Source organism: Clostridium beijerinckii, assembly GCF_018223745.1.
Classification (GTDB): Bacteria; Bacillota; Clostridia; order Clostridiales; family Clostridiaceae; genus Clostridium; species Clostridium beijerinckii.
Genome location: NZ_CP073653.1, coordinates 5,807,501 through 5,865,171, shown reverse-complemented (window position 1 = coordinate 5,865,171; position 57,671 = coordinate 5,807,501). Strand labels below are relative to the sequence as shown.

The following is a 57,671-nucleotide window of genomic DNA, read 5'->3' as shown; positions in this document are numbered from 1 at the left end:
CTCATATCACCAACAGCAGGAAGGTTCTTATTTAAAGCCAAACCAGGAAGTAGAGGCTTTTTCTGTATGAAAACTTTACCTATATTATTTATAGATCCTAAACAAGAATCGATTGCTATAATATATGGATTTATAAAATTAAAATTTATCTCATTTAATTTACTTACTATATTTTTTGCATGTATTGGATTTTCGAGTGTTCCAAATATATATATATTATTCTTAGAAAAATGTTTTAATTTATGTCCTACTAATGGGCCTAATGAATCTCCAGTAGATCTATCACTTCCAATACAAATAAATATAATTGGTCTATCTTCATAAAGTATTGGTTGTAATTCAGCCAATAAATAATCTTTGATTTTAGTACAAGAAGCCAGTGAAGATGAGTTTACAGAAAAACTTTGACACATAAGAAAACCTCCTTTTATTAGATTTATTTCCAATAAAAAGAGGTTTTATTCATTGTCTAAAAATAATAAATAGAATACAAATTAAATTAATAATCACATCTAACAAGAAAATAATATAAAAGGTATGTATTAAGGCCGGTGCTAAGAGCACTTGAAATATTTGTTGTTATAGATTTTTTGGAATTTTATTTAGAACCGTAAGCGCATAATTAACTTCTTCCTTAGTTGTAAAATAACTAATGCTTAGTCTGACAGTTCCGGATGGATAACTACCTATGGTCTTGTGTGCTAATGGAGAACAATGCAAACCAGATCTAGTCTTTATTCCTTCACATTCTAAATAATATCCCAATTCAGAAGGATCGAGGGAATTAAGATTTATAGAAATACATGAACTTAGCCTTTTGCCAGATAAATCACCATAAACAGTTATTCCTTTGATGTTTAGCAAACCTTCTAGCATATGTTTTATTAAATAGTTATTATGTTCATAAATTGAATTTAAACCTACTGAGTTTATGTATTTAATAGATTCTGATAATCCAACTATCCCTGGAAGATTATGAGTTCCACATTCAAACTTATCAGGTAGAAAGTCTGGTTGTGATAAAGAATAAGAAAGACTTCCAGTACCGCCATGTATTAGACTTGAACAAGAGTCGTTAAATTTAGAGTCCAATATAAATCCACCAATTCCTTGCGGACCCAATAAACTTTTATGTCCTGTAAAAGCTATCGCATTAGCTTTTATGTTTTTCATATTGATATCTAGAACACCGGCACCCTGAGAAGAATCAACAATGAAAAAAATATTGTTTTCATCACATATTTTACCGATGTTATATAGGTCTTGTACTGAGCCTGTGACGTTAGATGCTTGAGTCATTACAACTAGCCTTGTTTTATTAGTAATTTTCTTCTTTAAATCATGGGCATTGATAAAACCTTCAGAATTTGCAGCTACTATATCTAATTCAATTTGAAGATTCTCCTTACAAAAGAATAATGGTCTAATAACAGAATTATGTTCCATTGAAGATGTTATTACATGATCACCATGCCTTAAAATACCTTTGATTAATATGTTTAAAGATGTAGTAACGTTGTTTGTAAAAATAACATTACTAGGGGAATCATAACCAAAAAAATTGCAAATTAATTCTCTTGCATCATAAAGGCATCTATTACTTTGAAGAGAATTACTGTAATTTCCACGGCCTGCATTGCCACCTACATTTAGCATATAGTCACACATGGCATTAATAACTTGCTTTGGTTTAGGAAAAGTTGTTGATGAATTATCTAAGTAAACTTCCATATCAAGTATTCACCTCTAAAAAAATAATTTGTAAGAGCCCCAAATAATAAATATTATACCCAAAGCAAATAGGAAGTAGTCCAATATCTTAGTTGTATTATTGGCCAAATCAGGTTTGAATTTCTTAAAACCTTTACTTACTAAAATATTAAGAAAGCAAAACCAAGTTATACTTCCAATTATCATTGATGAGATTGAGAATATAAAATATATCCTTCCATGATGTCTCCAAACATTGAATATGGTTCCACTTAATGCAATCCATAATGATGGAGTTGTTGGATTGAGAAACGTTATCAAAAAACCAGTTAAAAAACCATTTGATGAACGTCTATAAATTGATTTTTCTAAGTTAAGGCCTGGCTTTTTAGCTGTAAATGATATTTTATTAGATATAATTAAAACAATACCAGATACTATCCAAAATAGACTGTGAAACTTAGGATTTCTGGTAAGTATTGTAAAAAGACCTAGGTTTATAATTACTATATATGTTATATCTGCGGATACAGCACCAAGTGATACTTTAAATCCCTCTTTAAAACCTTTTGATATTGAACGACTAACAGATTCAAGGCCTGAGGGCCCCAAAGGTATAGAGGCAACAAAACCTGTAAAAAAACCAATTAATATAGCTTTTAATATGTTAATTACTGAAAACATTATATTCTCCTTCTAATTGCATTTCTATATAATTATAAAATAAAAAGATATATTTTTCACTAAATTTATGAAGTTTTTATATGAATGTGTTCTTAACCTTTATAAATTTAAAAAAATATATATAATATTAATATAAGTTATAATAAATATTATATAGGTGGTGTAAATATGGATTATTATATAATAGTATTCAAAAATACATATGATGCAATGTCAGCAGAAAAAAAATTAAAAGAATTAGATCTAGAGTTTAGAATAATGCCAACTCCTACATCTATAACTATGAGTTGTGGGATATGTGTGAGAATAGATAAAAAGGCAGATATAGATAACATAATAAATGATGATTTAATGGAATATAAAAATGTATACTATAGAAATGATGAAGGATATATACTAATTAATAAATAGGAAGGGGGATTATGTTTGTATGGTAATTACTTAATAGAGTTAGAGGAAGATTTCCAATTTTTAAAGGAATTGAAATCTAATATTAATAGTACGCTGGTAGATATCATAAGTGTTAAATCAATCGAGCTAATAATAAATAAAGCACTTAAAATAGCAGTAGTAATAATTATAATGTATTTTTCTATAAAAATAGGTAAGCATTTAATAAAAAAGTTCGTTGATAAACAAATTGAAAGTAATGCAGTGATTTCTTTGGATTCTCAAAGGGCAAAAACTCTGGGGGAAGTATTGAAAAGTGTTTTAAAATATTCAGTATATTTTATGGGGATAACAATAATAATATCAATTGTATTTGGTGGTATGTCATTTACGTTTGCGAGTATAGGTGGAATTGCAGTTGGCCTTGGTGCGCAAAGTCTAATAAAAGATCTAATTAATGGATTTTTTATTTTATTTGAAAATCAATTTGGAGTAGGAGATCATGTAACAATAGGAAGTTTTAATGGAATTGTCAAAAGTATAGGAATTAGAGCCACCGTGATTAAAGATTTTACAGGGGATATACATTCAATTCCAAACGGGTCAATAGGTGGAGTTACAAATCATTCGAGGAATGATATTAGGTTCACGGTAGACATAGATATATCTCCACAGGAAGATATTAAAAAAGTTATTAACGTTATAAGAGCTGCTTGTGACGAGTTTAAGAGCAAAAACGAAGAATATATAGGTGAATCCATAGAAATAACTGGAGTCATAGCTCTTGAAGTATCGAAGGTTACAATAAGAGTAGTAGGGAATGCAAAGCCATTAATGCAGTGGAAAATGGAAAGAGAGCTTAGAATGTCAATAAAGTTAGCTTTGGATAAAAATAGAATAAATGTATCATTGGATGAGAAACAACTAGATAATGAAAATATAGAGAAGGATGGGGAGTAATGGTAGAAAACTTTAATCTCGGAGATGTGGTTGAAATGAAGAAGCAACATCCATGCGGTTCAAATCAATTTGAAATAATAAGGGTAGGTGCAGATATAAAAATAAAATGTACTGGCTGTGGTAGAATTGTAATGATTCCCAGAGTGAAATTTAAAAAGGAAGCAAAAAAAATAGTAATTGCTGCAGAAAGTTAGCAAAAAAACTTGATTCATTCTTTTATTAATGGTATAATCATTAATTGTAATCCCTGCTATGCAAAGCATAGCCGTTAGTCCGAGGGGAGGAGGTGAAATTAATGAGAAAGTACGAAACTATATTTATATTAAACCCATCATTCGATGAAGAAACTGTAAAAGCTAACATCGAAAAGTTTAAGGGTGTTATAGAAAATGGTGGAGGAACAGTAGAAAATGTTGATTTCTGGGGTAAGAGAAAGCTTGCTTATGAAATCTCAAAAGTTAGTGAAGGTTTTTATACTTTAGTTAACTTTACTGCTAACCCTGAATTACCAAGAGAGTTAGATAGAATATTCAGAATCACTGATGGTGTTATAAGACATATCATTGTTAATGAACAAGTATAAGGTGGCGTTGTAAATGAATAAAGTAGTTCTAATCGGAAGATTAACAAAAGATCCAGAACTAAGATTTACTCCAGGAAGTGGAGCAGCAGTAACAACCTTAACATTAGCAGTTGATAAATATAATACAAAAACTGGCCAAAGAGAAGCAGATTTTGTTCCTGTAGTAGTATGGGGCAAACAAGCTGAAAGTACTGCTAATTACATGAGTAAAGGTAGCCAAGTGGCTATTAGTGGTAGAATCCAAACCAGAAGTTATGATGCGAAAGACGGAACTAAGAGATATGTTACCGAAGTTGTAGCAGATCAATTTGGTGGAGTTGAATTCCTAGGAAGTAAAGGAAGTAATTCATCAGGAAATAGTTTTGGTAATAGCAATGAATATTCAGCACCAGCGAATGATGCATTCAGTGGTGGATTTGAAGAGGATATAACTCCGGTAGATGACGGAGATATGCCTTTCTAAAATTTTAAGTAAGGAGGGAATATAATGAGCAGAGAAGAAGGTAACAACGGTAGAAGACCTGGTGGTAAAATGAGAAGATCTAGAAAAAAAGTTTGTGCTTTTTGTGTAGATAAAGCTGAATTTATCGACTATAAAGATATAAATAAGCTTAGAAAATATGTTACAGAAAGAGGAAAGATTCTTCCAAGAAGAATTTCTGGAACTTGTGCTAAGCACCAAAGAGAATTAACATCTTCAATTAAGAGAGCAAGAAACATAGCATTATTACCATTTACAACAGAATAATGGTAGTAGTAATATTCCCCCTGAGAAATCAGGGGGTTTTTAATATAAAAAAATATTATTATTAAATCAATCTCTTAACCTTTGTGGAAAAATATAGCAAATTATCTATAAATTCTTGCAATACTCACAAAAAAAATTTAAAATAATAATACAAGGGTTTTGAGAGAGGTGATAGACTATGAGAAAAGATAATTTTAATATTATGACTAACATTAAAATTATAGAAGATTTAAAAGCACAACTTCTTTGTATAATAGGAGAGTTTTTCAGACTATTGACAAAAGGTAACAATGTAGCCCGTGATTCTATTTTAGATTGTATTTCAGGAGCTATAATTATACTATATATTCTAGGTGATAAGTTAGGATATTCATTGGTAGATATAGACCATAATATAAAATCAAAATTAGATTTAGGGGTAAGAGCAGAGGATCAAGTTGAAAAAGAAGGTAAAAGCTTAAGTAAGTTGAAGCATTATATTAGTAACAGAAGAGATTAAATATTCTTAGGAGGCTTTTTATGAATTGGATAACTATGCTTAAACGTTTGCTTAAGCCTGGATTACTAATTACAATTTTAATACTATTATTTGCATATAATTATACAGGCATAGGTATAATTATCCTAGTAATCTATTTTATAGATAATTTCCACCAATTAAATTATTACTTGGAAAAGGAAAGTGATTTTAACCAATTTATAAAAAGTATAAATAAAGGTATATCAGAGAATGCATTAAAGTCAATATATCCATTAGTATTGATAAAAGAAGATGGAGAAATAGTTTGGTATAATAATTTATTTAACACTTTAAAATCAGATGAAGAAAATACTGAAAAGAATATTTTAAGTATAGCCAGAGGCATAAATCTAGATGATTTTTTAAAGAATGAAAATAATTTGCATCAAAGATTGAGCATACAAAATAAATTATATGATGTATACGCTACTTTAATTGAAACTAAAAATAAAAAAAATCTATACTTATTATCTTTTAATGACATTACGAAGCTAATAGATTATGAAACCACTCAAGAGAGTGTAATGTTAATAGAAGTAGATAATTTTACAGAAGTAATAGATAAAACCGATGATAACAACAGACCGCTTTTAGTAGCTGAAATAGAGAGAACAATAAACACATATGCCAATAACTTAAAAGCAATGATTAAAAGATATGATACCAATAAATATGTATTATCAATTCAAGATAAGTATATTGAAGATGAAATAAAACACAAGTTCAATATAATGGAAGTAATATCAAAAATAGATAAAGGGAATTCAATTGAAATTACTTTATCTATTGGTATTGGCAGAGGTGGAATGTCTCCACTTGAAAATCATAACAATGCTAATATAGCTAAAGAGTTAGCGTTAGGCAGAGGTGGAGATCAAGTTGTTGTTAAAACTAATGATGACATAAAGTTTTTTGGTGGAAATTCAAAGGAAATAGAAAAAAGAACTAAAGTAAAAGCAAGAGTTATAGCTAGAGCTTTGAGTGAACTAATTAGAGAGAGTAGTAAGGTTTATATAATAGGACACAAGAATCCTGATATGGATTGCTTTGGATCTGCAGTCGGATTGGCTAGCGTGGTTAAGCAATTGGGGATCGGGTGTAAAATTATATTAAATAATGACATTACTGCAATTGGATATTTCTTAAATAAATTAAACAAGGAATCTAAATATGATGATTTATTTATATCAGTAGAAGAGGCAAAAAGTGATTTAGATGCCCAAACACTAGTAATTATTGTGGATGTTCATAATAAGAGTTATGTTGCTGATTTATCGCTAGTAGATAAAGTTCAAAGAAAAGTAATAATAGATCACCATAGAAGAAGTCCTGATATGATAGAGCATGATATACTTAATTATATAGAAGTATATGCCTCATCTACATCAGAGATGGTAACAGAAATTATTCAGTATATGGTTGATAAGCCTAAATTAACAAGAACAGAAGCAGAAGGTTTGCTTGCAGGTATTTTTATGGATACAAAAGGGTTTTCTTTTAAAACTGGTGTCAGAACTTTTGATGCTGCATCGTTTTTAAAATCCTTGGGAGCAGATCCTATAGAAATTAAAAAGATGTTTACTGATGACCTAGAAGATTATTTACTTATTGCTGAGACTATAAAATCTGCTGAAGTAAGAGATAATACAGCTATTGCTATAACCCCTAAAAATATTGATACAGTAATTATAGCAAAGGCAGCAGATGAATTGCTAAATATATCCGGAATATCTGTAAGCTTTGTTTTGGGGGAAGTAAATAACGATATATATATAAGTGGAAGGTCAGTTGGCGATATTAATGTTCAAGTAGTGCTAGAAGCACTTGGCGGAGGAGGACATATGAATATTGCTGGAGTAAAAATATCAAATAAGACAATTGAGGAAGTAATTGTTGAATTAAAAGAAGTAATGAAAAAATACTTAAGGATAGGTGAATAAGTTATGAAAGTTATTTTATTACAAGATGTTAAAAAGATAGGTAAAAAGGGTGATATCATTGAGGCTTCAGATGGGTATGCAAGAAACTTTTTATTTCCAAGGAAATTAGCACAAGAAGCTAGTGATGCAAATATGCACATTTTGAATAATAAAAAAGAAAATGAGCGAAAACAAAAGTTAGCAGAACTTGAGGCAGCACAAAAATTAGCTGAAGAATTAAAAGGAAAAGAAATAAAAATTAAAGCTAAGACAGGAGAAAGTGGAAAGTTATTTGGTGCAATTACTAGTAAAGATGTTGCAGAATTAATTAAAGAACAGTATAAGATTGAAATAGATAAAAAGAAAATTGTTATGGATACAATAAAATTAGCAGGCGGATATGAAATTGATATTAAACTATATCCAGAAGTTAGCACTAAAATGAAGGTGATTATTGTTCCACAAGAATAAGGAGGATTAAATTTGAATTCATATGATGACGCAAGCTTATTGCAGGATATTATTTCAGGAACCTTATCATTAGAATCACAAATCGAGGCTTTATTTTCTATAACTAAGAATGTACTCGACAAAGGAGCTTTTAGGGCTAGAACAGTTAGGTTTAAACTAGATAAATTCATTCAATCATCAAATCTCTGCGATAAAGTTTTCGCACTAAATACTATATTAGCAGAGGGAAAAGATTTAAAGGTTACACCTAAGGAAGAAGAATTGCAAAAAGCCATAAATAGAACAGTTAGGTTAATTTCAAATGAACTAGCAAAAAGATATGTTCAAAATAAAATCGAATCTCAAGTTGAACAATCTATTATGGAAAAGCAGGAAAAGTATATAGATGAAGTTAGACTTTCAGTTATAAACAAGCAAAAGGGTTCTGAAAATAAAAAGACTATCAGCAAATTGAATAATTTAATAGAATTAGATAGTAGAATTACTAGTAAAAATATTATGAGCTTTTTAAGACCAACGGATTTTAATCAAGTAGTTGGGCAAGAAAGAGCTATAAGATCATTAATATCAAAGCTTTCATCACCATATCCACAACATATAATATTATATGGACCTCCGGGAGTTGGAAAAACTACAGCAGCGAGATTAGCTTTAGATGAGGTTAAAAAACTTTCATTTACTCCTTTTGATGACAAATCTAAATTCGTTGAAGTTGATGGTACTACATTAAGATGGGATCCTAGAGAAATAACAAACCCATTGCTAGGATCGGTACACGATCCAATATATCAAGGAAGTAAAAGGGATCTGGCTGAGGTTGGGATACCAGAACCTAAACCAGGTTTAGTTACACAAGCACATGGAGGTATACTATTTATAGATGAGATTGGAGAATTGGACTCTATGCTTCAAAACAAGCTGTTGAAGGTTTTAGAAGATAAAAGAGTAGAATTTTCATCATCATACTATGATCCGGATGATGAAACAATACCTAAATATATAAAATATCTTTTTGATAATGGAGCTCCAGCAGACTTTGTTTTAATTGGCGCTACAACTAAAAGTCCAAGTGAAATTAATCCGGCTTTAAGGTCTAGATGTACAGAAGTGTATTTTGAACCTCTTTCTTCAGAGGATGTTGTATTTATAGTAGAAGATGCAGCTAAGAAATTAAAGGTAAACTTAGAAGATGGGGTTGCTAAAAAAATAAGTAATTATACATTTGAGGGTAGAAAAGCTGTAAATATTCTGACAGACACATATGGATATGCGTTACACCGATCTAAAAAATTTGTTGATAACTTAGAAATAAAATTATCAGATTTAGATGAGGTAATATCAGTTGGAAGATATACACCATATGAAAGACTAAGCAATGTAGACAAAAGCGAAGTTGGGCATGTGTATGGATTAGGCGTTAGTGGTTTTTTAGGATCTACAATTGAAATTGAAGCTACAGTTTTTGCTGCAAAGAAAAAGGGTTCAGGTATAGTAAGATTTAATGATACAGCTGGAAGTATGGCTAAGGATTCCGTATTTAATGCTGCTTCAGTAATCCGAAGCTTAACCGATAAAGACATTAAAGATTATGATATTCATGTTAATATAGTTGGTGGAGGAAAAATAGATGGACCTTCAGCAGGTGCAGCTATCACCATTTGCATAATAAGTTCGTTGTTAAACAAACCTATAAGACAAGATATGGCTATTACAGGAGAGATATCACTCAAAGGAAATGTCAAACCAGTTGGAGGAATATTTGAAAAAATATATGGAGCTAGAAGAATGGGAATAAAAACTGTTTTAATTCCAAGTGATAATAAAAATGAAATTCCTCTAAATACTGATGACATACATATTAGAACTGTAGGATCTATAAAAGAGATTATGGACATTGCCCTTATTTAATTTAATGAAATAGGTCTCCTTAATATGAAGGAGACTTTTTTTTGCAACTAAGAAATGATAGAATTAGAATGATGATATACAAAAGATAAAGGGAAAATTAATTGTCAATTGATAATTAGATAGGAGGAATAAAACTTGGATGCATCAGTTATGAGGAGTTTGCCTCAAAGCATAGAAGCGGAACAATCAGTTATAGGATCTATGATCATCGATAAGAATGCTATTGCCAAAGTTCTAGAGAGTTTAGAAGAAGCGGATTTTTATAGAGATGGTCATAAGGTAATATATAAAGCTATACAAGAAATGTTTAGAAGTGATATAGCAGTAGATTTATTAACACTATTAGAATATTTGAAGAGTTCTGATATGCTTGAGAGAGCTGGAGGGGTAACCTATATAACAGAAATAAGCTCTTCTGTACCAACTACTGCAAACTTAAGCGCATATATAAAAATTGTTTCTGATAAATCTACGTTGAGAAAACTTATTAAGTCATCAACTGCAATAATAGAAGAAAGTTATAATAATCAAAGTAATGTGGAAGATGTCGTGGATAGTGCTGAAAAGAAAATATTTAATATAGCTGAAAAAAGAACATCAAAGGATTTCGAACCTTTAAGCGATGTATTAGAAAGAGGATTTGCACAAATAGAGAAATTGTTCAACAATAAGGGAACAATTACTGGTGTAGGATCTGGCTTTACTGATCTAGATGCAAAAACATCCGGATTTCAAAGTGGAGATATGATATTAATAGCAGCTAGACCTTCAATGGGTAAAACAACATTTGCACTAAATATTGTAGAACACGCAGCTCTTAGAGAAAATAAAAGTGTTGTAGTCTTTTCTCTGGAAATGTCTAAAGAGCAATTGGCATATAAACTTCTTTGTTCAGAAGCAAACGTAGATATGTTAAGCCTTAGAACTGGAACTTTAGAAGATAAGGATTGGGAAAATATAGCTATGGCTGCAGGTCCACTTTCAAAGGCAAAAATTTATATAGATGATACTGCTGGCGTAACTGTTATGGAAATGAGATCAAAATGTAGAAGACTTAAAATGGAGTATGGAATAGATCTAATCGTCATAGACTATTTGCAGCTTATGTCTGGAGGAGCAGGTAGTGATAATAGACAACAAGAAGTATCTGAAATTTCGAGATCGATTAAAGCATTAGCTAAAGAAATGGAATGTCCAGTAATAGCTTTGTCTCAGCTGTCACGTGCGCCTGAGCAAAGAGCAGATCATAGGCCGATGTTATCTGACTTAAGAGAATCAGGATCTATAGAGCAAGATGCCGATATTGTTATGTTTTTATATAGAGATGAATATTACAATAAAGAAACTGAAGATAAAAATATCGGTGAATGTATAATGGCTAAGCAGAGAAATGGACCAGTTGGAACTGTTAAACTCGCGTGGCTTGGTCAGTATAGTAAATTCGGTAATTTAGATTTAATTCATAAGGAATAAAATTTAAATAATTAGTAATACTAAATAAAAAAGATATAAGAAATTTATATAAATATAAAATTTCTTATATCTTTAAATGATGTGAATAATATGATTATTATTAAACAGCTTTTGGAATTATTAATTTTAAACTGCTTTTATTATCATGGAGTAAAATATTACTTACATCAACTTTTGATAAATAAAAAATCCGCTGAAATAAAAATTCTTTTGAATTATTATTAAACATAATTTTTAATATTAAAAAATGATTTTTATAAGATATTTCTAATATATGTTTACTATCATAGAATGAATCTACATTTATGTAATAAAAATCTGAAGATTCTTCAAGTTCACATGTAGGAAGTTGTTCTTCGAGCTCAAGAGATAGCACGGAATTAATGAATTCTTTTGGGCTTATTAAACAATTATTATATACTAAAAAATTATCTTTCATATATATTCCTCCCTTCATATTTAATTATAGTTTGTGAAGTTTTAATACAAGCTATCCTATGATAGTGGTGGTTTATAATTAAGATATTCATATAAAATGATAAAATTTGAATAAATAACAAAAATTTTTTAATGGGGGCTATGATATGAATAAAAAAATTGGTTTCATTGGTTGTGGTAATATGGGAAGTTCTATGGTTGGAGGTCTTATTAAATCTGGATTTATAAAGGCTGATGATATAATAGTATCAACTAAAACGGAATCTTCTTCAAAGCGATTAGAAGAAAGTTTCCAAGTGAAAACAACTTTAGATAGTACAATTGTTGCAAGAGAATCTGATGTTATTATTTTAGCTATTAAACCTTTTATGTTTAAGGAAATGATAAGTGAAATTAAATCGGAATTAACAACAGATAAATTAATTATTACTATAGCTGCAGGAATTACAATTAGCAATATGGAGGAGTGGATTAATAGTAGTGCTAAAATAATTAGGACAATGCCAAATACGCCAGCACTTGTAGGGCAAGCAATGTCAGCGGTATGCTCTAATAAGAATGTAACTAAAGATGAGTTGGATTATTGCTTTAAGATATTTGAAAGTTTCGGAGAATGTGTTCAACTAGAAGAAAAAGATTTTCACGCATTTATTGCATTATGTGGATCATCACCTGCATATGTTTTCATGTTTATTGAAGCTATGGCAGATTCGGCGGTAAGATTAGGAATACCTAGGGCTAAAGCTTATAAAATGGCAGCACAGAGTGTCTTAGGATCATCAAAGATGGTCTTAGAAACAGGAAAACATCCAGGAGAGCTAAAGGATATGGTTTGTTCACCTGCTGGGACTACTATAGATGCAGTAGTTGAACTAGAGAAATTAGGTTTTAGAAATAGTGTTATACAGGCTATGGATAAATGTGCAGAGAAATCTAAAAATATGTAGTAATTGAAAAGTGGAGGTATATTAAATAATTATAATTATTTAATATACCTTTTTTATAACCTTAACCTTCCAAATCAGAATTAATTAATAGGCCAAATGATTTAGATATATTATAGTAAAATTCAAAATCTTCTTGAGCATTAAAAAAACAAGGAAAGTTTAAATCATAATTTCCCCAAATTGTTATAGGTTTATTAGTAAAATAAAAAGTGACGAAGAAAATTTCTCTTGTATTTAAACGAACTAGGAATGGTATAAGTTCTTTATCAACAAGTCTAAAAAATATACCAGTGTGCTCATCAAAATTTAAATAAGACGTGAATATATCTTTATCTTCATCTGAAAGGAGATGAAAAAGCGTGTTTTTGTCTTCAGGTGAAATTTTGTTTATATAAAAATCTATATAAGCGTTAGAATTATTGATCTCAAAAATATATTCTATTAATTTGATTAGTTTATTCTCACCATCATCAATATCACTAGCTACAAGAGTAAAATTTTTGAAAGAATATAAGCCATCAAGTATATTATTAAATCTTATATTAACTTTAGATTTAAAGGTATCATCATTTATAGGTATTAGTAATTTATTCATGTGATTCACTCACTCCCAATGTAATTAATATTAATCAAATAGTTTATGGTTGCCTATAGTATTGGTTATAGTTAAGTTGGTTTTAAGAGAATAATATATTTATTAACAGAATTCTTGAAGATACTTCTTGTGGATAAGATTGATAATAATATAATGTGGATAATTATATAAAACTTATTCTGTGAATAATTATTGCTTAAGTGAAGTTGTGGATAAAATATTTATTTTCAGTATTATATTATCTGGTAGAATCTTAATAGAAAAGCAATACAAATAATAAAACCTACAATTGAGTTTATCATTCAATTGTAGGTCTTAATTTGAAATAGGAAATCAAAAACTTAAATTCATGAATACTAAATACTAGCAACGCCGCTTCTAATTGCCGCTTTTTTAACAGCTTCAGCAACTAAAGCTTGAACTTTTAGATCAAATGCTTTTGGTATTATATTATCAGGAGATAGTTCACCAGCCGGTATAGCATTTGCTATAGCATAAGCAGCAGCTACTTTCATATCTTCATTAATTTCTGTAGCCCTTACATCTAAAGCGCCTCTAAATATTCCTGGAAAGGCTAATACATTGTTTATTTGGTTAGGATAATCTGAACGACCAGTTCCCATTACTGCAATTCCAGCTTCTTTTGCATCTTCAGGAAAAATTTCAGGGGTTGGATTAGCCATTGCAAATATTATTCCATCTTTGTTCATAGTTCTAACCATGTCTTTAGAAACTATATTTGGGGCAGAAACACCAATAAAAACATCTGCACCTTTTATAACATCTTTAAGCGTACCAGTTTCATTATTTGGATTAGTTATATTAGCTAGTTCTTGCATGTAAATATTATGACTTAAATCTTTATCTCTACTTATTACGCCATCTATATCACACATTACTATATTTTTAACTCCAGAAGAAAGTAGTAACTTACATATGGCAGTTCCTGCAGACCCAGCACCATTTATAATTACTTTTAGGTTTTCTAGTTTTTTATTTACTATTTTTAAGGCATTTAACAGACCTGATAAAACAACTATAGCCGTTCCGTGTTGATCATCATGAAATACTGGAATACTTAATTTCTCTTTCAGTCTTTTTTCAACTTCGAAGCATCTAGGAGCTGAAATATCTTCTAGATTTATTCCTCCAAGAGTTGGCGCGATATTTACAACTGTATTAACAATTTCATCTATATCTTTAGTATCTAAAACTATAGGAAATGCATCTACATTACCAAATTCCTTAAATAAAATACTCTTACCCTCCATGACAGGTAAAGAAGCAAGTGGACCAATGTCTCCAAGTCCTAGAACCGCAGTTCCATCAGAAATAACAGCAACTGTATTCCATTTACGAGTATATATATAAGCTTTGGATGGGTCTTTATGTATCTCACGACAAGGTTCTGCAACACCAGGTGTATATGCAAGACTTAGATCCTTAGCAGTCTTAACTTCACAGGTAGGTTTGATTTCATATTTACCTTTTTTTTCTTCATGAAATTTCAAGGCTTCTTCATAAATATTCATTAAAAACACTCCTTAATATGCTAAATATATTCAAATTTACAAAAACATGATCTTGATCATAACAATATAAAACAATTATACGAATTATTTATAAAAAAAGCAAAAAAATATTCGATATGTGGTTGACCATAGAAAAGTACTTTGCTACTATTTAAAAGGAGAGGTTAAAATAAATTTAATGAAACTCCAAATTGATAATAAAAATTAAAGTTATTTATTTAAACTTTATATATTAAGGGAGGCAATATAAATGTCAGCATTTATTGTTTTAGGAGCTCAATGGGGAGATGAAGGAAAAGGAAAGATGACAGATTACTTAGCAGAGGAAGCTAATGTAGTTGTTAGATTTCAAGGTGGAAATAATGCTGGTCACACAGTAGTGGTTGGTGATAAAGAATACAAATTGCGATTAATACCATCTGGAATTTTATACGAAGATAAATTAAATGTTATAGGTAATGGAGTAGTTGTAGATCCAAAGGCTTTATTTGAAGAAATAGAATACTTAGAAGGTGTTGGAGTTAAAATATCGCCTGAAAAGTTAATAGTAAGCGATAGAGCACAGCTTATAATGCCATACCATAAGGTACTAGATAAATTAAAAGAAAAAGCTAGAGGAAAAAATGATATAGGTACTACAGGTAGAGGAATCGGACCTTGTTATACAGATAAATTTGAAAGATGTGGAATCAGAGTTTGTGATTTACTGCATGAAGATGTTTTTATAGAAAAATTAAGAGAAAATGTTGAAATGAAAAATGCTTATATTACTAAAGTATTAGGTGGAGAAGCATTAAATTTTGATGAGATACTAGATGAATACTTAGGTTTTGCTAAGAAATTAAGACCATTTGTTCAAGATACATCAGTTAAGGTATATGATGCAATTAAAGCAGATAAGACAGTTTTATTTGAAGGCGCTCAAGGAATGCTATTAGATATTGATTATGGTACATATCCGTATGTAACATCATCTAACACAACTGCAGGAGGCGTTTCAAGTGGTTCTGGTATAGGACCTAATATGATTACTAATGCAGTAGGTATAACAAAAGCATATACTACAAGAGTCGGTAAAGGACCATTCCCAACAGAATTACTTGGTGAAACTGGAGACTGGATTAGAGAAAAGGGACACGAATATGGTGTAAATACAGGAAGATCAAGAAGATGTGGATGGCTTGATTTAGTTATAATTAAAACTGCAGTTAGAGTGAGTGGATTGACATCATTAGCTGTTACTAAGATTGATACTTTAGCTGGTCTAGAAAAAATCAAAGTATGTGTTGGATATAAATTTAATGATACAGTTATAGATTACTTCCCAGCAAGTTTAGAAGACTTAGCAGAGTGTGAACCAATTTATGAAGAATTTGATGGCTGGGATGATAGTGTAGCTGATGTTAGAAGTTATGATGAATTACCTGAGAATGTTAAGAAGTATTTAGCAAGAATATCAGAATTCACAGGGACTAGAATTTCTATAGTTGGAGTTGGACCAAAGAGAGATCAAACTATGAGAATAGATAATCTATAGTTTAGTATTATGCTCGGGTATTGACTTTATGTTTTGTATAAAATATAATTTTATTGTAGACAATAATTACATAAAGTTATATTAAAGAAGGTGAAAGTATGATAACTAAAGATATGACAATTGGTGAAGTAGTTAGTGCAGATCAATCTAAAGCTCAAGTTTTAATGAGTTTCGGAATGGGATGTGTTGGATGTCCATCAGCTCAAGCTGAAACTATAGCAGAAGCTGCAACAGTACATGGATTAAATCTAGACGATTTATTAGAAGCATTAAATAGATAAGATAATTATTTTAAAAGGATTTTCTTTTTAGGGAATCCTTTTTTACTTATTAAAAAATATATTTATATCGTTTATGTTTTTTATGTGTAATTTAATTTTTGTGATTATAATAGATTATAAGATTAAATAATTCATTAACAATATTATTGATAATTTTTTATAATAATAAATATAAGATATAGTAAAGGAGGGGAGGAGTTGTAAATCAAAATAGATGCCATTTAGCTATAATTTATTCGTTAAATAAAAATGTTTCAAATTTAGCTTGAGATTTATTTTTGCATTTTACAATTGTTAATTATGAGTAAGAAGTTTACAAAAAAATATGAAATACATTATTATGAAGTAAATTCTAATTTAAGATGTAAATTGTCATCTATAATAGATTTTATATGTGATGTAGGCACTCAACAATCAGAAGCCTTAGGTGGAGGAATTGATTACTGTACGAAAAATAACTGCGCTTGGGTATTTTATAAATACGATATAAAAATGTATAGATATCCAATGTTTGGTGAGGTAATAAGCGTCACAACAGAAGCTATAGGCTTTAAGAAATTCTATGGATTAAGAAAATATACAATTAATGATGAGAATAATAATGTTATAGGGGAAGCACTAGCATTATTTTTTCTAATTAATATAGATAAAAGAAGGCCAATGCGAATACAAGATGAACAATATCATATATATGGAGTAGATGGTGATGTTGATTACGATATAAGCATGGATAAAATAGAAAGAACAAATGATGCACAATACTATAAGCAATTTAACATAAGATACAGTGATATTGATTCTAATAACCATGTTAATAATGTCAAATATGTTGAGTGGGCAATGGAAGCTGTTCCTCTCGATATCATTAATAATTATACTCTTAAAAGAATTAAGGTAGTATTTGAGAAAGAAACAACATATGGGGATAAGATTTCATCAACTGCTGCTATAAATGTAATTGATGAAAATAGTTTAAAATCATATCATACTATAAAAAATGGTGAGGGAACTGAACTAACGCTATTACAAGCAGATTGGAAAAAATAATAAAGGTAAATATAGAAAATTAGCTGTTGCAAGAATCTAGGTAATATTAATAATTACGACAGCTAATTTTATAGTATTATTTTTATAGATAAGTTAATAATTTTTAGCTATTGGCGGCGGACTTAGCTGCTAAATATCCAGAACTCCATGCCCACTGAAGGTTGAAACCTCCACAATCTCCATGCACATCTAAAATCTCTCCACAGAAATAAAGATTTTTAACTAACTTAGATTCTAAGGAAATATTATTTACTTCAGATGTATTTACACCACCAACTGTAACTTGTGAATTGTTAAAGCCATTAGTGCCAATACATTTAAAATCCCATCTTTTAAACTTATCAATTAATTTGCTGGTAGTTCTCCAATCAATACTACTGCACGGTATATGTATATCTTTTATCCCAACATCTTTTAAAATTGTAGAAATTAATTTTTTATTTATAACCCCAATTAGGGCTGTTGATATCTCTCTGTGACCAAACATAGAAAAATGTGTGGTAAAGAAACTTTCAATATCATCTTTACTTTCTAGTGGAAACATATCTATTCTTATAGTTACATTTAGATTTTCATAGAGAGCTTTAGAAGCATAAGATGATAATTGCATTATAGGGGGGCCTGAAATTCCATAATCGGTAAAAAGTATTTCACCAAACTCTGTTCGAATAACTTTATTATCAACTAAAATAGAAGCAGAGCCATCAAATTTTACTCCTGATAGAGCTTTTAAATAAGGATAATCTAATTTTAATTGAACAATGCCAGGAATAGGCTCTATAATACTATGACCCAATGACTTGCATAGTTTATAGCCAGATCCATCAGAACCTGTTTTAGTAGCTGATTTCCCACCACAGCTTAAAATAAGTTTTTTACAAGAAAAATTTTTAAAGTCATCATTATTACTTGTTAAAATAAAGTTATTTTTTTTACTTGTAGAATCAATTTTACAATTTGTATATAGAGGTATTTGTCTATCCTCTATTGCCATTCTGAATATATCTATTACAGAAGAGGCCTGAAGAGATTTTGGATACATCTTTCCGTTTTCCAATTCAATTAATGGCAATCCTAGAGATAAAAATGTGCTTTCAGTATCTTTAACAGTAAAGTTATCTAACGCCGCTTTAAAGAAATCTTGATTTTCACTATGGAAACACCCAAATGGGCGAGATATATTCTTATTAGTAATATTACATCTTCCATTGCCAGTTACAAGAATTTTTTTGCCAATTCTATCGTTGCTCTCAATAATTGCCACATCAAGTCCAAAATCTTTGGCTATTATTGCAGCCATTAGGCCAGAGGCACCACCGCCGACAATCATTAAATCGTGATAAATCATTATAACAATCACTCCCTATGTATGTTTTATTGACCATATAAAATTAAATCACATATTTTACCCAGTGCTAAAATAAACTGAATATTTTAAGTATACCATTAATTTATTAATTACTACTAAAATAAAAGGATTCAAATCATATTATTCAATATTTTATAATACTTTTAATAAATTTTATCATAGTAATATTAAGGTTAAAAGAAAGGAATACTAAAAATGAGGTGATTTTATAATGGAAGTAAAGGTAATTAATATGAATTCGGGAGATTTCGAAAGAGTATTTAAAGTGATCAGAATGAACTTTGATAATATAATGGTTAATTATCCCAATATGAGTGGGGTAAGGAGTTTTTCTTTTAATGATGTGGAATGTATAAGTGAAAGTGATATAGATAAATTTTTAATTAATAATAGAAATTTCTTGAAAATTAAATTAAAAAGAGGGATATCAGTACTTTTTTACAATGCACTATATGAATCATTAAAGTTAGAAATTAAAGAAGAGGTAAAAAATCTAAGTATTTTAAGAGATAAATATAAACTGTACAAAAGTAAAGTATGGGAAAAGGAAATGCTGTTATTTATAAATAATAAATTTCCTTTAGAAGTTAAAGCTTCAGGAAAAAATTTTAAAAAGAATGGATATAGTATAAATATTAATAAAATAGATAAAGAAGATTTTTTAGAAATATGTTGTGGTGAAATAAAAAATATTGAAGAGCAAATTAATTTAAAAAAAGATCTTTTATCTAGTCTGAAGGAGGCTAGAGATTATATTTAAGGAACCTCTGAAATGTAGATATAATGCCACTTTATTAAAAATAAATAATATAAAAATAAAAAAAATGAAAAAATGTGTTGACAGGGAATCTAATTTTGGGTATTATAGTCTATGTGGTCAGCAGCTTGAATAACTCAAGGACATCTAGTTAAGACATTTAAGCGAAAGACAATATAGCATGGCTCCTTGGTCAAGCGGTTAAGACACCACCCTTTCACGGTGGTAACAGGGGTTCGATTCCCCTAGGAGTCACCATTTATATCTATCTTATGGGCGCATAGCTCAGCTGGGAGAGCACCTGCCTTACAAGCAGGGGGTCACAGGTTCGAGCCCTGTTGTGCCCACCATAAGATGGCTCAGTAGCTCAGTTGGTTAGAGTGCCGGCCTGTCACGCCGGAGGTCGAGGGTTCGAGCCCCTTCTGAGTCGCCATTTAAAATATGCTGGCATGGCTCAACGGTAGAGCAGCTGACTTGTAATCAGCAGGTTGTAGGTTCGATTCCTATTGCCAGCTCCATTTTAAATAAACATAACAAAACTTAATATGGCTCCTTGGTCAAGCGGTTAAGACACCACCCTTTCACGGTGGTAACAGGGGTTCGATTCCCCTAGGAGTCACCATTTATATCTATCTTATGGGCGCATAGCTCAGCTGGGAGAGCACCTGCCTTACAAGCAGGGGGTCACAGGTTCGAGCCCTGTTGTGCCCACCATAAGATGGCTCAGTAGCTCAGTTGGTTAGAGTGCCGGCCTGTCACGCCGGAGGTCGAGGGTTCGAGCCCCTTCTGAGTCGCCATTTAAAATATGCTGGCATGGCTCAACGGTAGAGCAGCTGACTTGTAATCAGCAGGTTGTAGGTTCGATTCCTATTGCCAGCTCCATTTTAAATAAACATAACAAAACTTAATATGGCTCCTTGGTCAAGCGGTTAAGACACCACCCTTTCACGGTGGTAACAGGGGTTCGATTCCCCTAGGAGTCACCATTTTATCTATCTTATGGGCGCATAGCTCAGCTGGGAGAGCACCTGCCTTACAAGCAGGGGGTCACAGGTTCGAGCCCTGTTGTGCCCACCATAAGATGGCTCAGTAGCTCAGTTGGTTAGAGTGCCGGCCTGTCACGCCGGAGGTCGAGGGTTCGAGCCCCTTCTGAGTCGCCATCAAAGAACAAGTTCTTATAGACTAGAACTTGTTCTTTTTTTATTGTTTAAAAAATTATAATCAAGTCAGATCTGTGGGTAAATTTTGAAAGTATTATAAGAACAAGTTATTAAAGGGAATTTAAATATAAATAAGATGTTAACACAGAATAACATAGTTTGCGAAACAGATTTTTCAAATAAATATGATTTATAATATCAATTTGTAGTAAAAATGAAAACTCTAATATGATAGTCATTAAGAGAATAAATATCATATTAGAGTTTAGTTTATTTAGATTATCTATTTTTTTCTAAATTTTTCTTAATCCTTATATCTTCAGAATAAAATTTGCAGAGCTTAAATTCTCCAATTAGTCTAGAAGCGATTCGCTCGCTATACTGCTTAGTTATTCCTGGCAAAGTTAAATTGGTTGAGATAAGCATTTTCTTATTAGCAAGAATTCTCTTGTTAATTATATTAAATAATTCAGTTACTGAAAATTCATTGAGGTGTTCTGCGCCTAAATCATCTATAATTAGTAAGTCACATTCTAGTAATAGTGATTCTAAACCTGAGTCATTATTGAATCTTATTTCCCTTAAATTCTTAATTAACTCATCAGAGGTTTTATAAATTACTAAGAATCCCATATCTAACACAGCTTTGGCAATACAATATGATAAATATGTTTTACCACTACCTGGATTTCCGAAAAATAATAAATTTGTTGATATTTCTGAAAAGCTAGGAAGATAGTCTTTTAATATATATTCTAAATTATTCTCCATGTTTTTTTTAGGAGAATATTTTTCATCTCCAAGTTTATGACTTGAAAACAAATTTAAATCAAAATTATCAAAGTTATTATACGATGTGGTATTTTCTAATTCTGAATTTTTATAGTATAACTTAATCAACCTTTGTTTATAGCAAGTACATTTTATATTGCCTATAAAGCCTGTATCCTTACATTTATTGCATTGATATCGCAAATTTAAATATTCAGGATCATAACCTCTTTCAACTAACATTTCGCACTTTTTTATTCTTAAATCTGTTATATTTTCCTTATAATCATCTATTGTCTTTTCACTATCTTTAGATTTGAGAATTGATACTGCCATTTTTAAAGATAATCGTTGAATTTTATTATCCAATTCAATAATCTCAGGATATTTCTTTGATATTTCTTCTTTCCTAAATTTCAAATTTCTAGCTTCATCTTCTCTAAGTTTATCATATATTTTTAAAATTTCTGTTTGATAACCTTTAATCATCGCTATCCCATCCTAAAAGTTTTTTTTCTAATGAATCATAGTCATACTCTCGAGCCTCAAAGTTATTAAATTTGAGAGATGATTTATCATTATTATTAGTAGTATAAGTTTTTTGATACTTATTATTTTTTGGATTTTTATTATCTTTAAGAGCTATATCTTCCAAAGTTCTAATATTATTTTTATTCCAATTACTTAAGATTCCATCGATATACTTGAAATCCGCCCTATTCAATCTTTCAAAGCATACATCACAAGCTTTAAATATAATTTCGTTTGAATACTTATAAATAAGAAGCCATTTTTCTATTAAATCCTGTTGTGGTTTCATTATGTCTGTATTATTTATACCTAAGTAAGTGAGAATTTTTCTTATATTAATCCACTTATCCTCTGCTTTTTTTATTAAGTTCTGAGCTTGCTCGATAGTAGTTATTTTTTGATCATGCCAAGCTATAGCAACCTTTTCTATATATCTAGAATCGCTTTTTCCCTTTGATATACAGTATTCCATTAAAATCAGAATTAATTCAGATGAAAAACCGAATTCCTTTTGCCAATTTAAGTAAAGTGACATTTCGTTTGGCGATAGAGGTCTAGCTAGAAGAGTTTCAATATCCTTTAGCATATCTTTAGTATTTGTACTATCCAAAGCTTCTAATAAGTCAATTTGTTTAGTAGATTTGGAGGGTTCTTCAACTAAATCTACGAATTCTACATTAAAATTACCCATCTTATCTATCTGAGTTAGCTTTATAGCTCCTTGATCATTCCAATAATTAAATGCATTCATAATGTCTGATTCTAACAAATTAAGCGAGGAAGCTAGTATTGATGAGCTAACGCCTAATTCACCTGAAATAGTATACTTTAGCATCAATAAATAAACTTTTACAAATTCGCCTCTAGCCTGTGGCATGTATTTTTCTATAAATACATTGTTAACAGGAGTGAACCCTAGAGATCTATTCTTTAACATAAATGTGCTCATTCCGTTTACTACCTACCTTTCAAAGTTTTTAATATATATTATAAAAACAAAACTCTATCTAATAATATTAGATTAGCATAATCGTTTATAATGTAAGTTATATAATAACCTAATGTATGTAAAATAATTATAGCATATTATCACCTTAATAAAGCGAAATATTAATCAACTAATACTTGGGATTAATTACTTTTATATAAGATTTGAGAGAATATAAAGAGCACGCATTTGTCTTTATAAGAAATTAACTAATTTAATAAAACAAATGCATGCTTCTAAATATGGATAATATTCATTAAAATAAATAATCATATGATGAGTTTATTTATATTTACAATACCTTCACCTTGAATTTGATTGGATATCTCATCAATAGGATCACATGCAACCTTTAATAAGGAAATCATATCTTTGAAAGTTATTGATGGATTTTTCTCACATAATAACGCACATAATCCGCTAATATAGGCTGTAGCAATAGATGAGCCTGTAAAAGTTTTATATGGTACTTCAAGTTTATTTGGGTAAACCTTAATTCCGTTTTTTTCTGAAATATAGTTATTATCAGAATTTAAAGATATAACATTAACGCATGCAGCAGATAGATCAGGTTTTAATAATTTACCATATGGTCCTGCAGAAGAATAAGTATAAGGCTTCATTATGGAGGTAGTTGAATTTAGACCACCTATAGTGATGCAGCTTGGTAGCGTAGCAATTCCCATAATAGAATTTTTTTCACTCAGGTTACTTCCGCTAGGAACTATCGGAATTAATCCTTTTGATATAGCATACTTAAATGTCAAATCAAAGCAAGAGATAATGAATGTATTATGAGTTAAAAGTTCAAAAGGCAAACATAATACCTTTATGTTATTTTCTTTAGATATATTAGATAAACTTTCTATAGAATATAATATATCCGAAGCAAATCCTTTACCGAGTTTATCAAATGCCTTGTAACAGAATAGCTTACTTTTATTACAAATTCCTTTATACATGTTATTTGATGAGATACCACTACTACACAAAATTCCGGCCATGGAGGTACCATGTCCATTATCATCATAAGGATAGCGAAAGTTATTAATTAAATCTTCAAATAACTCTATTTTAGTGCTAGGGGAAGTTAGGTCTTGATGAGGAAATATTCCGCTATCTACAAGTCCTATTCCTACTCCTGCACCAGATAAACTAAACTTTTCCGAAAAGTGGATTTTATTTGCAGTAGTCACGCTCATTCCGCACAAAAACAGGTATTCATCCAAGTAAATTTTTTTTATTTCAGGATATTCAGAAATTCTATCTATGCCTCTTGAATTTAGTTCGGCACTTATAATATTAGAGGATTCAATAATGTGATGTACAGTACCTTTATATGAACTGATTTTTTTTACTATTGAGGATTGAAAGTCTTTATATTGTATAAGTATTCTATAACTTTTATAAGCATTTTTTGATATATAATCTTTTAGATTATGGTCTAGCTTACTTTTAGATGAAAACATATATTTCTCCAAAATATTATTACTTCAATATATTATATGAAAAAGAATTTTATTGTTAATAAAAAATGAAGGATTAAAAAAATTTTTGTTATACAATATTTATTCAATAGATGAAGAAATATTGTATAACAAAAATTAAATAGTAGATTGATTATTAAAAATAAATACAAGTATGAAACTTGAATAAAAATAATAATCAATCTACCATTTAAAAACTGTAGGTCTCCCCTATGTCTATAATTTTTATAGCTTTATCATTTAAATTTAATAATGATTCTTCAGTTTCCTGAAAATTCTCTAATGAAATTTTAAAAGTTTTATAATGAATTGGTATCATTGTAGGGCAAGACATCATTTTAAACATTTCATAACTCTGTTCTGGCGTACAATGCATATACGAAAATCTATCAGGTTTATAACAACCTACAGGCATTAATGCAACATCACAGGATATATTCTTAAAATTATCGGTGAGCGCTGTATCGCCTGCGAAGAACACGCTTTTATTTTCTCTTTCGATTAAATATGAAATACTTTCATCATCATGTCCAAAATAGAAGCGTCTCCCATCATGATTAGCTTGGTAAGCAGTAATTTTTATAAAGTCATCTCTATATACATCTCCAGGATGTAATAAAAATACATTTTTAAAACCAAGCAGTCTAGCAATACGAGTATATCCTTTTGGAACAATAAAGACAGCATCTTTATTTAATTTTTTTAGAGATGAAAAATTTAAATGATCCATATGTCCATGTGATAGTAGTATATAGTCTACTTTTAAATCATTTATGTATACTGGTTTTTTTACAAGTCTCTTAAAATATCCTAAGGAATTGGAAAATACAGGGTCAGTTATAATAATTTTATTTGATAGATTAATAATTGTGGTAGCATGACCAAACCAATTAATTGAATTTTTCATAATTTTATCAGATTTTATTTCAGCGCTTTTTTTTACATATTCTTTTATATTGTTAATTGTTAAATGGAATAAAAAATTAATGTTAGAAAAAAGATTCAAGTCCTCTCCGTCCTCTCCTAATGATTCCACTTAAATATTACAATACCAGCAATCATAATAGCAATACCTAAAAAATGATTTAATGAAAATCTAAGTCGTTCACTGCCAAATAACCCAAAGGCATCTATAAGTGCAGCAGCAAGTAATTGGGATATTAATATAATACCAATACCGAAGGTAGGTCCCATTGAGCTAACACTTTTTATTACGGTAAAGGTTATAACAACCCCTAGTGCGCCACCTAATAAATAAAGCTTGTTGGAATCCTTCAAATTAGAATAATTACCATCACCTAAAAATAAAAAAATGATAAGGCTTAAGACAAGGGCAATTATCTGAACTAATAATGTAGTTTCCCATACTCCGATTTTCTCACCTAGTCTGGTATTAAATACACCTTGAATACTCATAGCAATTCCAGAAATTATTGCACATATTATTCCAAACATAACATCACCTCAGAATTATTATTCCCCTAAGAATATTAAATATTATAAAAAATAAAAATGGTGTTATGTAATTAGCATGAATGCATTAATTAAAGTATAACCAAGTTGTCTAAATCTTTAATAAATTGATTTTGTATTTGAGATTCTGAAAAACCTAATGTCAATCCTAGACTTAATAGGTCTTCAAATAAAGTTAAGTAGTGATCTATAGATGGGAAAGCAATTAAATCATTTATGTCAATATATAGGTTTAGAAACTGATCACTTAAACAATAGTCATTAGGTGCCATAGATACTGCAATTAAATCTGTATATTTATGATCAATACCTAGTGTTAAGACTTGAGAAATACAAGTTATATATTTATCGAATATAGCACTGATGTTAACAGGTCTAGATTTTTTTAGTAAGTAGCTAAAACAATTAGTTTCACTAGCTAATGCACCAAGAGAGATTTCAAATTCTAGGTTTTTGCGTACTCGCAATTTGTGGGAGTCTAGCTCTTCATTTATAGATAAACTATCATTGTATTTTTTTTGTACTTTAAATAGTGGCTGAATATTCATAGTGAATCCTCCTACATTTCTAATAATAATATTATTTTACAAAATCTTTAAAATAAATGAAAGTTCGGAAAACGACTACAAAAAAATATTTTTAGAAAATTCGAAATTAAGAGATTATTTTTAAATTAATTTTACTTTCAAGGAAAATATAACTATAGATTTAGAGTGATTTTAAAAAATATAAAAAAAGACTGTACTGAATATAAAAATTCAATACAGTCCTAAAAACATAAACTAATTGGATTGTTTAACAGGCGATTTATTATGATAGTAAGAACGCTTAAACTAAAAGTCTTTCAAAATATAAGATTTTAAGGGAGTATTCTTTTTTACCGTAGGAAGCTTCCATATTTCAACACTCTTAATTCTTAATTTAACAAGGTTATCAGTATTATATATCTCAGGGAAATTTAGCTTTACATCTTGCTTTTTATAGTCCTTAGGAAGATAACCTAAATTTGCAAGTGAAACAAAACTATCTCCAAAAGACTTAACAGTAAATCCGTTAAGTTCTAATATATCAAAAAGACTACGAGAAAGTCTCCTTATATAACCTTTATCGTCTATTTTTAAATTTATACTTTTGGTAGGCTCAAACAAATAGACTAAATCACTTGCATCAATTCTAAAACTCTTATAAGGTGCTATAATTTTATCAACAACTGGATATAATTTATCCAAATTTGGATTTTCAATAGATGTTAATAAGACAAAAGGCATAGGTGAGTTTCTATTTGCTCTGAATTTTTTTGACATATTCCTTTGTATTGGTGATATTACTTGATAGGTTTCCTCATCAAATAATGCAACTATATAGTACTTCATGATAAACCTCACAATCTCAATATATTGTATTAATAAAAATCTTAGTAAATTATAACACAATAAATAGAATAAAAGAATAGAAGAATAATTAAATAGTAATTATAAGAATAATTAGGTTTTTAAAGATATTTTTTCAATAAAAGAAATATTTATTCCAGTAATATATGTTTTAAGGGATATAATTACAACAAAACCATAAGAAAAATTGTGTTGTAACACATATATAGCTAAAAAAGTGTTGATGGACTGAAAAAATGTATTTAAATAAATTTAGTTTATGATATAATAATTAAAGTAGATTTTAATTATAAAATAGGTTAATAATGTAAAATAATATATATGATAATATAGATTTTAATAGATAGGGTGAATTCAATGGAGAGATTAGTTATAAACGGCGGAAACTTGCTAGAAGGTACTGTTGATATCAATGGGGCCAAGAATGCAGCAGTAGCAATATTACCAGCAGCTATAATGGCAAGTGATGGAAAATGCATAATTGATAACATACCAGATATTGAAGATGTACACTGCTTGGAAAGAATACTTAGAAGCTTAGGTTGCGATATTATTAAGATAGATAACAATACTTTAGAAATAGATAGTTCTAATGTAAATAATTTTGATGCGTGCACGGATGATGTTAGAAGAATGAGAGCTTCATATTATTTCATTGGAGCTTTATTAGCACGATTTAAGAAAGCAAGAGTAGTTCTTCCAGGAGGATGTTCAATAGGGGTAAGACCAATTGACCAACATATAAAAGGATTTGAAGCTTTAGGAGCTGATGTGTTTATAGAGCACGGAGCAGTTAATGTTAAAGCTGATAAGCTAGTAGGCGCTAATATATTTTTTGATGTAGTTTCAGTAGGAGCAACAATAAATGTTATGATTGCGGCAACATTAGCAGAGGGGGTAACAGTGCTAGAAAATGTAGCAAAGGAACCTCATGTTGTTGATGTTGCGAATTTCTTAAATTCAATGGGAGCTGACATAAGAGGCGCAGGAACAGATGTAATAAGAATTAAAGGAGTAGAAAGTCTAAAAGGCTGTTCTTATAGCGTAATACCAGATCAAATTGAAGCTGGTACATTCATGATAGCAGCTGTTGCTACAGGTGGAGATGTTTATATAAGAAATGTTATACCAAAGCATTTAGAATCAATTACAGCTAAGCTTACAGAGATGGGGGCAGTGATTGAAGAAGGTGATGATTGTATTAGAGTTACCGTGAAGTCACCACTTAAGGGTGTGAATATAAAAACCACACCATATCCAGGATTTCCAACGGATATTCAGCAACCAATGTCAACATTGCTAAGTATTGTACCGGGAAGAAGCTTAATTACTGAATCTATTTGGGAGAATAGGCATAAACACATAGATGAATTGAAAAAGATGGGAGCCAATATTAAAGTTGAAGGCAGAGTTGCGATTATAGATGGAGCGCAAAAATTGACAGGCGCAGTAGTAAAGGCAACAGATTTAAGAGCAGGTGCTGCCATGGTTATTGCGGGATTAGTTGCAGAGGGAACAACTGAAATAACTAGTATAGAGCATATTGATAGAGGATATCCTCATATAGAAAATAAGTTTAGAGCTTTAGGGGCAGATATTAAGAGAATAGAAGTTGATGAATAGTATAAATTAAAGGGGAGGAGATTGGAATGATATTTTGTTCTTTATATAGTGGCAGTAGCGGTAATAGTATGTTTATTGCCTCAAATAAAGCTAAGATATTAATTGATGCAGGACTCCCAGGTAAAAAAATTGATTTAGCGTTGCAAGAAATTAATGAAAATCCAAAAGACTTGAACGGAATTTTTATAACTCATGAGCATAGTGATCATATCAAAGGGGTTGGAGTACTGTCTAGAAAGTATGACATTCCTATATATGCAAATGCTGATACTTGGTCTGCTATGGAAAGCTTAATTGGAAATATAAAAGAGCATAACATAAAAGTAATTGATAAAAGATCATTTACTGAAATAGAGGATATGAGTATTAAAGCATTTAATATTCCGCATGATGCAGCCGCGCCAATGGGGTATACAGTTAGCTCAGGAGAAAAAAACATAAGTGTAGCAACTGATTTTGGAACTTTTACAAGAGAAATTTATGATAATATAAAAGATTCAGAAGTTATTCTTCTTGAAAGTAACCACGATGTAAATATGCTTAAGTTTGGACCATATCCATATCCTTTGAAACGTAGGATATTGAGCGAAATAGGACATTTATCTAATGATGATTGTGGGAGTGCCATAGTTGAACTATATAAATGTTCAACTAAGAAAAAGATTATTTTAGGGCATTTGAGTAATACTAATAATCAACCAGATTTAGCATATCAAACTGTTTTAAACGTGCTAAATGAAAATGGAATTAAGCTAAAAGAGGACATAATATTAACTATGGCAAACAGACATAATCCTAGCAGTTATATAGAGATATAGTTTATTTGAGCTTATAATTTATAGAAATATATTATATATAATCAATGAAGATTTAAGGGAGGACTTAAAAATGAGTTTATATACAAATTGGACTGACATGGTTGTTGACTATGTAAAAACTAAGGGAGAAAATGCTTTCTGGGAAGAATATAGTAAATTAGAAAAATCAATATATAAAGATTTATTAGCTAATCATAAAAGTGTTAAAAAGACTACAATAAATGAATTAGCTAAAGATTATGATTCCACAGTAGAATTTGCTATGGGATTTATGGATGGTATTAATGATAGTTTAAAAACTCAATATGATCTTGAGACTATAGATGCTGATACAGAAATAGTACTTGATATAAATCTAGAAACTTTATATTTGAATATGCTAGATGCAAAAGCAGAATATTTATACACATTACCACAATGGGATGGAATATTCTCAGTGGAAAAAAGAAATGAAATACAAAAACAATACAAGGAATCTAAGATAGTAAGAAATCTAGATAAGGTTGGAAGAAATGATATGTGCCCATGTGGAAGTGGGAAGAAATATAAGAAATGTTGTGGAAAAGATAAATAATATAATTACATATAAGTAAACTCTATGTTTAGAGGAGTTTACTATTCAATGTAGTAAAAACCCTAGTTTAGATAGGGTTTTTTTCTTTATTAATGGTTTCGTGAAAAATAACAATTCACAAAGGTCAATATAGTTGGTATAATTATGTTATACAAGGAATTGTAGTAAATAAATAGTAATGCTATGGAAGCACAAGTACGGATTTAAAAAATCTGTATTTAGTGCTTTATTTTTTTATTAAAAGTAGATATAAGAATAATATATGGGGGGATTGCTATGAGTTTAAAGCTTAAATATCTGTTGAATAGAAATCTAAAGGAACATTCAGAAAAAGTATTTGAAGGAATATCAAATGGAAGAAAAAAGGCATTAGATAACTGGTTTAATGACAAGTGGGCACAATTAGAAAATATTAAGAATTCACTTGTGGCATTAGAAGACAATGATAATATAGTATGTAATTATTTAATTGAAACCGTAAAAAAGCATGAGGACTTTTGCGAAATATTTGTTTTAGATGAGAAAGGAATAGTATCAGTTTCTTCGTGCAAAGAGCATATTGGATTAGATATGAGTGATTTACCTAATCTAAAAGCTGGATTAGAAGGTAGGCCTTTAATGTATGGACCATATATTGATAAAAGAACCCTACATACTGATATAAGTAATAAGAAATTTGCTGATGATGTTACATTAATGTTTTCCAGTACATGCAAAAATCACAGTAATCAAATTAGAATATTATGCTGCAGAACACTAAATGATGATATGAGCAACGTAATTCAAGATGAGGATACTCATATATATAAGGATTCTGGAGATAATTACTTATTTATGGTGAAGACTAGCAGAGATATTAAGCCCGGAACAGCAATATCTAGAAGCAGATTTGAGGATAATACATTTACTTTAGGTGAGAATCTTAAAGATGGAGTTAAAACAAAGAGTTGGGGTACAGTTAGAATTAAAGAGCATACCGAATTTGAAATAATTTTTAATGATCCGGCTACAAGTAAATTACATCGAGGAGTTGAAAATACAATTCGAAATGGTGAAAATCTAGATTGTTGGCCTGGATATCCAGATTACAGACATATAATGGTGGGAGGTAAGGGAACATTAATAAAACCCCCGAACTGTGATGAGGTATGGGGAATGATGTGTGAGGGTGATATAGCTGAGATATATAATTTTCAAAGTATTAATTTAAAGATGCCAATATCTATATCAATAATATCAGCAATTTTAATTGCAGTAAATTTTATAGCAATTAAATTATCACCGAATAATAGTATATTTACATCTATAGCAATGTGGATTATATTATCACTGTTTTCGTTATTAATATCTAAAAGAATGATTTCATCCCCTTTAAGTAGAACGATAAATATATTACAAGATATTGCGGAAGGCGAAGGAAATTTAACCAAAAGAGTTGAAAAAATGTCATCAGATGAAATCGGAGAGCTGTCGCGATGGTTCAATAAATTCATAAATAATCAGATGAGCATGTTATATAGAGTGAAAAGATCAGCTAAAACTACAAAAAAATCAGTAAATATAGTTTCTAATATAACAAGCGAAGTTAAAAATGGAATGGGAGTCATTGAAAATACAGTGATAACTTTACTGGAAAATTCTAAAGACCAAAATCTAGTATTCCAAAATACAAAAAACAAATTTTCAGATATTACAGCATCTATTCAGGAAATGGATAGTCTTATATTAGAAGTATCAGGTATAGTTGAAGGAACTAATGAAAGTGCAGCATCGGCACAAAGCATATCAAAAGAAGTCTTGAGTAATATGGAGGATTTAGAAAAGACCATCGAGAATACAGTAGAATCTATAAGTACTTTACAGGGATATTCACAGGAGATAAGTGAAGTAATTAATGTTATAAGAAATATAAGTAAGCAGACACAACTTCTAGCGCTTAATGCATCAATTGAAGCTGCAAGAGCAGGAGAGAGTGGAAAAGGATTTTCTGTAGTAGCGGAAGAAATATCTAAGCTAGCACTAGAAACAGAAAGTGCTACCAAGTCAATAAGTAATGTCATTAATCAAGTCCAAAAACAGACACAAGCAACATTTGAATATGCAGAAGAGATAAATACTAAGGTAGATATATCTACAGCGAGTGTAAAAGAATCTATTCAATCATTTGATCATATTAATGATGATGTAAATATAATAGCTAATGCGATGCAGTCAATATCAGAAATAACTTCGACCCAGAGCCAAAGTGTTGGGGATGTTATGAATAATTTAAGCACTATGGCAGATAAAATAGAACAATCTACCGAAAATAGTTCAAATAAAAGTGAAGAATCACTGTCTATGGTTAAAAAAATATTATTAGAAATAAGACAACTAAAGCAAGCAACCGATGTACTGGAATATTCGTCAGATAATTTAAATGAGATGGTTGGATCATTTAAATTAAAGTAAAAAATAATATAAAATATAATTAATATCATGCTTTTGTTAATGTAAGAGGAAACTAATAGTAAGTCTTAATTATTAGGGAATTTTTAATCTATCATTTGGAAACATTATTTGCACGCAGTTTTTTTGATAGCATGTTAGCAAAAGCATGGTTTAATAATTAGAGGATAATCAAGTCAATACAATTAAATTTCTATAAAGCAAATTTTTTAGAACATACATATTAAAACTGTACAAATAATATAAAGAACTTTATCCATAGAATTAGAATAAAATGTGGATAATTTTTTTTATGAACTTTAAAATGTGGATTATATTTTTATATTTAGAGAATTATCATACCATTTGTGTAAATAATAAAAATATATTATAATTTTATATAGTTGCAAGTGCAACTATATAAGTTGTGATTAGGTTTATGAATGTTGAGTTATTATATATAAACTCTATTTTTACAGCTAGATAAAACATGTATAAACAGAAAGGATAAAACATATGGAAAGTACGGATAAAAAAAGATGGTTAATATTATTTACTACTGTACTACTGACATTTATGTCCACACTTGATAGTAGTATAGTGAATGTAGCACTTCCTGTAATGTCGCAGAGGCTTGCAGTAAGTATGGCATCTATAGAATGGGTAGTAACGAGCTATTTAATAGTTATTGTAGGAACTATTCTTATATTTGGAAGATTAGCTGATATTAAGGGTAAAACTTCAGTTTTTAAATTGGGTATAATTATTTTCACGATTGGTTCACTTTTATGTGGATTATCTAATTCATTAGTAATGTTAGTCTTCTCGAGAATATTGCAAGCAATTGGAGCTGCAGGAACCATGTCTACAAGTCAAGGAATTATAACTCAGGTTTTTCCAAGAAACGAAAGAGGAAGGGCGCTAGGATTAAATGGAACTTTTGTAGCATTAGGTTCAATGATAGGTCCACCAGTAGGAGGAATAATTGTATCGATTTTAAGTTGGCAGTATATTTTTTTAATAAATGTGCCTATAGGAATTTTGGCATTAGCTTTAGCAATGAAGACACTTCCTAAAAATTCTAATAATTCAAATGAAAAATTAGATATAAAAGGTGCAACTTTATTTGGATCAACTATGGTACTTTTATTCAGTGCTTTAACTTTTGGCAAGGAAATTGGATATGACAATATAGGAATCATTATATCATTTGTTGTCTCTATTATATTATTTATTTTATTTATAATTGTTGAAAAAAGAATTGATGAACCATTATTGAAACTAGAGATATTTAGTAATTCATTATTTTCGCTCAGTATTTTTTGTGCATTCATTTCATTTGTGGCAATAAGTTGTTCAAATATTATATTGCCATTTTACCTACAATACGTGATGAAACTAGCTCCTTCAGTTACTGGTGTATTAATGATGGTATCACCAATAATTTTATCAGTTGTTGCTCCAATGAGTGGGTATATATCAGATAGAATAGGATCTGAAGTTTTAACATTTTTAGGACTTATTGGAACTAGCCTAGGTTTATTTTTAATATCAACTTTAAATGAATATTCTCACATAGGTGCATTAATTGCCTTTATAGCAATAATGACACTAGGAAATGGGATGTTTCAGTCACCAAATAATTCATTAGTTATGTCTACAGTAGATACAAAAAATTTAGGGATTGCTGGAAGTATAAATGCGTTAGTTAGAAATTTAGGAATGGTTTTTGGAATATCACTATCAACAACTCTTTTATACAATAGGATGAGTAGTCAAATAGGATATCATGTTACAGGATATATAGAGGGAAGAGATGATATTTTTGTATATGGGATGCAATATGTATATGTTGCTGCAGCTATAATATGTGCATTAGGAGCGGTGTTAACAGCATACAGACTATATAAAAGACAAAATCTAGAATTAAAGTTGAAGCTCTATAAATGAATAGAATGATATCTCTAATTGTTGTTAGTTTAAAACTTAGTATAAAATATAAATAGTATTAAGAAATAAAAACTGTAGCTGAGTAAAGAATTTAGCTACAGTTTTTATTTTTAGTTAGGGGCTGCTCCAAATTGGCTTAAGTGTTTGGAATAGTATTATGTATGATATTTTATGGAATACTAAGTGCATAGATATTTTAAATATAGGGTAAAAACCCTTGCACTTAGGAGTGAATTTATATGTATTCAATTGATAACCAATTAAAAATAGAAGATTTTATATTTCCATACGGAGAATTAGATAAAAATAATAGGTGGGTTAAATTAGCGTCAATAATACCATGGCATGAATTTGAAGAAACATATGCTAAACAATTCATTAATAATGGTCGTCCATCAAAACCATTTCGAATTGTATTAGGAAGCTTAATAATAAAGCAAAAACTTAATTGTTCCGATCGTGAAACGGTATCTGCTATCGCCGAAAATCCTTACCTTCAATATTTTATTGGTTTGAAAGAATTCCAAAATTCCGCACCATTTGGAGCGTCTTCAATGGTTGAATTTCGAAAAAGAATTGATGATGATATGATTATTGAAATGAATAATACTATTCTTAAAGATACTACTAAAAATAATGATGATAAAGATAAGCATGACGATAATGATGATGGAAATGATTCAGATCAATCTAATCAAGGCACTATCATTATTGATGCAACATGTACTCCAGCCGATATAACTTATCCACAAGATTTAAATCTTTTAAATTCTGCAAGAGAAAAAACTTGAAGGATATATTGATCAATTGCATAATCCTTCTGAATCTAAAAAGCCTAGAACTTATAGGAAAATTGCGCGTAAGGATTTTCTAAATGTTTCAAAGGCCAGAAAGAAAAATTCTAAAAAGATGCGCAAAGCTATAAGGAAACAATTAAATTATATTGCTAGAGATATTGGATATGTAGTAAATTTTATTGCGAATGGAAAAAAGCTTAATAGTCGACAATCAGAAGAATATGAAGTGATTTTACAGTTATATCATCAACAAAAATATATGTTTGATAATAGAAAACATACAGTAGAAAATAGGATTGTTAGTATCAGTCAACCACATGTTAGACCAATTGTTAGAGGAAAAACTAAAGCTCCTACGGAATTCGGGGCAAAAGTTGAAATAAGTGTTGCTAATGGTTATGTTAGAATGGAAAAGTTGAGTTGGGATGCTTACAACGAATGCGAAAGCTTAATACCTATAACAGAGAGTTATAAAGCAAGAAATGGCTTTTATCCTGAAAGAATATTGGCTGATAAAATTTATAGAAATAGAAAAAACTTAAACTATTGCAAAGAAAATGGAATTAGCATTACCGGCCCTGCTTTAGGCAGACCTAAAAAGAATAAAACTAAAGCTGAAAAAAATCAAGAGTATGTTGATACATGCGAAAGAAATGAAGTTGAGGGAAAGTTTGGTACTGGTAAAACTAGATATGGTTTAGCCAGAATATTTGCAGATTTAAAAGAAACTGCTGAGTGCGTTATTAATATGGCATTTTTTGTAATGAACCTTGATAAAAAATTGAGGGTCATTCTACGCCATTTTACAAATTACTATATTTTGGAATACTACATATAAATATAGGGGGTTTTAAAGCACCCCCTAGTTATAATATAGGTATGCATAAAATAATTAAAGGAGATAACAATGAACATAACGATAATAACAGTTGGTAAAATAAAGGAAAAGTATTTAAGGGATGCTATAGAAGAATATTCAAAAAGATTAGGAAGGTATTGCAAATTAGATATAGTTGAATTGGTGGATGAAAAAACACCAGATAATGCGTCAGAAAAAGAAGAAGAGGTAATTAAAGAGAAAGAGGGGCAAGGAATACTAAATAAAATTAAAGACAATATGTTCGTTATAGCAATGGATTTAGGTGGAAAGCAACTAACATCAGAAGAATTTGCAGGATACATAGATAACTTGGGGGTAACAGGAAATCCCAATATAGCATTTATAATAGGAGGAAGCCTAGGAATCTCAAAAAGTGTTTTAGCAAGAGCTAATTATAAATTATGCTTTTCAAAGATGACATTTCCACATCAGCTTTTTAGAGTAATGCTATTAGAGCAAATTTATAGAGGATTTAGAATAATTAAAGGTGAACCATATCATAAGTAGACATAAAAGAAAAATAAATTAAATCAATAAAAAATAGTAGTTACGTAATTCGTATCTGCTTTTTTTATTATAGTTTATATTAATATTAATAATAGTATTGTAAATAGCATAATTATAAGTGTTGATATAAATATAGAAACTTTAAATATATCTTAAATTAAATAAGGAGGAATAGAAATAAAGAAAAACCTTACAAGTAAAAATAATTGCTTTTATAAGATAATGGAAGGAAAAGTTATATTATCTTTAAAAGAGGAGGGATTTTAAGCTTTAATTGTCTATTATGGAATAAAATAGATAAAATAATAGTTGAAAAGTATACCTTAGAGGTATACAATAAATGTATACGGTTTAGGTATACATTTAAGGAATATGTTTGGGAATATGGTTTTACAGATTTCATAGAATGACATTGGTGAAACCGTATAATTAAAGGGAGGTGTATTTATGTTTTTCAAAACTACAGAACAACATGAAAATTTGAGAACAAAAATAAGAGAATTTGCTGAAGAGGAAGTTAAACCTATTGCATTTATGTTGGATCAAGAAAATAAATTCCCTTCGGAAGTAGTTCAAAAGCTAGCTGATATGGGAGTGATGGGTATTCCGTATTCAAAGGAGTATGGAGGAGCTGGCCTAGATGTGATCAGCTATGCGATAGCTGTCGAGGAATTATCAAGAGTTGATGGTGGGACAGGAGTAATCTTATCTGCACATACATCATTAGGAACATATCCAATTGCAGCTTTTGGAAATGAGGAGCAAAAACAAAAATATTTAGTACCATTAGCAAAGGGTGAAAAGCTTGGAGCATTTGGTTTGACTGAAGAAAATGCAGGTAGTGATGCAGGAGGAACAGAAACAACTGCTGTACTAGAAGGAGATTATTATATCTTAAATGGCGAGAAAATATTTATCACTAATGGTGGTGAGGCTGATATTTATATTGTTTTTGCAGTAACTACACCAAACATTGGTACACGAGGTATTAGTGCATTTATCGTTGAAAAGGGATCAGAAGGTTTTAGTTTTGGTAAGCATTATGATAAGATGGGAATTCGTTCATCAGCTACTGCAGAGCTTATTTTCAATGATGTAAAAGTTCCTAAGGAAAATTTATTAGGTAAAGAAGGCGATGGTTTCAAAATTGCTATGTCTACATTAGATGGTGGACGTATCGGTATTGCTGCCCAAGCTTTAGGAATAGCACAAGGTGCTTATGAGAATGCCTTAGAGTATTCAAAAGAAAGAGTTCAATTTGGTAAACCTATTTGTCAGCAACAAATAATAGCTTTTAAATTAGCTGATATGGCTACAAAACTTAGAGCAGCAAGATTCCTTATTTATAGTGCAGCAGAGCTTAAAGGAAATCATGAGCACTACAGCATGGAAGCAGCAATGGCTAAACAATATGCTTCTGATGTTTGTCTTGAAATTGTCAACGATGCTCTTCAAATCTTTGGGGGAAGCGGATATCTTAAAGGTATGGAAGTTGAGCGTGCCTATAGAGATGCTAAAATCTGCACTATATATGAGGGAACTAATGAAATCCAGCGTGTTGTTATAGCCGCTAATATTATAGGAAAAATGCCAAAAACAGAGAGTGTAGCAAAAACTTCAAGGGAACCTGCAACAGGATATCGTAAGAAGGTAATTTATAAAGATGGTACACCTGAAGAAAGAGTAAATTCTCTTGTAGAAGCTCTTAAGAAGGATGGATATGATTTTTCTGTAGGAATTCCTATAGATACTCCAATAAGCAAGGCAGAGAGAGTAGTTAGTGTAGGACAAGGCATAGGAGAAAAGGAAAATATGCATCTTATAGAAAAGCTTGCAGTTCAGGCTGGTGCAGCAATAGGTTCTTCTAGACCAGTAGCTGAAACTTTAAAATATGTTCCAATTGATCGTTACGTTGGTATGTCAGGGCAAAAATTTAAAGGAAACCTTTATATTGCATGTGGTATTTCAGGTGCAGGTCAACATTTAAAAGGTATAAAGGATGCTTCTACAATTGTTGCAATTAATATAAACCCTAATGCAAAGATTTTCAAAAACGCAGATTACGGCATAGTTGGTGATTTGATGGAAATACTACCTCTACTTATTGATGCTTTAGACAATGGTGAACCAAAGAAAGAGGCTCCACCAATGAAAAAGATGAAGAGAGTTATTCCGAAAAAAGTCACTCCAACTTGGAAACATTATGTATGTAATGGATGCGGTTATGAATATGATCCTGGAGTAGGTGATCTAGAAGGTGAAGTAAACCCAGGAACACTTTTTGAAAATTTACCTGAAGAGTGGACTTGCCCAGCTTGTGGTGAAGAAAAAGATATGTTTATAGAAGTTTAAAACAGGTAATAAATAAATTTTTTGTTTAAAGGAGGATTAGCTATGTATTGTGTTAGAGAAGTAACTGAAGATCTTTATTGGATAGGGGGAAATGATCGTCGTCTAGCTCTTTTTGAAAATGTTCATCCTATTCCAAGAGGTGTTTCTTATAATTCTTATTTACTTTTAGATGAAAAGACAGTGCTATTTGATACTGTAGATTGGTCAATTTGCAGACAATTTCTTGAGAATATTAAGGGAGTTTTAGGAGATAGAGACTTAGATTACATGGTCATTAACCATATGGAACCTGATCATGCAGCGTGTATTGAAGAAATTGTTATCCGCTATCCTAATGTAAAGATAATATGTACTGAGAAGGCATTTTTATTTATGCATCAGTTCGGTTTCCAAATAGAAGATAAGGTAGAACAAGTCAAAGAGGGAGATACTATGTCATTTGGAAAGCATAATGTTGTATTTGTTTCTGCCCCTATGGTACATTGGCCAGAGGCTATGGTAACATATGATACTACAAATGGAGTGCTGTTCTCAGCTGATGCTTTTGGTTCATTTGGTGCATTAGATGGAAAGCTATTTAACGATGAAGTAAATTTTGATCGTGATTGGATTGATGATGCTAGAAGGTATTACACAAATATTGTAGGTAAATATGGGCCTCATGTTCAGGCTCTTTTAAAAAAGGCAGGCACTATAGATATTAAGATTATCTGTCCGTTACATGGACCAGTATGGCGTAATGATTTTGGATATTTACTTGATAAGTACGATAAATGGAGTAGCTACACACCTGAGGAAAAGGGCGTGATGATTGTTTATGGAACAATGTATGGTAATACAGAGGCAGCAGCAAATGAGTTAGCAACAAGATTGGTTAAAAAGGGGATTACCAATGTAGTTATGTATGATGTTTCCAAAACTCATGTTTCGTATCTGATTTCTGAAACATTTAAATATAGTCACGTTGTGTTAGCATCAGTTACTTATAATTTAAAGATTTATCCACCAATGCTGGACTATATAATGGATATGAAGGCATTAAACCTTCAAAAACGTACTTTTGCTATTATTGAAAATGGATCATGGGCGCCTCAATCAGGTAAATTAATGCGTGAATTATTAGAAGAAATGAAAGATATGACTATTTTGGATAATGAAATTTCAATTAATTCTAGCATGAAAGAAAGCGATGAGGATTTAATGGAATCTATTGCTGATAGCATTATTGAATCAATGAAATAATACAGAAAAGATATGAATTTTAATCAACTCGTAAATTATAATAACGAGTTGATTAAAATTATAATAAAGATAATAGCACTTAAGATTAGCTTGAAGGTTCATAATGTTGAGACATATTATTAAAAAATCAATTATATAGGATAAAGAAGTTAATTCATAATATGTATTTCAATAAAAAAATGAATCTGAATGTGTTATTATCCAGATTCATTATAGATATTAAAAATATAGTTTCTTATTTCCTATATTTAATGGGTTCTTATATGTTTAATCCTATTCTTCTGTTTTCGATAATCTCCTCTAACTCATCAGCAGCTTTGATTACATCTTCTTGAACAATAAGCTTACCGCCTGTTATATTAACTAAATCTTCTTTTAAAACTTTAGTGACAACTTCACTTCCATCTATAAAAGGAGATATTGCAACATGTAGTGGCAGACCTAATGATAGTCCAAATGCAGCATCGGCTAATGCTTGCTCTTCAAGCCATTGTGGTGCTGATAATACAAGGGGAAGTTGAGGTATATCTATACCCAAGTTTTCAGCAAGTTCAGTTGCTACCATTTCTAATCTTCCAATAGCTAGACATGGACCAAAGTTTAATACTGGTGGAATGCCTAGGGATTTGCACACATCTCTTAGATTATCACCTGCAAGATCAGCTACTCCAGGAGACATAAGACCAACATTTTCAAGGCCTCCAGAAGAACATCCGGCTGAAAGAACTAAAATATCTCTTTTTATTAATTCTTTAGTTAGCTCAACAGTAAATACATCATGTCCTTTAGCTGTTAAGTTGGAACAGCCTACAACACCAGCTATCCCTTTGATTTTTCCTTTTGCTATTAAGTCAATAAGACCGCTCCAATTTCCACCTAGGAACTCTTTTAAAGATCCTTCACTAACACCAGTTACAACATCATCATGTCCATGATCTTTAGGAATGTCTATTGTGACGTTATTTCTTCTGTTCTTATAACTTTCTAATGCTTCGTAAATGATCTTTTCACTAATTTCTTCAGCGTTTCTCATATCAAAATTTATATATTCAGCATTTTTCTTCTTAGCAACATCATCTATACAGATAGTTTTTACATTAAATTTCTCAGCTACAGGTTCAAGTCCTGGTATTGTACAGTTAAATTCTGAGACAATTAAATCTATAGCACCAGTTGCGAGTACGGCTTCACTTGTATAATTATTTCCAGCATGGCCTGAAAAAACTTCAGTATAATGCTCTCCTCTTAACTGTAGATCTTGGCCTACGCATGTGCAGCCAACTAATCTAAAGCCCTTTGCACCTAATTTCATTGCTCTTTTTGTGACATTCTCATCAATTAATTTATCTTGAAGATGTGCAATATCAGAATGCTGATGACCTGTAATCATTATGTTGATATAATCCTCATCTATTACTCTAAAGCCAACTTTAGCTTGTCTGATTTTTGGAGCACCTAGCATAACATCATTTAAAAGGTTAGTTAACACTAGACCATATATTCCAGTAGCAATTCCAAGTTGAAGTGAATTAAGCAGCATATCTACAGGATCACTATTTAGATTTGTTGAAGTTTTTACTAGAGCATCAAAAACTTCGGATTTTGCACCGCCAGGTAAAATATTTAATTCCTTCCACTTATGATATCTTGGAGCATAAGCTAATTTTTCTACCAATTCCATTTTTTCAAATCTTGGTTTATATAAATCCCTAAGAACTTCATCAGCTACTTTAATTGCTTTGGCATTTATATCTGATTCAACAATATCAAAGATTTCAGCAAGCTTATCCAATGTTTCTGGGCTTTTTATTTTTAAATTACCTTTTCCTTCACCAATGTCTTTAAGGTTTCTTGCTGTAGTTTCCACTACGTGAAGGTAACATGCGGAACCTGCTGCTATCGCTCTTAAAAAGTTTCTTGATACGATAGTATCAGCATCCGCACCACATACACCTTTAGGTGATTTAGGTGTTATCTTACATGGACCATTCGAGCAGAGTTTGCAACAGACTCCTTCTTTTCCGAATTTACATTTTGCTTTTTGTGTTTCAACTCTGTTGAATGATGTTTCTAGATCTTCTTTTGATGATAAAAATTCACATAATTTACAATCTGCTGATGTGCACATTGACATATTGATCATCTCCTTTAATTTTATATTTAATATTTAACCAAAAGTATACTAAAGAGGTATAGTTTTAAGCAAATATAAAAGGCTTTCGCCTCTTATATTTACATGTATAAAGTTACCATGGATCATTCTTTAGTTTATCAAAGTTAACCTTTTCTAGTTCATTTATCATTGTATTTTGAATATTGTATAAAGCCTTGTGTATAGAACAGTGACCAGCTTTATTTGCACTACAAGCCTTGCCATCGTAAACGCATCTAGTCACAATAATTGGACCTTGTATAGCTTCAACCACATCTTTTAAGGTTATATCTTTAGGCTCCCTAGTTATAGCATAACCACCATTAACACCTCTATAAGACTTTAATATTCCTGCTTGAGTTAACTTTCTAGTTAGTTTTAATAAAAATCTAAGAGGAATATTTCCTTTTTCAGATAGAGATTTTGCATCAAGTTTGTTATCTAAACCTTCTTTGGATAGCATAAGTATTATTCTAAATGCGTAATCAGATTCTTGATTAATATTCATAAAATTTACTCCTTAAAGTATACCCATTTGGTATAATTTATCATAGTACAATTTTTTGTAATTGTCAATGTTTAGGTTATTGCGATATCGCAATTAAATAGAATGAATAATAATATACATTAAAATAAAATTCATGAGTGTCTTTTAACATAATGATTATAAAGGGAATACTATATAAGTAAAGCAATTTATTTGAGGTGAGGCTTATGTTTGGATCTTTTATAACAATGCTTACTGGAATTCGTATACTGAAAAATATGAATAAAAGTTTATTGGGAATTATTAAATATGAAAAGCCAATAGATAAAGGAATAGAGATTGCTGGTTATGATTATGATTCGGTACAAGATATATTTTATAGTAATATGAATGCATGGCAAAGAAATATGGGATATAGTAGATTGTATGATGAAGCATCAGCACCTTTTGGAATGATAGTAGATTGTGAACCAATCTATTTTAAATATAATAATAGAATATGGTTAATCGAATTATGGAAAGGTCAATACGATTTGAATACTGGATGTGAAGTCGGTGTGTATACAGCCGAAAAGCCTATATTAAACTTACCAGAAGTATATAAGTATATGTTTTATAATTGCGCTAGCGATGAAGATAGATTAACAATCTCTCTTTCGCTAAAAAAGAATGGAAAAACACTTTTCGCGTTAGATGATAAGCATTGGTGGTTAGCAGGCTTTAAACTTGGTGAATATTCAGAGCCTTCTGAATTAGTGATGTATTTAAATATTACTTTAAAGGATGAAGAAATGTGCAGTTCCTTTGTAGAAGCAATAAAAAAGATAGGATATGAAGAAAATAAGGAGTTTATTGTAAATGGAAATACTGTAGGTTTAACATTTGATAAACCGCACACTACTCAACCTATTACAAGGACAGAGCAGACTGATAAGATCATACAAATGAAAAATAAACTGTTATGCGATAAATATAATGATATTACTAGAGTATATAGTAATTTAACAGATAAAATAAATGCAATTCAGAAACAGGCACCAGAAATCTATTCAGAAATAGTAGATAAAGCAGTATTGAGAAAATATTTGAGAAGCATGAAAAATACTGAAACTGAGTAACGTAATATTAGGAAGGCAGAATATATATCCTGCCTTTACGTTTATATTGAGTCATAGCAGTTATAACTGCCATTGGCTCTTTTTTTCTCAGCATTCTTACTTATATAAGAACCTTCTATAACTTTATTATATCCTTTTTTGGATACAATAGATTTAATATAATCTAGATGAGGACATCTGTCATAATGATAATTATCATTTGTCATGCAAGATGATAAATGTATCACAACATCTTCTTTATTTATGTTATTTTTTAACTTAAGTTTTTTCGAGAGATGTTCTAATTTAGTAGCAATACTTTTTCCGCAGCATCCTCCACAGGTAAAGGAAATATATCTGGTTGATTCGTTGTAATTTTTAAAAACGTCATCTCTGTTGTAAAAGGCATTTGTACAGGCAAATCCACTACAACGGTTATGAGCAATGTCGCACTGGATAATAACTACATATTTTTCATCCATTAAATTTTATCCCCCTTTTTAAATAAATGATTAGTAACTGTATATATAAGTTGTATATAGAACAATTATATAATTAATTATATCTCAATAAAAGTATATATAAGATATTAAATATAATTTAGTATAAGTAACAAAATAAAAGCATTATACATTGGTAAAAAAAGTTAAATAAATTTATAAAAAAAGGATATGCAGCGTTAAATTATCTACTACAGATCCTTTTTATAAATAAACCTGAATTATTCATAAAATTATATGAAACATGCTTTGCATGGCTCGTTAAGCTGTTCTTAACAAATTCAAAACTTCACTTATTAAGTGAAAAAATATAGAAAAATAGACTCAAATTTGTTATGGTTAATTTGCGAAAAAAAACAATTAACAAAGGAGAGTCTATATGGGTAGTTTATTAGAAAAATCTTTGAATTTCAAGAGAAATGTAAAAATTAATTTTGATGGTGGAAATTTAACATCAGATTCTGGTCTTATTTTATATAGTGAATTTGATGAAAGAATAGGTTTTTCAAGAACTGTAAAAGATGTTTTTTATGTTAATGATGGAATTAATCATAGAGAACATACAAACGAAGAGATATTACTACAAAAAGTTTATCAAAGAATAGCTGGCTATACAACCGACGATAATTCAGATGAATTAAGATATGATCCAGCGCTTACTACAATTTTAGATAAAAATGCACTAGCTTCACAGCCTACAATTTCACGTTTTAATAACAATCTCGATAAAGAAAACTTAAGACAATTTAATAAAATAAATGAGTTGGTTTTGGATAAAGTATACTCAATTGATATGCCAAATCAAATAATTTTGGATATTGATTCTACTAATTTTGAAACTTATGGTAATCAATATGGTTCAGCATACAATTCACATTATTCAGCAAATGGATATCATCCACTATTAGTTTTTGATGGACTAACAGGTGATTTATTAAAGGCAGAGTTGCGTTCTGGAAATGTTTATACATCAAGAAAAACAGTGGCTTTTATTGGTCCATTATTAAAAAGGTATTCAAATAAATATATTTGTACAGACCTATACATTCGTGGCGATAGCGGTTTTGCTATACCTTGGACTTTATGAAATTGCAGAAGAACATGATGCTAAATATGCAATAAGATTAAAAGCAAATGCAACATTGTATAAGTATTCTGAAGAATTTACTACAAGAATGGAGATATTATGCAAAAGAAATATCTATGACCATTATACTATATATGGTGAATTTGTATATAAAGCAAAGAAATGGACTAAAGAACGTAGAGTTGTTGTGAAATTAGAAAAGAAAGAAGGTCAAATGTGTATAGATTATACTTTTGTTGTGACTAACATGACCAGCCATCCAGAAGCTGTAATAAAATTTTATTGTAATAGAGGAACAATGGAGAATTTTATTAAAGAAGGCAAAAACGGCTTCGCTTTCGATAAAATGAGTAGTTCATCTTTTATCGCAAATGCTAATAAGCTTCAAGAGATGGTTTTAGCATACAATTTAAACAATTGGATTAGAAGATTATGTTTTACAAATTCAATGAAATCTCTAAGAATAGAAACAATACGAATGAAAATAATTAAAGTAGCTGGTAAACTTGTAAAGAGTAGTAGATACTTAAAATTCAAACTCTGTAGTTCATGTGCTTATCAAAATGAGTTTTGGCATATTTTAAAAAATATCAATTCACTGCCGTTATTAAATTGATTCAGATTACAATTTAATATGTAAGATATGGTTAAAACCTAAAGTCCGTAGCGAAGCTGTACGTATATTTAGAAAAATAATTAAAAATTAAGAAAAGAAATAGCTAATAGCATGAAAAACTAACTTTCTTATGTTATTAACTATATCTATGAATAATTCAGGATAAATAATATTAATTTATGCGAATAATGCGACAAATACTAAAGTTAAAGTACTTACAAGTTTTATAAGTACATGGAGTGATGGTCCAGCAGTATCTTTAAATGGATCACCAACTGTATCACCGACGACACTAGCTCTGTGGGCTTCGGAATTTTTACCACCGTGCTCTCCTAATTCTATAAGCTTCTTAGCATTGTCCCATGCACCACCACCATTATTTAAGAAGAGAGCCATTATAACACCAGAAATGGTTGTTATCATTAGGAATCCAGCAGCAGCTTCTTTTCCTAGAAGAACTCCAACGATTATAGGGGCAGAAATTACTATGATTCCAGGAAGAACCATCTCCTTTAGAGCACCTTTTGTAACTATATCAACACAGCGAGCATAATCAGGTTTTGATGTTCCCTCCATTATTCCTGGTATTTCTTTAAATTGTTGTCTAACTTCAAGTATTACATATTGAGCAGCCTTACCAACAGCTCTAATAGCTGTAGAGCTAAATAGAAATACTATCATAGCGCCTATAAAGCCACCTATAAATACTTCAGGTTTACCTATATCAACTGAAAACCATGAATCTAAAGGTTTTCCAAGAAGTTTTTTAACTTCATCTAGGTATGCAGAGAATAATAGAAAAGTAGCGAGTGCAGCTGAACCTACGGCGTACCCCTTTGTTAATGCTTTTGTAGTATTACCGCATGCGTCTAATCTATCAGTTATATTTCTAATTTCTTCGGGAGCTCCGGACATTTCTGTAATTCCACCAGCATTATCAGTAATTGGACCAAATGTATCCATGGCAAGAATATATGTGCAGGTTGAAAGCATTCCCATGGTTGCAATTGCTGTACCATACAAACCTGCATTTGCAACATTAGGCAATGCCATTTCGCTTAATCTATAAGATATAAATATACAAATAGATATACAAACAACAGGAAGTGCAGTTGATTCCATACCAACTGATAATCCAGTTATTATATTAGTTCCAGCTCCAGTTTTAGAAGCAGTAGCTATCTCTTTAACAGGTTTATGCGTTATTGAAGTATAATAATCAGTTAAAACTACAAATACATAGCTAAGCAGTATTCCAGCAACCGCACATCCATATAGATAGATATAGTTTACTTGCCCACCAGTTGTAAGTGAACCACTTAACATATCTTTAACTACGAAAAATAGTATTACTAAATTAATTATGGAAGTTATAACAAATCCGCCTTTTAAAGCTTTCATAGGATCATCATTATCATTCTTAACTTTAACAGCAAAGATACCTATTATTGAAGCGATGATACCAAGGGCACGAGCAACAAGCGGAAATAGTATTCCTTTCCATCCAAATATAGGGTAAAGTCCAACGCCTAGAATCATAGCACCTATATTCTCAGCGGCTGTAGATTCGAATAAGTCCGCACCTCTACCAGCACAATCACCTACATTATCACCAACAAGATCAGCAATAACAGCAGGATTTCTAGGGTCATCTTCAGGGATACCAGCTTCAACCTTTCCGACGAGATCAGCACCAACATCGGCAGCCTTTGTATATATGCCTCCACCAAGTTGAGCAAATAACGCGACGAAGGAAGCACCAAACCCAAATCCAACTATAAGAGAGGGGGCTTCTTTAATTAAAGTATCGTTTCCAGAAATACCTCCATAGATAAGAAATAGGGACGCTACACCTAAAAGAGATAGGGAAGTAACAGCTAGTCCAGTAACAGCACCACCTTTAAGAGCTATTTGAAGAGCATTGTTTAATCCCTTTTTTGCGCCAGCAGCAGCTCTTACATTAGAATTAACAGCCATATACATACCAATATAGCCAGATAAAGCTGAGCAGAATGCGCCTGTTATAAAAGCTATACCTGTATGTAAAGATATAGATATGGCAGAGCTTGGACCTTTTGATGCATTGCCGAAATAGTTAGAAAGTATGATTAAAAATAAAGCAACAATGGATAAAACAAAGATGGTTTTATATTGTCTTTTAATGAATGCCATAGCACCTTCCTTAATGTAAGTTGATATTTCTTGCATTTGGCTAGTGCCTTTGTCTTGAGAAAATGTATACCTGACCAAATAAATGATTGCTATAAGTGAAATAATTATAACACTATAAATAAGCATAAAATATGGTACCATTTAAAACATCCCCTTTATTTTTTATATAAATTTGTTATACATATATATTATACAACAAAATATTCAGAAAATTCAAAAATTTTCAACTTTTTCTATAATATATATTATGCTTAAGCATAATAAAATAAGCAAAGTAAATATATATTTATAGAAAGTTTGGAGAAACCTCTAAAATATATATTACCTTGCTTAGTAGTTAGTAATAAAATCATAGTATTTTAATTTATAGTACTATCTATCATTGTTAAGTGTAATGAATTTTAAGTTTAGAACTTAGGATTTATTTCATCCCTTTGAATTCTTCGTAAATCTTTTAGTCTTAGATGAGTTTTTTCTCTAATTGCACTCCAGTGTTCTCCATCAATCATCATTTTTTTTGCCTCATTTTTTAGAGATTCTTTTTCTTCGTAGCTCATAAATTATAACCTCCTTTTATTTCATTTATACAAATTTAGTTTATCATTAATAAAATTATCTATTCGTCGTTTATAAAATTTAATATAATATGAAATTCAATTGAATTTTACATTATGGTATTTATGGAATGTTGAAGCCTACTATTGCTATCATTACAAACTAGTGTAATGATTTGACTAGAATGTATATTAATTAACTGAATGTATAAGTCAAGAAGAATAATTTATAATGTTGAAAATAAAAAAATTTATATAAAAAGCAAACTAATAGTTTCATAAACGATATAAATCTTATGGTTGAAAATGGAAGATTGGTAAGCAGTGAAGCAGATAGAGAGTTTAGTAATACATTAATAGATCTTATATTAGATAAAGAAGTAATTGGTAGTGGTGAAATATATAGATCAAATAAAACATAGCGATTATATTCATAAAAACAAAGGAAATATTGGTGTTATATTTAGAGATGAAGGTTTTTATGAAAGATTTACAGTAGAAGAATATATGAGATATTACACAGAAATAATGTTAAAGTTCTCATTGCTAGAGATTGCAGATAAGTAGTTAATATGCTAACATACTTCATTATGGGAATGAAGATTCCTTACACAGGACATTTTATTATTATAACAACATTAGTAGTTATATGGTTTATATAACCTGGATGGGTAATAGGAATTTTAGCAGAAAATCAGGCTAGTGCAGAAATCATAGGAATGCCGTTTTTCATGGTTATATTTTTAGCGGGTACTTTAGCAAAAATGAATAATATAGCCGGAATGGCAGCTAAATTTTTACCTAACTATAACATGCAAGTATTACCAGGCAGAATTTTTACTAATGAACCTTTAAATATAAATTTTGCGTATAATATATTAGTAATTCTATTGTGGATTATAATTGGTGCTGGAATTTTTGTTTATGCTTATAAGAAAAAGACTGATTCGATCATCAGTCTTTTTTTTAATAGTAACTTAATTTGAATAGTTATTCACCAAGATATGCACTCTTAATACTTTCATCATTAAGAAGAACTTGGGCATTACCTGATTTTACTATATTACCGGTTTCAAGAACATAAGCTCTATGTGCAATGGCAAGGGCCATATTTGCATTTTGCTCAACTAAAAGTATAGTTGTTCCTGATTTATTAATTTCAACAATTGTATCAAAAATATCTTTAACCACAAGAGGTGCAAGCCCCATTGAAGGCTCATCTAATATAAGCATTTCAGGTCTGTTCATAAGAGCCCTTCCAATTGCAAGCATTTGCTGTTCACCACCAGAAAGAGTACCAGCTTGTTGTTTTATTCTTTCCTTAAGTCTTGGAAACTTAGCAAATACCATTTCCATGTCTTTTTTAATTTCTGCTTTATCGTTTCTTAAATAAGCACCTAGTTCTAGATTTTCTAAGACCGATAGCTGAGGAAAAACTCTTCTTCCTTCTGGTACATGGGAAAGACCTAGAGAAACTATTTTATTAGCTGCAACCTTATTTAATTCAGAGCCCTTAAAAGTGACCGTACCAGATTTTATTGGTTCAAGGCCTGATATAGCTCTAAGAGTAGAAGTTTTGCCAGCACCGTTGGCGCCTATTAATGTCACTATTTCACCCTGTTTTACTTCAAGGGAAATGTCCCTTAGTGCATGAATTACACCATAATATAGATTAATATTTTCTACCTTTAGCATTTTTAAGCCCCCTCTCCTAGATAAGCTTCAATTACCTTAGGATTATTTTTTATTTCTTCTGGAGTGCCTTCAGCAATCTTTTTTCCGTAATCAAGGACTGCTATTTTATCACAGATTCCCATAACAAGTTTCATATCATGCTCAATTAAAAGAATTGATATATTAAACTTATCTTTAATCCAATCTATAAGCTTGGTAAGTTCTACAGTTTCCTGAGGATTCATACCAGCAGCAGGTTCATCTAATAATAGAAGAGATGGCTTTGCAGCTAAGGCTCTTACTATCTCAAGTTTTCTTTGTTCGCCATAAGGGAGATTGCTAGCTAACTCATCTTTTTTTCCATCGAGAGAAAAGACTTTTAATAGTTCAATACTTTTATCTATAATTTCAGCTTCTGTTTTCCTAAATTTAGGAGTTCTAAAGATGGAATCAAATATAGAATAATTTATTCTATAGTTAAAACTTACTTTAACATTATCAAGAACAGAAAGATGAGAAAATAGACGTATATTTTGAAAAGTTCTGGCTATTTTCTTTTGTGTAATATTATAGGGTTTAAGACCTTGAATCTTTTCTCCAAGATAAGATATAGTACCTTCAGTTGGAGTATAAACACCAGTTAACATGTTAAATACAGTAGTCTTACCAGCGCCATTAGGTCCAATAAGCCCGACAATTTCTTTTTCATTTATTGTTAGATTAAAATCTGACACTGCCTTTAATCCACCGAATACAATTGATAAATTTTGAACTTCTAGCATTGAATTAAGCCTCCTCTCTATCATCTGATTTTTTCCTTGGTATTAATTTACCAAAGATTTTAAGAGAAATTTCTTTATCTCCGAATAATCCTTCAGGTCTGAATATCATAAGTAGTATTAAAGCTAATGGATATATAACCATTCTGAAATCGCCCATACTTCTCAAAAGCTCTGGTAAGAAAGTCAGCATTATAGCTGAAATAATTGATCCAGACAAAGATCCCATACCACCAAATACAACAAAAGTTAGATAGTCAATTGATTTGTTAAAATCGAAAAGATCTGGTTTTATATATCCAGAATAGTGAGCATAAAGTCCACCAGCAAGCCCTGCAAAAAAGGCAGCTATAACAAATGCCATCATTTTGTATTTTAATGCATTGATTCCCATAGATTCAGCGGCTATTTCATTTTCACGAATAGAAAGCATTGCTCTACCCTGGGACGAGTTAATTATATTTTTTATTATGACTATACTAGCTATCATGAATATGAAAGCAACTGTAAAAGTTGTTTTTGTTGGGATGCCGGTAAGTCCACGTGCGCCACCAACTGTATCAATATTCATAATTACTATTTGGATAATTTGGCAAAAGGCTAAGGTTGTTATTGCAAAATAGTCACCTGTAAGCTTCAGTGTAGGATATCCAACTAATGCCGCTAATATACATGCAACCACAGCACCAATAAGTATTGAAGCAACAAACGGCATATGCGCTTTTTGTGTTATTATAGCTGATACATATGCACCTATGGACATAAATCCAGCATGTCCTAAACATAATTGACCAGTAAATCCAACAATTAAATTTAGGGATACGGCTAAAATAACATTTATTAAAGCGAAAGTAATAATTCCTTTGTAATATGAATTAATAACATTTGCACTTATTAAGCCAAATAGAACTCCATATGTTATTAAAACTCCAACAATTATACAAATATTTTTTTTATTAAATAAATTCTTCATAATTAACACCTACACTTTCACATTGGTCTTTTTACCTAATAGACCAGAAGGCTTAATTAAAAGTATTATAATTAAAATTGCAAATACTATTGCATCTGAGAAGTTAGTTGAAATATAAGCTTTAGCAAAAGTTTCAAGTAATCCTATAGCAATTCCACCAACAAGGGCTCCAGGTATACTTCCAATTCCACCAAGTACTGCAGCAACAAAAGCTTTAAGTCCAGGCATAGCTCCCATATAAGGAGTGATACTAGGGTAAGATATCGCAACTAAAACTCCAGCTATACCAGCTAAGGCTGAACCTATTGCAAAAGTAAGAGAAATAGTATTATTAACATTTATACCCATAAGAGAAGCTGCTTCCATATCTTGAGAAGAGGCTCTCATGGCTTTTCCAACTTTAGTTTTATAAACAATAAATTGTAGTAAAACAACTAGAAAAGCAGAAACTCCAAACATTAATATTGTCTTTATATCAATTTGAATAGTTCCTATATTAATACTCCCAGCATTAATTAAATCCGGAAATGGTTTTGGATTAGATCCAACTAATAATCTCATAGCATTCTGTAGGAATAAAGAAACACCAATAGCTGTAATAAGCAAAGCAATTCTTGGAGAATTTCTTAAAGGCTTATAAGCAATTTTCTCTATAATTATTCCAGATAATGCTGAAACTGCCATAGCAACTAATAATGTTGGAATTAATGGCAATTTTAATGTTGAAGCACAATAGAAGCCTGAAAAGGCTCCTATCATATAAATCTCACCATGAGCAAAATTTATTAACTGTATTATTCCATATACCATTGTATATCCTAATGCTAGGAGGGCATATACGCTACCTAACGCTAAACCGTTAATGATTTGTTGTAAAAATTCCATTGTATATTCCTCCCTTTTTTAATGATTAAGGATTAACTTTATCAGCTAAAACTTTTTTATCTCCATCAACTTTAATAATAGCAGCACTCTTTATAGCGCTTCTATCACTACCAAATTTGATGTTTCCAGTAACACTGTTCATTTCCATTGAAGCCAAAGCATCTTTAATAGCAGCACCGTCTGTCTTTCCGGCCTTTTCTATTGCTTTAACTAATATTTTAGATGTGTCATATGAAAGAGCAGCGAAAGAATCTGGTTCTTTGTTATATTCCTTTTTATATGATTCAACAAATTTCTTTACATTTTCATCTGAGTCTCCAGAGTAGTAGTGATTGATATATAATGCACCATCTACAGCTTTTCCACCAATTTTAGCTAATTCTTCTGACTCCCATCCGTCTCCACCAAGGAATTGAGAAGTTATTCCCATATCTCTAGCTTGTTTAGCAATAAGACCAACAACATTATAGTAATCAGGTAATACGATTATATCTGGATTTAAGCTCTTAATTTTTGTTAATTGAGCCTTAAAGTCAGTATCTTTATCATTATAAGTTAAGAATTCACCAACTTGTCCACCAGCACTTTCAAATTTTGATTTAAAGCTATCGGCTATTCCTTTTGAATAATCTGATCCAGAGTTATATAAAACTGCAGCTGTTTTCTTTCCTAATTTTTCACTAGCATATTTTGCAAGAACCTCTCCTTGGAATGAATCTACAAAACAGCCTCTAAACATATAATCTCCACCAACTTTAGTTATTGTTGGTTCTGTAGCTGTTGGAGTAATCATTGGAATTTGTTTTGATGTAGCATTTGGTGCTACTGCAAGTGTTGCACCTGATGTAACAGGTCCTAAAATTGCGCTTACCTTTTCATCATCAACAAGTTTATTGAAAGCTTGCATTGATGAGTTTGGATCAGCTTGATCATCTTCAAAAACAAATTTAATTTTTTTTCCATTGATTCCGCCTGCATCGTTAACTTCTTTTTCTAATAATTGAGCACCTTCTTTTACTGAAACTCCATAAGTAGATGCAGCACCAGATAATGGTCCAATAGCACCGATTTTGATGGTATCTCCGTTATTTCCACCTCCAGCTGAATTCCCGCTACAACCAGCAAGAAGAGTAATAGCCATAGCAGAGGCTAAGATTCCTGATAGTAAACTTTTTTTCATATATTTATCCCCCTTTTAACTTTAAAAAATAATATTAAAATAATAATTAATTTTATAATACTTTGATAAAATGCTATAAAGCTATCGTATATATTGTTGATATAATAACATATAGGAGTAATTATTACAAGATTGATATTTAATATTTTATATAAAAAATAATAAAATAATTATAAAAACGTTATCATGATTTATAAATTAATCAAAAATAATGTTATGTTGAGTAAAGTTATAGGTTTAAAAAGTGTGAGTGTTTTCAAAAATGTTCTCGATTTAAGGATGATTCTAATTTTTGAATAATAGCAGACTAAGATTGTGATTTATAAATAATATTAAATAAGTAAGAAGGTTGATTTATTGATATATATAGACAGTTATTGTTGAAAAGAATAATATTAATACTTAGATTATATTTAAAGTGAAGATGGTGAATTGGTTGAATAAAAAAATAATAAAATTAAATTGCAATAATTATAAAAAGTATTTTTACTATATTAAGTATCCTGTATTTGAAGAAGATTTATGTAAGTTAGAGATGAAATGTCTTTTTGGTAAAACACCAAGTGAGAAGTATTTGTTTTCAGATTTTTATATTAGTGCATCAAGGAGTCCGTTTATAAAAGAAATGATTTCAGTAGTATATGAAGAAGATTCTTTAGAACAAATAATAGACAACATCATAAAAGATAAGCTAGCTTATAACGAGTTTAAGGTCTGCTACTTAAGAACAGAATATAGTGATATAGATTATGAAGAACGTCTTAGAAGTCTTAGCCAGATAGGATTTGTAATAACAGGAGAGCCTGAAATTCACAATCCTAAAGTTATCCTTGGAGTTACACGAATTTGTGGAAAATGGATATTTGGAATGTACGAGAAAAACGATTATAAGTGGCATATTCATGATAATAAGCCGTATTCATATTCAAATTCTTTAAGCGTTAGGGTAGCTAGAGCACTAGTTAATATAGCAGTTAAAAACAATTTAGAATGCAAATTAATAGACCCATGTTGTGGAGTAGGAACAGTTATTCTTGAAGCGCTTTCAATGGGAATTGATGTTGTAGGATGTGAGATTAATAAAAGTATCGCAGAAAATGCCAAGAAGAACTTGGAGTTTTACGGATATGAGAATGTAGTGACTAACGGAGATATGAATGAGATTGAAGAGAAATATGATACTGCTATCATAGATTTACCATATGGACTGTTTACTCCAACTACCATAGAAGAACAAACATCTCTAATTAGAAGTGCACGCAGAATAAGTACTAGATTAGTCATAGTTACATTTGAAGAGATGGATGATTGTATTATTGATGCGGGTTTTAAAATAGTCGATAAATCATATGTATGCAAAGGTAAGTTTAAGAGATATATAAATATTTGTGAGTAGAAAGTTATAAATTTAATATGAAGAAAATTTTAGATTGATTTGTGAAAATATTCTTATTTTGAAGGTATTTTTAGAAGCCTAGTCTATGTATTTTAGCCATTAATTCTTATTTATTAACAAATTCCGGATTATTGTTTCATCATAATACTATATTCTTATATTTTAAATTAGCTAATTAAGTTAAGAATTATTGTATGGATACATTTGCGTTTGTATCCATACATATTTTATTATATGAGTAACTTAGAAAAAAGGGGGATTTATGTATTATGGAAAGAGGGACAATAAATAGAAATCTTGCTCAAATGTTAAAAGGTGGAGTTATTATGGATGTAACTAATAAAGATGAAGCTATAATAGCAGAGAAAGCTGGGGCATGTGCGGTAATGGCGCTTGAAAGAGTTCCTTCCGACATAAGAAAGGAAGGTGGAGTAGCTAGAATGTCGGATCCTAAAATGATAAGGGAAATACAAGAGGCGGTCTCAATTCCTGTAATGGCCAAAGTTAGAATAGGACATTTTGTAGAAGCACAAATTTTGGAAGCATTAAATATTGACTTTATAGATGAAAGTGAAGTGCTTACACCAGCAGATGATAAATATCATATAAATAAAGAAGATTTTAGTGTCCCATTTGTATGTGGTGCAACTAATATTGGTGAGGCATTAAGAAGAATAGGTGAAGGCGCATCGATGATAAGAACCAAGGGAGAAGCAGGAACTGGAGATGTAGTAAATGCTGTTACCCATATGAGAACAATGAATGATCAAATTAAAGAGATACAAAAAGCATCAAAAGAAGAACTTATGACTATAGCAAAAAATTATGGAGCACCATATGAATTAGTTAAATATGTGTGGGAAAATGGGAAGCTTCCAGTAGTTAATTTTGCAGCAGGTGGAATTGCAACACCAGCAGATGCTGCACTTATGATGCAATTAGGCAGTGAAGGTGTATTTGTAGGATCGGGTATATTTAAATCTGATAATCCAGAAAAAAGAGCTAGAGCAATAGTTCTTGCAACCACATATTATAATAATCCTGAAAAATTAGCAGAAGTTTCAGAAGATTTAGGTGGTGCTATGAGTGGTATAAATTCAACTGAAGTGGCTACAAAGTATGCTGAAAGAGGATGGTAAAATGAAGGTTGGGGTTTTATCATTTCAAGGTGGGGTTATTGAACATTTAAATCAAATAAAGGCATTAGGACATACTGGTGTTGAAGTGAAAAAGGAAAAAGATTTAGATGATATTGATGCCATAATACTTCCAGGTGGAG

General features: G+C 30.4%; 55 protein-coding genes, 11 tRNA genes and 2 pseudogenes (2 of these 68 running past the window's edge). 44 read left to right on the top strand and 24 right to left on the bottom strand.

All coding sequences use genetic code 11. The features are described from left to right. From yyaC to KEC93_RS25975, 3 genes are all read right to left on the bottom strand, one after another. Nucleotides 1-413, bottom strand: the 5' portion of a protein-coding gene (gene yyaC, locus KEC93_RS25985; protein ID WP_077868736.1) for a spore protease YyaC. It extends 184 nt beyond the left edge of the window; only the first 413 of its 597 coding nucleotides appear in the window; it begins with the start codon at nt 411-413; the stop codon falls past the left edge of the window. Between the two features lie 166 nt (nt 414-579). Next, nucleotides 580-1,731, bottom strand: a complete 1,152-nt coding sequence (locus KEC93_RS25980; protein WP_077868737.1) for an aminotransferase class V-fold PLP-dependent enzyme — start codon at nt 1,729-1,731, stop codon at nt 580-582. Between the two features lie 15 nt (nt 1,732-1,746). Then, on the bottom strand, nt 1,747-2,394 hold the full coding sequence (locus KEC93_RS25975) for a LysE family translocator (RefSeq protein ID WP_017210038.1): 648 nt from the start codon (nt 2,392-2,394) through the stop codon (nt 1,747-1,749). Between the two features lie 168 nt (nt 2,395-2,562). Here KEC93_RS25975 and KEC93_RS25970 point away from each other — a divergent pair, with 168 nt between their 5' ends. From KEC93_RS25970 to KEC93_RS25920, 11 genes are all read left to right on the top strand, one after another. After that, nucleotides 2,563-2,805 carry a putative Se/S carrier protein gene (locus KEC93_RS25970; protein WP_023976350.1) on the top strand — a complete coding sequence of 81 codons (243 nt, stop codon included), beginning with the start codon at nt 2,563-2,565 and terminating at the stop codon, nt 2,803-2,805. 15 nt (nt 2,806-2,820) lie between these two features. Continuing rightward, nucleotides 2,821-3,744: a mechanosensitive ion channel family protein gene (locus KEC93_RS25965; protein WP_023976351.1), complete on the top strand. Its 924-nt coding sequence runs from the start codon at nt 2,821-2,823 to the stop codon at nt 3,742-3,744. Then, on the top strand, nt 3,744-3,938 hold the full coding sequence (locus KEC93_RS25960; RefSeq protein WP_012061236.1) for a DUF951 domain-containing protein: 195 nt from the start codon (nt 3,744-3,746) through the stop codon (nt 3,936-3,938). Before KEC93_RS25965 ends, KEC93_RS25960 begins: the two co-directional genes overlap by 1 nt. A gap of 101 nt (nt 3,939-4,039) precedes the next feature. Next, a complete protein-coding gene (gene rpsF / locus KEC93_RS25955; RefSeq protein WP_012061235.1) occupies nt 4,040-4,327 on the top strand; it encodes a 30S ribosomal protein S6 in 288 nt (95 codons plus the stop codon). 13 nt (nt 4,328-4,340) lie between these two features. Then, the gene (locus KEC93_RS25950) at nt 4,341-4,790 is read left to right on the top strand and encodes a single-stranded DNA-binding protein (protein ID WP_012061234.1); all 450 of its coding nucleotides are present in this window, start codon (nt 4,341-4,343) and stop codon (nt 4,788-4,790) included. 24 nt (nt 4,791-4,814) lie between these two features. After that, nucleotides 4,815-5,075: a 30S ribosomal protein S18 gene (gene rpsR / locus KEC93_RS25945; RefSeq protein WP_012061233.1), complete on the top strand. Its 261-nt coding sequence runs from the start codon at nt 4,815-4,817 to the stop codon at nt 5,073-5,075. Between the two features lie 178 nt (nt 5,076-5,253). Further along, on the top strand, nt 5,254-5,574 hold the full coding sequence (locus KEC93_RS25940; RefSeq protein ID WP_012061232.1) for a MazG-like family protein: 321 nt from the start codon (nt 5,254-5,256) through the stop codon (nt 5,572-5,574). 20 nt (nt 5,575-5,594) lie between these two features. Further along, entirely contained in the window at nt 5,595-7,535 is a 1,941-nt protein-coding gene (locus KEC93_RS25935) for a DHH family phosphoesterase (protein WP_023976352.1), read from the top strand. Between the two features lie 3 nt (nt 7,536-7,538). Next, nucleotides 7,539-7,985 (top strand): 50S ribosomal protein L9, encoded by a 447-nt coding sequence (rplI, locus tag KEC93_RS25930; RefSeq protein WP_017213161.1) that lies wholly within the window; start codon nt 7,539-7,541, stop codon nt 7,983-7,985. 12 nt (nt 7,986-7,997) lie between these two features. Continuing rightward, entirely contained in the window at nt 7,998-9,893 is a 1,896-nt protein-coding gene (gene lonC / locus KEC93_RS25925) for a Lon family ATP-dependent protease (RefSeq protein ID WP_077868738.1), read from the top strand. Between the two features lie 135 nt (nt 9,894-10,028). Continuing rightward, nucleotides 10,029-11,366: a replicative DNA helicase gene (locus KEC93_RS25920; protein ID WP_023976354.1), complete on the top strand. Its 1,338-nt coding sequence runs from the start codon at nt 10,029-10,031 to the stop codon at nt 11,364-11,366. Nucleotides 11,367-11,466: 100 nt separating this feature from the next. Here the strand turns inward: KEC93_RS25920 and KEC93_RS25915 are convergent, their stop codons facing one another. After that, on the bottom strand, nt 11,467-11,805 hold the full coding sequence (locus KEC93_RS25915) for a hypothetical protein (protein WP_017213159.1): 339 nt from the start codon (nt 11,803-11,805) through the stop codon (nt 11,467-11,469). Nucleotides 11,806-11,950: 145 nt separating this feature from the next. Here KEC93_RS25915 and proC point away from each other — a divergent pair, with 145 nt between their 5' ends. Further along, entirely contained in the window at nt 11,951-12,751 is an 801-nt protein-coding gene (gene proC / locus KEC93_RS25910) for a pyrroline-5-carboxylate reductase (RefSeq protein WP_023976355.1), read from the top strand. Between the two features lie 61 nt (nt 12,752-12,812). Here proC and KEC93_RS25905 read toward each other — a convergent pair whose 3' ends face one another. Together KEC93_RS25905 and KEC93_RS25900 are read right to left on the bottom strand one after the other, a co-directional pair. Continuing rightward, entirely contained in the window at nt 12,813-13,346 is a 534-nt protein-coding gene (locus KEC93_RS25905) for a hypothetical protein (protein ID WP_039768445.1), read from the bottom strand. A gap of 356 nt (nt 13,347-13,702) precedes the next feature. Beyond that, complete coding sequence (locus KEC93_RS25900; protein WP_023976243.1) at nt 13,703-14,878, bottom strand: NAD(P)-dependent malic enzyme; 1,176 nt, start codon at nt 14,876-14,878, stop codon at nt 13,703-13,705. Nucleotides 14,879-15,128: 250 nt separating this feature from the next. Between KEC93_RS25900 and KEC93_RS25895 the strand changes: the two genes are divergently transcribed. The 3 genes from KEC93_RS25895 (at nt 15,129) to KEC93_RS25885 (ending at nt 17,743) form a co-directional block, all read left to right on the top strand. Continuing rightward, complete coding sequence (locus KEC93_RS25895; RefSeq protein WP_012061223.1) at nt 15,129-16,415, top strand: adenylosuccinate synthase; 1,287 nt, start codon at nt 15,129-15,131, stop codon at nt 16,413-16,415. Nucleotides 16,416-16,513: 98 nt separating this feature from the next. Next, a complete protein-coding gene (locus KEC93_RS25890; protein WP_012061222.1) occupies nt 16,514-16,696 on the top strand; it encodes a DUF1858 domain-containing protein in 183 nt (60 codons plus the stop codon). 300 nt (nt 16,697-16,996) lie between these two features. Continuing rightward, nucleotides 16,997-17,743: an acyl-[acyl-carrier-protein] thioesterase gene (locus KEC93_RS25885; protein ID WP_012061221.1), complete on the top strand. Its 747-nt coding sequence runs from the start codon at nt 16,997-16,999 to the stop codon at nt 17,741-17,743. Nucleotides 17,744-17,846: 103 nt separating this feature from the next. Here KEC93_RS25885 and KEC93_RS25880 read toward each other — a convergent pair whose 3' ends face one another. Then, nucleotides 17,847-19,091 (bottom strand): BaiN/RdsA family NAD(P)/FAD-dependent oxidoreductase, encoded by a 1,245-nt coding sequence (locus KEC93_RS25880; RefSeq protein ID WP_039768450.1) that lies wholly within the window; start codon nt 19,089-19,091, stop codon nt 17,847-17,849. 232 nt (nt 19,092-19,323) lie between these two features. Between KEC93_RS25880 and KEC93_RS25875 the strand changes: the two genes are divergently transcribed. The 12 genes from KEC93_RS25875 to KEC93_RS25820 all read left to right on the top strand — a co-directional run bounded on the left by KEC93_RS25875 (nt 19,324) and on the right by KEC93_RS25820 (nt 21,029). Then, on the top strand, nt 19,324-19,872 hold the full coding sequence (locus KEC93_RS25875) for a hypothetical protein (RefSeq protein WP_077868739.1): 549 nt from the start codon (nt 19,324-19,326) through the stop codon (nt 19,870-19,872). A 180-nt stretch (nt 19,873-20,052) separates the two neighbouring features. Then, nucleotides 20,053-20,127: transfer RNA gene (locus KEC93_RS25870), tRNA-Glu, on the top strand. Nucleotides 20,128-20,143: 16 nt separating this feature from the next. Further along, a tRNA-Val gene (locus tag KEC93_RS25865) sits at nt 20,144-20,219 on the top strand. 6 nt (nt 20,220-20,225) lie between these two features. Beyond that, nucleotides 20,226-20,302: transfer RNA gene (locus KEC93_RS25860), tRNA-Asp, on the top strand. A gap of 10 nt (nt 20,303-20,312) precedes the next feature. Further along, a tRNA-Thr gene (locus KEC93_RS25855) sits at nt 20,313-20,387 on the top strand. Between the two features lie 29 nt (nt 20,388-20,416). Further along, nucleotides 20,417-20,491 (top strand) — tRNA-Glu (locus tag KEC93_RS25850). 16 nt (nt 20,492-20,507) lie between these two features. Beyond that, a tRNA-Val gene (locus KEC93_RS25845) sits at nt 20,508-20,583 on the top strand. Nucleotides 20,584-20,589: 6 nt separating this feature from the next. Further along, a tRNA-Asp gene (locus KEC93_RS25840) sits at nt 20,590-20,666 on the top strand. Between the two features lie 10 nt (nt 20,667-20,676). Further along, nucleotides 20,677-20,751, top strand: a tRNA-Thr gene (locus KEC93_RS25835). A gap of 29 nt (nt 20,752-20,780) precedes the next feature. After that, a tRNA-Glu gene (locus tag KEC93_RS25830) sits at nt 20,781-20,855 on the top strand. Nucleotides 20,856-20,870: 15 nt separating this feature from the next. Then, nucleotides 20,871-20,946, top strand: a tRNA-Val gene (locus KEC93_RS25825). A gap of 6 nt (nt 20,947-20,952) precedes the next feature. Continuing rightward, nucleotides 20,953-21,029, top strand: a tRNA-Asp gene (locus KEC93_RS25820). Between the two features lie 279 nt (nt 21,030-21,308). Here the strand turns inward: KEC93_RS25820 and KEC93_RS25815 are convergent. From KEC93_RS25815 to KEC93_RS25785, 7 genes are all read right to left on the bottom strand, one after another. Further along, entirely contained in the window at nt 21,309-22,289 is a 981-nt protein-coding gene (locus KEC93_RS25815; RefSeq protein WP_023976240.1) for an ATP-binding protein, read from the bottom strand. Further along, a complete protein-coding gene (locus KEC93_RS25810) occupies nt 22,282-23,280 on the bottom strand; it encodes a DnaD domain protein (RefSeq protein ID WP_023976239.1) in 999 nt (332 codons plus the stop codon). Before KEC93_RS25810 ends, KEC93_RS25815 begins: the two co-directional genes overlap by 8 nt. 308 nt (nt 23,281-23,588) lie before the next feature. Beyond that, the gene (locus tag KEC93_RS25805; protein ID WP_023976238.1) at nt 23,589-24,788 is read right to left on the bottom strand and encodes a S8 family serine peptidase; all 1,200 of its coding nucleotides are present in this window, start codon (nt 24,786-24,788) and stop codon (nt 23,589-23,591) included. A 208-nt stretch (nt 24,789-24,996) separates the two neighbouring features. Continuing rightward, entirely contained in the window at nt 24,997-25,812 is an 816-nt protein-coding gene (locus KEC93_RS25800; RefSeq protein WP_077855766.1) for an MBL fold metallo-hydrolase, read from the bottom strand. 17 nt (nt 25,813-25,829) lie between these two features. Next, complete coding sequence (locus KEC93_RS25795) at nt 25,830-26,261, bottom strand: DMT family transporter (protein ID WP_012061214.1); 432 nt, start codon at nt 26,259-26,261, stop codon at nt 25,830-25,832. Between the two features lie 89 nt (nt 26,262-26,350). Further along, nucleotides 26,351-26,827: a dUTP diphosphatase gene (locus KEC93_RS25790; protein ID WP_012061213.1), complete on the bottom strand. Its 477-nt coding sequence runs from the start codon at nt 26,825-26,827 to the stop codon at nt 26,351-26,353. A gap of 285 nt (nt 26,828-27,112) precedes the next feature. Further along, nucleotides 27,113-27,652 carry a hypothetical protein gene (locus tag KEC93_RS25785; protein ID WP_017209946.1) on the bottom strand — a complete coding sequence of 180 codons (540 nt, stop codon included), beginning with the start codon at nt 27,650-27,652 and terminating at the stop codon, nt 27,113-27,115. 375 nt (nt 27,653-28,027) lie between these two features. Between KEC93_RS25785 and KEC93_RS25780 the strand changes: the two genes are divergently transcribed. From KEC93_RS25780 to KEC93_RS25740, 9 genes and pseudogenes are all read left to right on the top strand, one after another. Beyond that, the gene (locus KEC93_RS25780; protein ID WP_012061211.1) at nt 28,028-29,293 is read left to right on the top strand and encodes a UDP-N-acetylglucosamine 1-carboxyvinyltransferase; all 1,266 of its coding nucleotides are present in this window, start codon (nt 28,028-28,030) and stop codon (nt 29,291-29,293) included. 26 nt (nt 29,294-29,319) lie between these two features. Continuing rightward, nucleotides 29,320-30,111, top strand: coding sequence for an MBL fold metallo-hydrolase (locus KEC93_RS25775; RefSeq protein WP_023976236.1), 792 nt, complete (start codon nt 29,320-29,322; stop codon nt 30,109-30,111). A 70-nt stretch (nt 30,112-30,181) separates the two neighbouring features. Beyond that, nucleotides 30,182-30,685, top strand: a complete 504-nt coding sequence (locus tag KEC93_RS25770) for an SEC-C metal-binding domain-containing protein (protein WP_012061209.1) — start codon at nt 30,182-30,184, stop codon at nt 30,683-30,685. Between the two features lie 276 nt (nt 30,686-30,961). Further along, nucleotides 30,962-33,136, top strand: a complete 2,175-nt coding sequence (locus KEC93_RS25765) for a methyl-accepting chemotaxis protein (RefSeq protein ID WP_077869928.1) — start codon at nt 30,962-30,964, stop codon at nt 33,134-33,136. A 492-nt stretch (nt 33,137-33,628) separates the two neighbouring features. Beyond that, nucleotides 33,629-35,062: an MFS transporter gene (locus tag KEC93_RS25760; protein WP_077869927.1), complete on the top strand. Its 1,434-nt coding sequence runs from the start codon at nt 33,629-33,631 to the stop codon at nt 35,060-35,062. Between the two features lie 239 nt (nt 35,063-35,301). Then, a pseudogene (locus KEC93_RS25755) lies at nt 35,302-36,697 on the top strand (IS5 family transposase). A 69-nt stretch (nt 36,698-36,766) separates the two neighbouring features. Continuing rightward, nucleotides 36,767-37,246, top strand: coding sequence for a 23S rRNA (pseudouridine(1915)-N(3))-methyltransferase RlmH (rlmH, locus tag KEC93_RS25750; protein WP_012061206.1), 480 nt, complete (start codon nt 36,767-36,769; stop codon nt 37,244-37,246). 447 nt (nt 37,247-37,693) lie between these two features. Further along, nucleotides 37,694-39,598 (top strand): acyl-CoA dehydrogenase family protein, encoded by a 1,905-nt coding sequence (locus KEC93_RS25745; protein ID WP_077855769.1) that lies wholly within the window; start codon nt 37,694-37,696, stop codon nt 39,596-39,598. Nucleotides 39,599-39,640: 42 nt separating this feature from the next. After that, the gene (locus KEC93_RS25740; RefSeq protein WP_012061204.1) at nt 39,641-40,840 is read left to right on the top strand and encodes an FprA family A-type flavoprotein; all 1,200 of its coding nucleotides are present in this window, start codon (nt 39,641-39,643) and stop codon (nt 40,838-40,840) included. Between the two features lie 259 nt (nt 40,841-41,099). On the opposite strand, the gene cooS is transcribed toward KEC93_RS25740, so the two are convergent. Continuing rightward, the gene (cooS, locus tag KEC93_RS25735; RefSeq protein ID WP_077869965.1) at nt 41,100-42,974 is read right to left on the bottom strand and encodes an anaerobic carbon-monoxide dehydrogenase catalytic subunit; all 1,875 of its coding nucleotides are present in this window, start codon (nt 42,972-42,974) and stop codon (nt 41,100-41,102) included. 112 nt (nt 42,975-43,086) lie between these two features. Next, complete coding sequence (locus KEC93_RS25730; RefSeq protein ID WP_012061202.1) at nt 43,087-43,500, bottom strand: RrF2 family transcriptional regulator; 414 nt, start codon at nt 43,498-43,500, stop codon at nt 43,087-43,089. A 206-nt stretch (nt 43,501-43,706) separates the two neighbouring features. Between KEC93_RS25730 and KEC93_RS25725 the strand changes: the two genes are divergently transcribed. Beyond that, nucleotides 43,707-44,597 (top strand): DUF4474 domain-containing protein, encoded by an 891-nt coding sequence (locus tag KEC93_RS25725; protein ID WP_012061201.1) that lies wholly within the window; start codon nt 43,707-43,709, stop codon nt 44,595-44,597. Between the two features lie 41 nt (nt 44,598-44,638). Here KEC93_RS25725 and KEC93_RS25720 read toward each other — a convergent pair whose 3' ends face one another. Beyond that, on the bottom strand, nt 44,639-45,058 hold the full coding sequence (locus tag KEC93_RS25720; RefSeq protein ID WP_023976232.1) for a CGGC domain-containing protein: 420 nt from the start codon (nt 45,056-45,058) through the stop codon (nt 44,639-44,641). Between the two features lie 397 nt (nt 45,059-45,455). Here KEC93_RS25720 and KEC93_RS25715 point away from each other — a divergent pair. Then, a pseudogene (locus KEC93_RS25715) lies at nt 45,456-46,779 on the top strand (IS1380 family transposase). Nucleotides 46,780-46,956: 177 nt separating this feature from the next. Here KEC93_RS25715 and KEC93_RS25710 read toward each other — a convergent pair. Together KEC93_RS25710 and KEC93_RS25705 are read right to left on the bottom strand one after the other, a co-directional pair. Further along, nucleotides 46,957-49,092, bottom strand: a complete 2,136-nt coding sequence (locus tag KEC93_RS25710) for a sodium-translocating pyrophosphatase (protein ID WP_017209936.1) — start codon at nt 49,090-49,092, stop codon at nt 46,957-46,959. Nucleotides 49,093-49,358: 266 nt separating this feature from the next. Beyond that, nucleotides 49,359-49,508 (bottom strand): hypothetical protein, encoded by a 150-nt coding sequence (locus KEC93_RS25705; RefSeq protein WP_012061198.1) that lies wholly within the window; start codon nt 49,506-49,508, stop codon nt 49,359-49,361. 293 nt (nt 49,509-49,801) lie between these two features. Between KEC93_RS25705 and KEC93_RS26805 the strand changes: the two genes are divergently transcribed. The 3 genes from KEC93_RS26805 (at nt 49,802) to KEC93_RS25695 (ending at nt 50,491) form a co-directional block, all read left to right on the top strand. After that, a complete protein-coding gene (locus KEC93_RS26805) occupies nt 49,802-49,927 on the top strand; it encodes a hypothetical protein (RefSeq protein ID WP_023976230.1) in 126 nt (41 codons plus the stop codon). Beyond that, nucleotides 49,896-50,072: a hypothetical protein gene (locus KEC93_RS25700; protein ID WP_173696057.1), complete on the top strand. Its 177-nt coding sequence runs from the start codon at nt 49,896-49,898 to the stop codon at nt 50,070-50,072. The genes KEC93_RS26805 and KEC93_RS25700 overlap by 32 nt, the downstream gene beginning before the upstream one ends. A gap of 164 nt (nt 50,073-50,236) precedes the next feature. Next, nucleotides 50,237-50,491, top strand: a complete 255-nt coding sequence (locus KEC93_RS25695) for a hypothetical protein (protein ID WP_077869880.1) — start codon at nt 50,237-50,239, stop codon at nt 50,489-50,491. A gap of 4 nt (nt 50,492-50,495) precedes the next feature. Here KEC93_RS25695 and KEC93_RS25690 read toward each other — a convergent pair whose 3' ends face one another. The 5 genes from KEC93_RS25690 to KEC93_RS25670 are packed head-to-tail and all read right to left on the bottom strand — an operon-like array spanning nt 50,496 to nt 54,996. Next, nucleotides 50,496-51,200, bottom strand: a complete 705-nt coding sequence (locus KEC93_RS25690; RefSeq protein ID WP_012061195.1) for an ABC transporter ATP-binding protein — start codon at nt 51,198-51,200, stop codon at nt 50,496-50,498. Nucleotides 51,201-51,202: 2 nt separating this feature from the next. Then, entirely contained in the window at nt 51,203-51,961 is a 759-nt protein-coding gene (locus tag KEC93_RS25685; RefSeq protein WP_012061194.1) for an ABC transporter ATP-binding protein, read from the bottom strand. 4 nt (nt 51,962-51,965) lie between these two features. After that, the gene (locus tag KEC93_RS25680; protein ID WP_023976227.1) at nt 51,966-52,931 is read right to left on the bottom strand and encodes a branched-chain amino acid ABC transporter permease; all 966 of its coding nucleotides are present in this window, start codon (nt 52,929-52,931) and stop codon (nt 51,966-51,968) included. Nucleotides 52,932-52,940: 9 nt separating this feature from the next. Continuing rightward, nucleotides 52,941-53,816 carry a branched-chain amino acid ABC transporter permease gene (locus tag KEC93_RS25675; protein ID WP_012061192.1) on the bottom strand — a complete coding sequence of 292 codons (876 nt, stop codon included), beginning with the start codon at nt 53,814-53,816 and terminating at the stop codon, nt 52,941-52,943. A 25-nt stretch (nt 53,817-53,841) separates the two neighbouring features. Continuing rightward, on the bottom strand, nt 53,842-54,996 hold the full coding sequence (locus KEC93_RS25670) for an ABC transporter substrate-binding protein (protein WP_023976226.1): 1,155 nt from the start codon (nt 54,994-54,996) through the stop codon (nt 53,842-53,844). Nucleotides 54,997-55,432: 436 nt separating this feature from the next. Between KEC93_RS25670 and KEC93_RS25665 the strand changes: the two genes are divergently transcribed. The 3 genes from KEC93_RS25665 to pdxT form a co-directional block, all read left to right on the top strand. Continuing rightward, a complete protein-coding gene (locus KEC93_RS25665) occupies nt 55,433-56,392 on the top strand; it encodes a TRM11 family SAM-dependent methyltransferase (RefSeq protein ID WP_023976225.1) in 960 nt (319 codons plus the stop codon). 269 nt (nt 56,393-56,661) lie between these two features. Continuing rightward, complete coding sequence (pdxS, locus tag KEC93_RS25660; RefSeq protein ID WP_077309992.1) at nt 56,662-57,531, top strand: pyridoxal 5'-phosphate synthase lyase subunit PdxS; 870 nt, start codon at nt 56,662-56,664, stop codon at nt 57,529-57,531. 1 nt (nt 57,532) lies between these two features. Further along, a protein-coding gene (gene pdxT / locus KEC93_RS25655; protein WP_077869879.1) for a pyridoxal 5'-phosphate synthase glutaminase subunit PdxT crosses the window boundary here: on the top strand, nt 57,533-57,671 show its 5' end (the start). It continues 434 nt past the right edge of the window; the window shows 139 of its 573 coding nt (coding positions 1-139); it begins with the start codon at nt 57,533-57,535; the stop codon falls past the right edge of the window.

Coding starts and splice junctions, on each gene's coding strand:
- KEC93_RS25690 (WP_012061195.1), bottom strand. CDS start 51,200: ATGCTAAAGGTAGAAAATATTAATCTATATTATGGTGTAATTCATGCA.
- KEC93_RS25745 (WP_077855769.1), top strand. CDS start 37,694: ATGTTTTTCAAAACTACAGAACAACATGAAAATTTGAGAACAAAAATA.
- KEC93_RS25905 (WP_039768445.1), bottom strand. CDS start 13,346: ATGAATAAATTACTAATACCTATAAATGATGATACCTTTAAATCTAAA.
- KEC93_RS25915 (WP_017213159.1), bottom strand. CDS start 11,805: ATGAAAGATAATTTTTTAGTATATAATAATTGTTTAATAAGCCCAAAA.
- KEC93_RS25685 (WP_012061194.1), bottom strand. CDS start 51,961: ATGCTAGAAGTTCAAAATTTATCAATTGTATTCGGTGGATTAAAGGCA.
- rpsR (WP_012061233.1), top strand. CDS start 4,815: ATGAGCAGAGAAGAAGGTAACAACGGTAGAAGACCTGGTGGTAAAATG.
- KEC93_RS25815 (WP_023976240.1), bottom strand. CDS start 22,289: ATGATTAAAGGTTATCAAACAGAAATTTTAAAAATATATGATAAACTT.
- KEC93_RS25940 (WP_012061232.1), top strand. CDS start 5,254: ATGAGAAAAGATAATTTTAATATTATGACTAACATTAAAATTATAGAA.
- cooS (WP_077869965.1), bottom strand. CDS start 42,974: ATGTCAATGTGCACATCAGCAGATTGTAAATTATGTGAATTTTTATCA.
- KEC93_RS25890 (WP_012061222.1), top strand. CDS start 16,514: ATGATAACTAAAGATATGACAATTGGTGAAGTAGTTAGTGCAGATCAA.
- KEC93_RS25720 (WP_023976232.1), bottom strand. CDS start 45,058: ATGGATGAAAAATATGTAGTTATTATCCAGTGCGACATTGCTCATAAC.
- KEC93_RS25880 (WP_039768450.1), bottom strand. CDS start 19,091: ATGATTTATCACGATTTAATGATTGTCGGCGGTGGTGCCTCTGGCCTA.
- KEC93_RS25760 (WP_077869927.1), top strand. CDS start 33,629: ATGGAAAGTACGGATAAAAAAAGATGGTTAATATTATTTACTACTGTA.
- KEC93_RS25730 (WP_012061202.1), bottom strand. CDS start 43,500: ATGAATATTAATCAAGAATCTGATTACGCATTTAGAATAATACTTATG.
- KEC93_RS25765 (WP_077869928.1), top strand. CDS start 30,962: ATGAGTTTAAAGCTTAAATATCTGTTGAATAGAAATCTAAAGGAACAT.
- KEC93_RS25885 (WP_012061221.1), top strand. CDS start 16,997: ATGAGTAAGAAGTTTACAAAAAAATATGAAATACATTATTATGAAGTA.
- KEC93_RS25710 (WP_017209936.1), bottom strand. CDS start 49,092: ATGGTACCATATTTTATGCTTATTTATAGTGTTATAATTATTTCACTT.
- rlmH (WP_012061206.1), top strand. CDS start 36,767: ATGAACATAACGATAATAACAGTTGGTAAAATAAAGGAAAAGTATTTA.
- KEC93_RS25705 (WP_012061198.1), bottom strand. CDS start 49,508: ATGAGCTACGAAGAAAAAGAATCTCTAAAAAATGAGGCAAAAAAAATG.
- KEC93_RS25680 (WP_023976227.1), bottom strand. CDS start 52,931: ATGAAGAATTTATTTAATAAAAAAAATATTTGTATAATTGTTGGAGTT.
- KEC93_RS25875 (WP_077868739.1), top strand. CDS start 19,324: ATGGAAGTAAAGGTAATTAATATGAATTCGGGAGATTTCGAAAGAGTA.
- proC (WP_023976355.1), top strand. CDS start 11,951: ATGAATAAAAAAATTGGTTTCATTGGTTGTGGTAATATGGGAAGTTCT.
- KEC93_RS25935 (WP_023976352.1), top strand. CDS start 5,595: ATGAATTGGATAACTATGCTTAAACGTTTGCTTAAGCCTGGATTACTA.
- KEC93_RS25770 (WP_012061209.1), top strand. CDS start 30,182: ATGAGTTTATATACAAATTGGACTGACATGGTTGTTGACTATGTAAAA.
- pdxS (WP_077309992.1), top strand. CDS start 56,662: ATGGAAAGAGGGACAATAAATAGAAATCTTGCTCAAATGTTAAAAGGT.
- KEC93_RS25670 (WP_023976226.1), bottom strand. CDS start 54,996: ATGAAAAAAAGTTTACTATCAGGAATCTTAGCCTCTGCTATGGCTATT.
- KEC93_RS25895 (WP_012061223.1), top strand. CDS start 15,129: ATGTCAGCATTTATTGTTTTAGGAGCTCAATGGGGAGATGAAGGAAAA.
- KEC93_RS25790 (WP_012061213.1), bottom strand. CDS start 26,827: ATGAATATTCAGCCACTATTTAAAGTACAAAAAAAATACAATGATAGT.
- KEC93_RS25785 (WP_017209946.1), bottom strand. CDS start 27,652: ATGAAGTACTATATAGTTGCATTATTTGATGAGGAAACCTATCAAGTA.
- KEC93_RS25780 (WP_012061211.1), top strand. CDS start 28,028: ATGGAGAGATTAGTTATAAACGGCGGAAACTTGCTAGAAGGTACTGTT.
- KEC93_RS25950 (WP_012061234.1), top strand. CDS start 4,341: ATGAATAAAGTAGTTCTAATCGGAAGATTAACAAAAGATCCAGAACTA.
- rpsF (WP_012061235.1), top strand. CDS start 4,040: ATGAGAAAGTACGAAACTATATTTATATTAAACCCATCATTCGATGAA.
- KEC93_RS25960 (WP_012061236.1), top strand. CDS start 3,744: ATGGTAGAAAACTTTAATCTCGGAGATGTGGTTGAAATGAAGAAGCAA.
- KEC93_RS25805 (WP_023976238.1), bottom strand. CDS start 24,788: ATGTTTTCATCTAAAAGTAAGCTAGACCATAATCTAAAAGATTATATA.
- KEC93_RS25775 (WP_023976236.1), top strand. CDS start 29,320: ATGATATTTTGTTCTTTATATAGTGGCAGTAGCGGTAATAGTATGTTT.
- KEC93_RS25900 (WP_023976243.1), bottom strand. CDS start 14,878: ATGAATATTTATGAAGAAGCCTTGAAATTTCATGAAGAAAAAAAAGGT.
- KEC93_RS25810 (WP_023976239.1), bottom strand. CDS start 23,280: ATGAGCACATTTATGTTAAAGAATAGATCTCTAGGGTTCACTCCTGTT.
- KEC93_RS25975 (WP_017210038.1), bottom strand. CDS start 2,394: ATGTTTTCAGTAATTAACATATTAAAAGCTATATTAATTGGTTTTTTT.
- KEC93_RS25980 (WP_077868737.1), bottom strand. CDS start 1,731: ATGGAAGTTTACTTAGATAATTCATCAACAACTTTTCCTAAACCAAAG.
- KEC93_RS25675 (WP_012061192.1), bottom strand. CDS start 53,816: ATGGAATTTTTACAACAAATCATTAACGGTTTAGCGTTAGGTAGCGTA.
- KEC93_RS26805 (WP_023976230.1), top strand. CDS start 49,802: ATGGTTGAAAATGGAAGATTGGTAAGCAGTGAAGCAGATAGAGAGTTT.
- KEC93_RS25970 (WP_023976350.1), top strand. CDS start 2,563: ATGGATTATTATATAATAGTATTCAAAAATACATATGATGCAATGTCA.
- KEC93_RS25795 (WP_012061214.1), bottom strand. CDS start 26,261: ATGTTTGGAATAATATGTGCAATAATTTCTGGAATTGCTATGAGTATT.
- KEC93_RS25740 (WP_012061204.1), top strand. CDS start 39,641: ATGTATTGTGTTAGAGAAGTAACTGAAGATCTTTATTGGATAGGGGGA.
- KEC93_RS25725 (WP_012061201.1), top strand. CDS start 43,707: ATGTTTGGATCTTTTATAACAATGCTTACTGGAATTCGTATACTGAAA.
- KEC93_RS25695 (WP_077869880.1), top strand. CDS start 50,237: ATGGTTATATTTTTAGCGGGTACTTTAGCAAAAATGAATAATATAGCC.
- rplI (WP_017213161.1), top strand. CDS start 7,539: ATGAAAGTTATTTTATTACAAGATGTTAAAAAGATAGGTAAAAAGGGT.